Below are 57,671 nucleotides of genomic sequence, written 5' to 3'. Positions count from 1 at the left end.
CGGCAAGCAAGGCCGGGCCGATCCGGATCGGCCGGCCGATCCCGGACTCCACCAGTTTTTCGGGTCCGTCGACCTCGGCCGGCAGTGCGCCGTTCCGCGAGAAGAAAAACGCTTTCTCCCGTGCCACGTCCTGTCCTCGTTCGGACAGCAGATAATCGAGGAAGCGACCGGCAAGCTCGGGGCGCTTGGCGCCCGTCGGAACCAGGGCGCCGCGGCTGAGGATCAGCGTGTAGTCGCGCGGCAGCACGATCCTGAGCTTGCCGTTACGTCGCGCCGCGGCATAGGCGTAGGAGCCGAGGATGTTGTAGCCGATATAGACGTTACCGCTGTCGAGTTCAGACAACACCGCATTGTTGCAGCAGCGCAGCACGGCTTCGGCGCGGCTGAGGCTTTCAAGCAGGCGGCCGTAGGTCGTCGAGGCCTGCTGGGCATCGAGGTAGGCGAGCAGATAGCCGATGCCGGACTGGCGCAGGTCGTAGGTGCCGATGCGGCCGCGATACTAGTCCGGTTTGAAGCGCAGCAGGTCGGTGAGCTCTCCATGGGTGTGCGGCACATCCTCCGGCGGCACGAAATCCTTGTGGTAGACCATGACGGAGGGCTCGAAGGTAAAGCCGAAGACCTCGTCACGCCAGTTCGCCCAGGCCGGCACGTCGCGGGTTTCCGGCGAGACATGCGTCAGCGCACAGCCGTCGTTTGCAAGCTTCACCAACTGATCGACGGACGAAGACAGCAGGAGATCACCGAAAGGCTGCTTCAATCGGCAGGCGATGTCGGCGTCCCGATAGAGATCGTTGGTCACGTAGTCCGTATAATCGATGGCGACATCGCGCGCCGTCTCCTGAAAATCGCGGATCAGCGGCTCCATCGCCTCGATGTCGGTCGCGCCGTTGATGACAAGCCGGCCGCGCTCGGCTTCGAGCGCCGGAAAGAACGCCCGCATACCCTCGACCGCGCCGGCCGGGCTGGCAAAGCCAAGGACCGCAACAAGTGAGATCGGTCGAAGTTGCCGCCACATCCTCATGTTCCCTCCCGATAAAGGGGAACATCGAGAATGACGGTGAAGTCGCGCGCGCCTTTCTCCAGAAACCGAACTGTGCCGCGATGCGCCACCGCCACCTCCGCCGCGATTGCAAAGCCGAGCCCCATGCTTCCCTCTCCCGTCTTGGAACTGACGAACCGCGTCGTGACCGCCGCCCATTCTGCTGGCGGAATGCCGGGACCGTCGTCGGCGACCTCCACCAGGGCCCGGTCATCCTCGCGCCTCACGCGCACGGCCAGCCGTTGCTCGACACCATGCTGCAGCGCGTTGTCGATGATATTGGCTATCGCCTCACGCAGGCTCACCGCATCGCCGCGCACGAAGACCGGCTCGGCACTGTCCTCGAAGGAAACGACGACGTCCGGGTCGACTGTAATCGGCACCGTCGAGCGGAAAGCCTTCCGGGCGATATCGCCAAGGTCGACGGGCTTGAAGCGCACGGAATCGGACCGGTGGATGACCATGGCATGGCTGAGCAACTGGTTGGTGAGACGCGCCAGCTGGCTGACGCGGTCCCGCACGCGCCCGAGATGCCGCTTGCGGTTGACGTCGAGGTCGTCGTCTTCGAGCATGTCGACCTGCGCCGAAAGGGCCGTCAGCGGTGTGCGTATCTGATGCGCCGCATCGGCGATGAAACGCTGAAGCAAGGTGACGCGCTCGTCGAGGCGGCCCATGAAGTGATTGATCGACCCGACGAAAGGCTTGAGCTCCCTGGGCATTTCAGCCTCGACGGGGGTCAGATCCTGCGGATCGCGGGCACGCAGCGTCGCGGCAAGGGCATCGACGGGCAGCAGCGAATAGCGGATGGCAAGCACGGTGCCGGCAAGCGCAAGCAGGCTCATGATGCCGACGAGGATCATTGCGCGGGTCGTCAATTCCCCGGCAAGCCCGCGCCGCGCTTCGGTCGTCTGCGCCATGACCACATAGGCCCAGCCAGAAAAGGACGGATCCGAAAGCGCCCGCGAGACCACGGCCACGCGGACCGGCACGTTGCGATATTCCGTTGTCAGGAACACCGGGCCGGGCCGCGCGGCGGTGACGTCTATGCCGATGTCGAGATCGTCGTAGCCGGTCAAGGTTCGGCCGTCGGGGCCAACCACGCGATAGAAAATGCGGTCGCGCTCGGCAAGGCCGAGCAACTCGAACGCCGACGACGGAAGCGTTACACCCAGATTGCCCGCATCCACAGTCATGTTCGCAGTGATCTGGATCGCCGCCCCGAGGAGCAGCCGGTCATAGGCATCGTCGGCGGCCGCGCGGGCATAGTACCAGGCGGCGGCGGAAAGCAGCGTCGCACCACCACAAAGCACCAGCGCCACGCGCAGCACGAGCCGCCAGAAGAGCGAGGTTTCACGCCGCTTCATCGGCCACCAGTTGATAGCCGAGACCGCGGATGGTGACGATGCGTACCGACGAGCCCTCGATCTTCTTGCGCAGCCTTCCGACATAGAGTTCGACGGCGTTGGGGTTGACGTTTTCGTCGAAACCGAAGAGCCGATCGAGCAGTTCGTCCTTGCTGAAAACCCGGCCCGGCCGGGCGGCCAGCACTTCGAGAAGCGTGATCTCGCGCCGCTTGAGCTGGACCTCGCGGTTGCCGACCCGCACGGAGCGGCTGTTGCGGTCGAGCACCAGATCGCCGCACTCGATGAGGTTGGTCGGGTCGCCCTGGCGGCGGCGCAGGAGCACGCGCGTGCGCGCTTCGAGCTCGCGGAAATCGAACGGCTTGACGAGATAGTCGTCGGCGCCAAGGTCCAGCGCGCCGACCCGGTCCTCGATTTCAGAACGCGCCGTCAGCACCAGCACCGGCGTCGTCTTTTTCCGGGCGCGCAGATGGCGCAGGATCTCAAACCCGTCGAGCCCCGGCAACATGACGTCGAGGATCACGAGATCATAGTCGGTAAATTCGAGTATGTCGGCGGCGGCTTGACCGTCCGTCTGCCAATCGACGGTGTGCCCGACCTTTTCCAGTCGCCGGCTGATTGCCTCCCCGACATCCCTCGTGTCCTCCACCAGAAAGATGCGCATGGGCAAGCAGTGACACGGAAGATTTCACCGATCAACCCGACGGATCTGACCGCTTTCGTGACAGCGTGGTGACAGGTTCGCGGAGGAAAGAGGACTGCCTGATCGCGACAACGGGAGATGCGGCCAGGGTCTGGAGGACAATCATCGCCGAGGCATTTTCAGGCGGCCGCCACGCGGTCCGTCGATGCGGGTCGATGCCGTCCGGATCCTGGATGTCACGGTGGAGGCAGGCGCGCGATAGCGCCTTTGAAAGAAGAACTCATGGATGGGAGAGAGACCATGACCCGAGCCTTTGTGAAGACCCTTCTGGCGGCCGGCTTTTTCGCCGCCGTGGCATCGCCCGCCGGTGCGGAGCCGTCGAAGCCCGAGTGCCTGGCCGGCGCCAAGCCTGGCGGTGGCTTCGACCTTACCTGCCGGCTTGCCGCCAATGCGCTGCTCGAAGCCAAGATCATCGGCAAGCCGATGGCCGTTACCTATATGGAAGGCGGCGTCGGTGCGGTTGCCTACAACCATGTCATCGGCAAGCGCGGCGCCGACGGCAACCTGATCACCGCTGCTTCCTCCGGCTCGGCGCTCCTGATCGCCCAGGGCAAGTTCGGGCAATATGACGAAAACGCCGTGCGCTGGCTCGGCGCGCTCGGCGCCGACTACGGCGTGCTCGTGGTCGCCGCGGATTCCCCCTACAAGAGCCTCGGCGAGCTGATCGCCGCCTACAAGGCAAGCCCGACCGACTTCTCAGTCGCCGGCGGCGGCGCTGTCGGCTCGCAGGACTGGATGAAGGGCTCGCTCTTGGCAAAAGCTGCGGGACAGGAGCCGAAGCAGATGCGCTACGTCGCGCTTGAAGGCGGCGGCGCAGTACTGACGGCGCTCGAAGGCGGCCACGTCAAGGTCGGTGCCGGCGATGCTGCGGAAATGTCCAAGCACCATGCAGCCGGCAAGGTCCGCGTGCTCGCGGTCATGGCGCCCGATCGCCTGCCGGGCGAACTCGCCGAAGTGCCGACCGCCAGGGAACAGGGCGTCGACATCGAATGGCCGGTCTGGCGCGGCTACTACGTCGGCAAGGACGTCTCCGACGCCGACTACAAATGGTGGGCCGATGCCTTCACCAAGCTCGCCGCAACGCCGGAATTCGTGAAGGAGCGCGAGGCGCGCGGCCTCTACGAATACACCCAGGTTGGCGACGCCTTCGACCAGCAGGTCAAGGCGGACGTGGCACGCTTCAAGATCATCGCCAAGGAAGCCGGCATGTAAGCCGGACGGTGGAGCGGGACAGTCTCCCGCTCCGCTTGTTTGCCACCACTTTACGGGCTCCCTGCCGATCGTCTCATCCGGCCGGATTGAAGACCCGTTCCCTGGCGTAAACATCGGGAACAGAACCATGTCAGACACCACTTCCTCATCCTCCCGCATCGGCAGGGTCGGCGGGCTCTTGATGCTCGCGCTGGCGATTGCCTATGGCATCGGCGGCAGCCAGATCGAATATGCCTTCGCCTCGGACCCGCTCGGTCCACGCGTCGTGCCGGTGCTGCTCGCCATCACCCTCGCGGTGCTTTGCCTCTTCTACCTGAAAAGCCCCGGAACGACCGAAGCCTTTCCGCAGGGGCGGCTTCTCGTGAAGATCATTGCAGTACCGCTCCTGCTTCTTGCATCGGCACTGCTTCTGGAGCCCGCCGGCTTCGCCGCCTCGATCTTCCTGCTGACCTTCGGCGTCGGCTGGATCTTCGGCGCGCCGCTGCGTCTCGCGCTGATTGGCGGCGTCGGGCAAGCCGCCCTCTGGTGGTTCGTCTTTTCCTACCTGCTCGACGTCTATCTGCCCGCCGGCCGGCTGTTTGGCTGATCCGCCGGCTATGGAGTGATCTCAATGAATCTCGATTATCTCTGGAACGGTTTTACCGTCGCCCTGACCCTGCAGAACCTGCTCATCGGTCTTGCAGGCTGCTTCATCGGCACCCTGGTCGGCGCCCTGCCGGCGATCGGGCCGATCAACGGCATCGCGCTGCTGATCCCGATCGCCTATACGATGGGCCTGCCGGCCGAAAGCACGATGATCCTGCTCGCGGCCGTCTATTGCGGGGCCGAATATGGCGGCCGCATTTCCTCGATCCTTCTGAACGTGCCGGGCGATGCCGGCGCGGTCATGACGGCGCTCGACGGCAACCCGATGGCCCGCCAGGGCCGCGCCGGCGAAGCGTTGATGCTCTCCGGCCTCTCCTCCTTCGTCGGCGGGGTCTTCGGCGCCGTCGGGCTGGCGCTGTTCGCGCCGCTGCTTGCGGGCCTCGCCATCGGCTTCGGCCCGGCCGAATACTTCGTGCTGATGGTGTTCGCCTTCGCGACCCTCGGTTCCATGGTCGGTAGCCAGCCAGTAAAGACGCTGATCGGCTGCACGCTCGGCCTGATGCTTGCGACTGTCGGGCTCGACGCCACCTCCGGCGCCTATCGCTTCACCTTCAACGAGCCGGAACTCGGCGACGGCATCGAATTCGTCGTGCTGGTCATCGGTCTCTTCTCGGTATCCGAGGCGCTGCTGATCCTCGAACACCAGGCAAGCGGCGTCACGGTCATCCGCGAACTCGGCCGCATGACCGCCCGCCTCGACGATATCCGCAAATCGATCGGTGCCACGCTGCGTGGTTCGGTCATCGGCTTCATCGTTGGCGTGTTGCCGGGCACCGGCGCATCGGTTTCGAGCGCCGTTTCCTACACCACGGAGAAGCGCATCTCCGACAGCGAAGGCACCTTCGGCAAGGGCGACGTACGAGGTCTCACTGCCCCTGAGGCTGCCAACAACGCCACCGCCTGCGGCGCCTTCGTACCGATGCTGACGCTCGGCGTGCCCGGCTCCGGCACGACCGCCGTCATGCTCGGCGCATTGATGCTCTACAACATCCAGCCGGGTCCGATGCTGATTACCGAGCGGCCGGAAGTGGTCGGCGGTCTCGTCGCATCGCTCTTCATCGGCAACGTACTCTTGCTTCTCCTCAACCTGCCGCTCGTCAACATCTTCGCCCGCGTCTTGACGGTACCGAACTGGCTGCTGGTTCCGGGCATCCTCGTGCTGTCGGTTGTCGGCGTCTATTCCACCCACGCCTCGGTGTTCTCGATCCTCCTGATGCTCGGCATCGGCATCATCGGCTGGCTGCTTCGAAAGGCCGGCTTCGACATGGCGCCGATCATCCTCGGTTTCGTGCTCGGCCATGTGATGGAGGTGAACCTGCGCAATGCGCTGGCGATCAGCGGCGGCGATATCTCGATCCTGTTCCAGAGCCAGATCTCGATCATTCTCTGGATCCTGGCGGGCGCCATGGCCGTGATGCCACTCGTCGCCGGCTGGAGGCGGACGAAGGTCGTCAAGACCGCCACCAGCTAGCTGATCCCTCTCTCTGTCGGCTGCTTGGACAGCGGCGCGCGAGCCCAGGGCGGCGCGCCGCTGTCGTCGTTTTGAGCGGCATTCAGACTATAAATCCAATATAGACTTTTACGTCTACGCATGATTTATGGATTGCTATCGAGGAAGAGGAACGCCGTGACCCCAGAACTCCGCCCCTATTGCCTGGTCTGCGACGCGATCGCCTTGCTGTTCCAGCCCTATGCCGAGGTCGTGCTGCACGATCTGGCGACTGAAACCGTCGTCCATATCGCTGGCAACTTCTCCAAGCGCGGGATCGGCGAAGCTTCGCTGCTGAGCGAAATCGGCTTCAGCCAAGGCGAAGCGATCATCGGCCCCTACGAGAAGGTCAATTGGGACGGACGCTCGATCAAGGCGATCAGCGCCGTGCTGCGAAACGCGGACGGCAAGGCGATCGGCGTGCTCTGCATCAATGCCGATGTCTCCGACTTTCATGCGGCACTCAGGACGCTCAACGCGCTCGTCCGCGTTCCCATCGACGCAGACAAGCCCGAAAGCCTGTTCAAGGAAGACTGGCACGAGCGCGTCAACGAGTATGTGCAGCAATGGACCGCGGCGCGCGGGCTGACAGTCTCGAGCCTGAGCCGCAACGACAAGCAGGCGCTCGTGATCGCCCTTTCCGCTGATGGCGCCTTCGGCGGCAAGAATGCCGCCTCCTACATCTCGCGCATCCTCGGCATGGGCCGGGCGACCGTCTACAAATATCTGAGCCAGGGGAGCGCGCCATGATCGTCATCGATCGAGAAAGACTGGCCGAGCTGCCGTTGCTGACGCTCGCGGCACCGGCCATCCGCGACGCCTATATCGCCGTCACCGACGGTCGCGCCAATCTGCCGCCGGTCGGCTATCTGCCGCTTCCCGGTCGGAATGCGGATTGCCACATCAAATACGGCTACATCGAAGGCGATCCGATCTTCGTCGTGAAGATCGCCTCCGGCTTCTACGACAATCCGGCCAAGGGACTGCCGTCGAGCACCGGCATGATGGTCGCGGTATCCTCGGAGACCGGCGACGTGGTGGCCGTGCTCGACGACAAGGGTCTCCTCACCGATCTTCGCACCGGTCTCGGCGGTGCGATCGCGACCACGGCGCTCTGGCGCAAGGACGCCGGCTCGATCGGGATCGTCGGCGCCGGCACGCAGGCGCGCATCCAGATCCGGGCGCTTGCCTCCCTGTCGGATTGTCCATTGCGGTTCACGGTCTGGGGGCGATCAATGGAACGGGCGAACGCCGTGCTTGCCGACCTCGCGGACCTCGGCCTTCCCATCGCTGCGACAACCGATCTCGAAGCGCTATGCCGCCAGTCCGATGCGATCGTAACCACGACGCCATCGAAGGAGCCGCTGATCCGATCGGAATGGATCGGGCCTGGCACCCATATCACCGCCATGGGCGCGGACGCACCCGGCAAGCAGGAGCTCGAAACTGCCCTCGTTGCCCGCGCCGACCGCCTCTTTGTCGATCTCGCCGAGCAATGCCTGGACCACGGTGAATTTTCTGCAGCGGCTCGGGCCGTGGTGATCCAGGAGGAACGCTGTGTCGCCCTCGGCGCGGTCCTTTCCGGTGCGGCCGAAGGTCGACGTTCGGACAACGACATCACCATCGCCGACCTGACAGGGATCGCGACGCAGGACATCGCCATTGCCCGCACGGTGCTCGATGAACTCGGCTTGCTCGGCCGCTCGCAAGGAACAACCGCATGACCAAAGACGTCTTCGAAACGGCCGCGCGCGCTGTCCGCGCACGCCAGCGCATCCGCCCCTTCATCTACGAGACGCCACTGATCCCGTCGCGCGCGATCGGGCCGCAGACAGCCTCGACGGTACTGTTAAAGGCGGAAAACCTGCAGCTGACCGGCTCCTTCAAGATCCGGGGGGCTGCGAGCAAGATGACCTCGCTGCCAAGGGACCAGCAGGTGATCACTGCCTCCTCCGGCAATCACGGCATCGGTGCTGCCCATGCGGCAAGCGCGATCGGCCAGAAGCTGACGGTGGTGCTGCCCGAGATTGTCAAGCCGGCGAAGCTGGAGCGCATCCGCGCCTACGGCGTCGAGGTCGTCCTTCACGGTTCCGAAACCGGGCTTGCCGAACAGCATGCGCAGCAGCTGGCCGCGACCGAAAAGCTCGGCTACGTCTCGCCCTACAACGACCCGGAAATCATCGCCGGCCAGGGCACGATCGCACTTGAACTCCTTGAGCAAGCCGACCGCATTGACAATGTCTTCATCGCCATGGGCGGCGGCGGACTGATCAGCGGCATCGGCTCGGTGCTGAAGAGTTTCCGCCCGCATACTCGCGTCATCGGTGTGTCCGCTGCAAATTCGGCAGCGCTTGCGGCCTCGATAAGGGCCGGCCGGGTGGTCGAAACCGAACACCTCGAAACGCTCGCCGATGCCGTTGCCGGCGGTCTCGACGAAGACAGCGTGACCCTCCCATTGTCGATGGCCGTGCTCGATGAGGTCGTGACCTGTTCGGAAGCAGAGATCGCGGCCGCAATGCGGGACCTGCTGCTCGACGAGCATATGCTGGTAGAGGGGGCGGCAGCTCTCGCACTTGCCGGCTTCCGGCAGATCGCGGCGAGGTGCGCCGGCCAGACCAACGTCATCCTGCTTTGTGGCGGCAATGTCGACGGCGCCAGCGCGCTGCCTTCGTTGCTGGGCTAGAGACGCCGCTGCATGGCGCTGCCCCGCCTCGCCTCGCCCCGCCTCGCCTCGCCTCTAGAGGCTCACGCGCTCCACGTAGTAGCGCGGGATCTTCACCCGGTCCCGGTCGCGGTAGAAGTCGATGCAGAAGTCGACGAAGGCCTTGAACCGCTTCGAGACGTGCCGGCGGCGCGAATAGATGAGGTTGATCGCCGTCTGCGGCGAGCGCCAGTCCGATAGCACCGGCTCCAGCAGGCCGGCTTGCCGCTCGGTCTCGACGAAAAAGTCGGGCAGATAGGCGATGCCCTCACCGGCGACGGCGAAATACTTGATCGTCCAGTAGTCGTTGGTTGTGCAGGTCGCCGTCGGCAGCAGGTCCACCTCGTCTTCGCCTGACTGTGTCAGATACCAGGACTGCAGCCGCGTCGGCTGGCGGAAGACGAGGCCGCGGTGGCCGGCAAGCGCATCCGGATTATCCGGCTGGCCATGGCGGGCGATGTAGTGCGGGCTGGCGAAGAGGCCATAAGACGAGACCGAAAGTCTGCGGCTGATGTAGTCGACATCGGACGGCTCGCCCCAATGGAAGATACCGTCGAGCGCCTGTTCGGTGACGTCGGAGAATGGCTGGCGCGAGGACAGGAACACAACGTCGAGATTGACCTGCGGATATTGCTGGCGAAAGGCATAGAGCAGTTCCGAGGTGATCGTCGTGCCGAACTCGCCGGTCGAGCCCACGCGCAGGGTGCCCGCCACCTCCTGGCGCATCTCCGCCATCGCCGTTGCCGCATCGTCGCAATTCGACTGAATGAGCCGGGCGTAGCGCAGGAACTCCGCGCCCGCGTCGGTCACATGCAACTGATGACCCTCGCGCACGAAGAGCTCGATGCCGAACTCATCCTCCAATTGCCGGATCTTGTGGCTGAGTGTTGATTTCGGCAGGCGATAGCGCCTGGAAGCCGCAGAAATCGAGCGGGAATCCGCAACTTTCACGAAACAGTCTATGAGCGAGAGATCCATATTTCGTCCAAAATCTTGCACGATATGTCCAGAGAATAGCCTATTTCGGCCCATTGTGTAAACGACTGGGAATTGGGAATATTCACTGGAGCTAAGGGAGAAGAGGTTCCAGTGAGCGATATCAGAGAATTCATTCGCGCCGCATCGGGCACCGGCGGCAAGGCAACGTTGGCGATCCGCGGCGGTCGCCTCGTCAACGTCGTCTCCGAAGAGATCTATCAGGCCGACGTCGCGATCTATGGCGAACGCATCATCGCCGTCGGCGACATCTCCGACTATATCGGGCCAGAGACCAGGATCGTCGATGCCACCGGCAAATACCTGGCACCCGGCATGATCGACGGGCATCTGCATGTCGAATGCTCGAAGATGTCGTTGACGAGCTTTGCCAAGGCCGTCGTGCCGCTCGGCACCACCTCGATCGTCACCGGCCTCGACCAGATCATCGTCGTCGGCGGCCCGGCCGCGGCGCGCGAGTTCCTCGACGAGGCAAAACAGACGCCACTCAAGGTCTTCTGGGGCGCGCCGTGCAAGACGCCCTACACCATGCCGCGCTCGACCGTCGGCCACTATTTCAGCCCGGCCGACCACCAGGCGACGCACCACTGGCCGGAATGCGTCGGCATATGGGAGACCGTGCGCGAATTCATCCAGGAGGAAGACCCCGACGTGCTCGCGGCGCTCGAACTCGCTGAAAGGAGCCGCCTGCCGGTTCTCGGCTGCTGCCCGATGACCCGTGGCGCGCGGCTCAACGGCTACCAGCAGTCCGGCGTTCGCGCCGACCACGAGAGCTACACGCCGGAAGAAATGCTCGAAAAGCTGCGCGCCGGCATGCATGTCGTTGTACGGGAATCCTCGATCTCGCACTTCCTCGCCGACAACCTGCGTATCGTCACGGAAATGGGCGTTAAGGCACTGCGCCGCATCAGCTTCTGCACCGATGACGTGGTAGCAAGCGACATCCTCAAGCGCGGCCATCTCGACAACATGGTGCGCATGGCGATCGCCATGGGCATTTCGCCGATGGCGGCGATCCAGATGGCGACGATCAACGGCGCCGATGCGCTCCGCATCGACGACAAGGTCGGCTCGATCTCGCCCGGCCGCGCGGCCGACATCCTGCTCGTCGACGACCTGCGCAACTTCACCATCGAAACCGTCGTCGCCAAGGGTGAAGTCGTCGCCCGCAACGGCAAGATGGCGATCGAACTGATCCCGCCGCAGCGCAGCGTCGCACTTCTGAACTCGGTGAAGGTCGCGCCGCTTCAGCCCGGCGATCTCAAGGTCGCCTATCACGGCGCCGGCGAGACGGCAGACGCCATGGCGATCGCCGTCACCCCGGAAAAGATCTTCGTGCGCACTCGCCGCGACGTGACGCTTGCGGTCAAGGACGGCCAGGTGCTCGCAGATCCCGCACGGGACGTGCAATACGTCACCGTCGTCGAACGCTACGGCAAGACGAGCAACCGTCCGGTCGCCTTTGCGTCGGGCTTCGGCCTCAAGCAAGGCGCGATCGCCAGCTCCACTGCGCCCGATGACAACAACATCATCTGCATCGGCGCCGATCTCGAGGATATGCGTATCGCCATCAACCACCTGATCGCCAACCATGGTGGCCAGGTCGTGGTCAGGAACGGCAAGGTCGAGGCCTTCCTGCACCTGCCGATCGGCGGCATCGTTTCCGACATCGAGCCGGCCGAGATGGCAGCGCTGGAAGACCAGCTCGACGACGCGGCCCGCGCGCTCGGCTGCCCGCTGCCCTGGCCCTTCATGTACATGTTCGTGTTGCAGATCACGGCGATCCCGGAATATGCGATCACCGATCTCGGTGTCGTCGACTGCGTCGGGCTGAAGGTGATCTCGCCGTTTTCGCCCGCCGGCGGGGACGAGCGCGCCGTCGCTGCGGAATGATGCCTTGGAAGGGGGCCGGTCATGCCGGCCCCCTTCTTCGTTCAAAAAAAGGGGAACAAGATGAACTATCAGAACAAGTCCGTGGAGGCGGCACCAAGCCCAGAGACATCCTGGCTCGCAGCGCTGCTCGACCGCTACTTCCAGATTTCGCGGCTCGGCTCGACCGTCCGCACCGAGATCCTCGCAGGACTCACCACCTTCCTCGCCGCCTCCTACGTGATCGTCGTCAATCCCTCGATCCTGGCGCATGCCGGCATTCCATTTTCGGCCGGCGTGACGGCGACGGTGCTCGTCAGCTTCATCGGCAGCTGCCATGGGGCTCTATGCGCGTAGCCCCATTCTGGTGGCGCCGGGCATGGGCATCAACGCGCTCTTTGCCTACACCATGGTGGTCGGCGCCAAGGTGCCGCTCGAGGTCGCGCTTGGCTGCGTCTTCTGGGCCGGCGTGCTCTTTACCGTCATGGCGTTCTTCAATCTGCGCCAGACGATCATCGAGGCGATCCCTGTCGATCTGCGCTATGGCATCGCCTGCGGTATCGGCCTCTTCATCGCGCTGATCGGCCTGGAAAACGCCAAGTTCATCGTCGCCAACCCCGACACGATCGTTGGTCTCACGCAGTTCAACCCGGTCACCCTCACCTTCATCGCCGGCTTCGTGCTCACGGTGGCGCTGGTGGTGCGGCGGGTTCCGGGCGCGATGATGGCCGGCATGATCCTCACCACTATTCTCTCGATCCCGATCGGTCGCTGGTGGGGCGACGGCAGCGCGTTTTGGCCGGAGACGCCGGATGTGCACACGCTGGTCAACTGGAGCGGTTTCTCCGCTGCACCGGATTTCAGCTTCGTCGACCAGATCGATCTCCTGGGCGCGCTGAACCTGATCTACCTGCCCTTCATCTTTGTCTTCCTGTTCACCAACTTCATCGAGGCGCTCTCGACCTTCCTTGGCCTCGCGGAAGCGGCAGACCTCAAGGATGAAAACGGCATGCCCCGCAACATCCGGGAATCGATGCATGTCGACGCCATCGCGGCACTGATTTCCGCACCGCTCGGCACCAGCCCGGCGACCGTCTATCTCGAATCCGGCGCCGGCATCCAGCAGGGTGGACGCACCGGTCTCGTCGCGCTGGTCGCGGGTCTGCTCTTCGTGCCCTTCCTGTTTTTGTCGCCGCTGCTTTCTCTGGTGCCGGCGGTTGCAACCGCACCGGTGCTGATCCTCACCGGCCTCTTCATGTCCGAGCCTATCAGCAACATCCGCTGGAGCGCGCTCGACGAGGCGATCCCGGCCTTCCTTGCGATCGTATTGATCCCGCTCACCTTCTCGATCACGCTCGGCCTGTCGCTCGCGATCATCGCCTATGTGCTGATCAAGCTGGTCTGCGGCCGGGCTGGCGATGTAAGACCGGTCATGTGGTTCGTGGCACTGCTCGCCGCAGCGCTCGTCGCCCAGACCCAGTAACCGCCAGAAAATCCGACGGCGCCCTTAATGCAAGGGCGCCGACATCGCCCATCCGAAGGAAACAGTCATGCTTCAATCCTGGTCGAAGACCGCACCCGAACTGGTCGACGTCGCCATGGGCCGCAAGCCCGCCGATCTCGTGATCCGCAACGGCAAATGGGTCAACGTCTACTCCGGCGAAATCATCCCCGGCACCGATATCGCCGTCAAAGCCGGCCGCTTCGCCTATGTCGGTCCGGATGCCAGCCACACGATCGGCGAAGGCACCAAGGTCGTCGACGCCGCCGGGCGCTATCTTGTTCCCGGCCTCTGCGACGCGCATATGCATGTGGAGAGCGGCCTCGTCACCGTCACCGAATTTGCCCGCGCGGTCATTCCGCACGGCACCACCACCATGTTCATCGACCCGCACGAAATCGCCAATGTGCTCGGCCTCGACGGCGTCCGGCTGATGAACGAGGAAGCCCAGAGCCTGCCGATCAACGTGCTGGTCCAGGTACCGAGCTGCGTGCCGAGCGCCCCGGGTCTTGAAACTGCCGGCGCCGAGCTTTCAGCACAGGATGTCGCCGAGGCGCTTGCCTGGCCGAACGTCATCGGTCTCGGCGAGATGATGAATTTCCCCGGCGTTGCCGGAAACGATCCGAAGATGATGGCCGAGATCGCCGCCACCCAGGATGCGCGGCTGACCGTCGGCGGGCACTATGCCTCGCCGCATCTCGGCCGCGAGTTCCACGCCTATGCCGCCGGCGGACCGGCCGACGACCATGAAGGCACGACGGTCGACGACGCAATCGCCCGTGTGCGCCAGGGCATGCGCGCCATGTTGCGCCTCGGCTCCGCCTGGTACGACGTTGCCGGGCAGATCAAGGCCGTCACCGAATCCGGCCTCGACCCGCGCAACTTCCTGCTCTGCACCGACGACAGCCACTCCGGCACGCTGGTTCACGACGGACACATGAACCGCGTCGTGCGCCATGCCATCGCTCAAGGTCTGAAACCCGTGACCGCGATCCAGATGGCGACGCTCAACACCGCCCAGCATTTCGGCCTGGAGTGCGAAATCGGCTCGATCGCACCGGGTCGCCGGGCAGATCTGATCGTCACCTCGGACCTCGCCGCGCTGCCGATCGAAATGGTCTTTGCCCGCGGCGAGCTGATGGCCGAGAACGGCACACTCGCGCGCGATATCCCGGCCTATGTCTACCCGGAAAGCGCCCGCAACACCGTCCACCTTGGCCGGTTACTGGCCGCCGCGGATTTCGACATCCCATCCAACGCACGGGCGACGCGCGCGCGGGTCAACGTCATCGGCGTCGTCGAGAACCAGGCGCCGACGCGGGCGCTTCAGGCCGAGGTGGCGATCGAGAACGGCCTCGTGCAGATGGACCGGGCCAACGACGTCTGCCAGATCGCGCTCGTCGAGCGCCACCGCGGCACCGGCGACGTGGTCAACGCCTTCGTCTCCGGCTTCGGCTATGACAGCGATTGCGCCATGGCGAGCACGGTCGCCCATGACAGCCACCATATGATCGTGGTCGGCACGAACAAGGCGGACATGGCCAAGGCCGCCAACCGCCTGCACGAGGTCGGCGGCGGCATCGTCGTCATCAAGGAAGGCCGCGAACTGGCCCTGGTCGAGCTGCCCGTCGCCGGCCTGATGTCGGATCAGCGAGCGGAGATCGTCGCCGAGAAAGCGGCCGCCATCGTCGAGGCCATGCGCGCCTGTGGCTGCCGGCTGAACAACGCCTATATGCAGCACTCGCTGCTTGCGCTCGTCGTCATTCCGGAACTGCGCATTTCCGACAAGGGCCTGATCGACGTCCGGACCTTCCAGAAGACCGACGTGATTCTGAGCACGCACTGAGCTTAATAGCGATTGGCCACCGGCAACCCGGTGGCCAACTCGCCCGTGGTTCTTAATTCCGGGTGATCGCGGGATGGGTCAAGCCACATAATCCCCTGAAAACTTCCTTTATGGTTAACCGAAACTTAAACGGAGCCCAACGGCCCCGTTGCCCGGGCGTATCTGCCGTTTGCTTAACCGCGACCGGCCGCAGTAGACGCCCGAAACCCTTGCTGATATGGCGTCCCACAATGGGACATGCGTATAGGCGGAGCTGAAACGCCCACAGCTGTTCCGCCCCAAATTGCATGCAATGATGGCAAATGATACAAGAGGAAGCTTATATACAACCGTGTGGGGCAAAGGATATCGAGCAGCGCTCGCCATGCTCCGAAGCGAGGTTTCCACAGGTAAGATCGCAGGCAGCCTATTGGCATTGACCCGGGCGGGCGACGCGGTAGCTTTGCAGAAGGACGAGCCGAACCGGAGCGCCGCTGGAGCGGGCTTTTATATTCTTCCGGCGCGTTCGAAACAGAGAGGGAAAGGCAAGCATGCCGGACACTGATGCAACCTTGTCTGCTTCAGCTTCAGTGCAGGATCCCGTTGCGGCTCATATGGACGAGGTTCTCTCGTTCTATGACGAGGCCTTTCATCTGACCAGCGCCTCGCCGGCGCTGCAGGAAACCTACGAAGTCGGCACGCTTGTCGATGCCACCCTGTGGCATCTCTATCCCGAACTGCTTGCGCCCGTTTCCAAGGCGGCGGTGGAATCCGTCATCGCTTACGGCGTGCCGCGCAGCGTCGAGGTGGTCGACGCCGCCACCAAGTCGCGGCGCACGCTGCTCGTCTTTCGCGCCATGCGCGGCATCGGCGTGCTCGAAACGAGCGGCCGCGCGACCCGCCGCGAGATCGGCAGCCATGGCGAAAGCGAACGCGCGCTGCTGTTGCACCAGGCGACCCACGACGTGCTGACGGGCCTGCCCAACCGGCGGCAGTTCAGCGACGACCTGCAGAGCATCCTGCCGACATCCGGCGAGAAGCTGGCGCTGATGCAGATCGACCTCGACGATTTCAAGCCGGTCAACGACACACTCGGCCACGGCGCCGGCGACGCCGTCCTCAAGATGGCGGCCGAGCGCATTCGCGGCGCCCTTCGCGACGGCGAAGTCGCCTATCGCCTGGCCGGCGACGAATTCGCCGTCATCCAGCGTCAAAGCGACCAGCCGGCGGACGCCGAGTATCTCGCCGAGGCACTGATCGAGGCGTTCAGCGAACCTTTCACCATCGATGGCATCTCCGTCTTCGTCGGCGCCAGCATCGGCATTGCCATTGCGCCGAACGACGGAAACGACATCGAGCAACTGATGAAGGCGGCGGACATTGCGCTCTATGCCGCCAAGAAGGATGGACGAGGCAGGGCAAAGACCTTCAGCCGTTCCATGCTGATCGTGCTGGAACAGCGCGAGATGCTGCGCCGCAGTCTGCGCACCGCGCTGCAGGACAAGCAGTTTTCAATCGAATACCAGCCACTCGTCGAGCCGCCATTTTCGATCGTCGGCTTCGAGGCGCTGGTGCGCTGGCATCATCCGCTGGTCGGCACGATCCCGCCCAACGTCTTCATCCCGATGGCGGAAGCCGACGGCCTGATGAACGAGATCGGCCAATGGGTCCTGGAGGAGGCCTGCCGGCAGGCTGCCACCTGGCCGTCGCATTTCACCGTCGCCGTCAACCTGTCGCCGGCGGAGTTCCTGCGCGAGGGCCTGACGGACCGAATCGCCCAGGCAATCGACATGGCGGGCTTGAGGGCCGACCGGCTGGAACTGGAAGTTACCGAATCGGTGCTGCTTGAACGCACGACCAACAATCTCGACACGCTGAACACCCTCAACGTGCTCGGCATCCAGATCTCGCTCGACGATTTCGGCACCTTCTATTCGTCGCTCAGCTACCTCAAGAACTTCCCCTTCGATACGATCAAGATCGACCGCTATTTCATCAAGGATCTGGAGAGCGACGAAAAGAGCCAGACGATCGTCCGCTCGATCATCGCCCTTGCCCACGGTCTCGGCATGCGCGTGACCGCCGAGGGCGTCGAGACGATCGGGCAGGCCGTCTGGCTTCGAAAAGAGGGTTGCGACCGTCTGCAGGGTTATTTCCTGGGCATGCCCATGCCGGCGGACGCGATCGGCGCCTATCTTCGCCGCTCATCGGCAATGGCGACGCTGTAGCCCCCCGCATCTGTGCGTTGCGCCCGATATGGCGCGAGGCAATACCTGGGTTGTCTTCATGCAAGATCCCGGGGTTGCGTGGTTAGAAATCATTATAGAAAGTGGCGTATGGCCGTGGCAGAGTTCGGGGTGCGGAGGACATTGCTGCATGGGTGCTAGTGTCAATAAGACCACGGAAACGGCTTTCGAGCCGCTGCTTCAGTTCGATATGGAGATGGAAGATTTCCTTTCGGACTGGCACCATTGCGATCATGTCTCGAGCTACCTCGCCCGGATGATCAGCCACAACAGGACCGATCCGGTACGGCATTCCAACTTCTTTTCCTCCGCCCTCAACGAGCTTCTGGAGGTTTCGTTTCGCGGCGGCACCACCGACGGAAAGATCGGCCTGTCGATCTATCGCCAAGGCGCCACGGAACGGGTTCAACTGAGCTTTCCATGCCCACCTGGCCAGGCGCGCTTCTATCGCGAGGCTGTCTCGAAAACCCGTGAAAGCGATGCCCAGGCCCGCTATCTCGACGCCATTTCCAACGACCTTGCCCCCAGCCGGGAATCGGTGCTTCTGGACCTGGCGGTCAACTATGACGCCCGCCTCCGGCTTGACGAGGATGCGGCTCCGGCCATCACCCTGATCGTGGATCTTCCTCTTGAAGGAATGGTGAGTTGATGGCGGCGAGCCTTCCTCAGCGTTTCAAGGTCGACTTCGATCCCAACAGCCAGATCTTCTCGCTTGCCGGAACGATTCGGCCGCGTTCGATCGATGAAATCGCCGAGAGTATCCATGCGCTGAGGGAAGCCATCGATACGGTGCGCGGCGTTCTCTATATCGATGTGAAGCGCCTCATCCAGATGAACAACACGGCCTTCCAGGCCTTCATCCGGGTCGCCCTCGACGCCTGCCGGGAGCGGTCGGACCTGCGCCTGATCGTCATCACGTCAAGCGTCGTCAGCTGGACGACGCGCATGTTCCGGCACCTGAGCACGATCGAGCCGCAGATCTCCGTCGAGGTCTATGATTCGATGTTCTATCCCGGCCAGGACTACTTCGAGGATACGAGCTTCATTCCAATCCTGCGCGCGCAGACGAAATTGACCTGGCGCCACGAGCGCACCATCCTGCCGCGCCACGGCATGCGGCCCGGCATCGCCGTGGCCGACATCTGCTGCGGCATCGGCGATTTCGCCGTGCTCGCGCAGAAGGAGTTCCAGCCGTCGCGGATCGTCGCGCTCGACCACTCGAAGCCGAGCCTCGCCTATGCCCGAAAGGTGGCCGCCGAGTTCGGCGTGACGGGTATCGAATACACCTACGGCGACGCGTCGGAGATGCTGCTTGAGGACAACCAGTTCGACTTCGTGAGTTGCCGCCACTCGCTGCAGGTCTTCAATCAGCCGGAGCTGCTTCTCAAGGAACTCTATCGGATCGTGAAGCCGGGCGGCCGCGTCTACATCACCAACGAGAAGAACTCGCACTGCCTCGGCGAGCCGCGGGCGCAAAGCATCCAATGGACCTACAATGAGCTCGCGCGGCTTTTGAGCAATTTCGAGATAGATGTGGAGTTCGGGCCGAAGAGTCGGCGCTATCTTGCCGACACGGGCTTCGACGACATCCTGGTCGAATCCTTCATGGTCACCAATCTGGACGGTGACCCACAGGATTTCGCCGATATCATCGCCGGCTGGGAGAAGATGTTTGCGGACATGGCGGTGAGGCACGGCGAAACACCCGAATTCATCGAGCGGTTCCGCCAGGGCTTCCGGGATCACATCTTCGCTGCACTGCATCCGAAGGGCTATGCGGGCTGGCCGATCTGGGCAGCGTCCGGGCGCAAACCACTATGAGCGCGAGCAATATCAAACGTCCCCGGTTCGGTTTGAGATCCTTTCGCGCCAAGTTCGTGCTGGTCGTCGGCAGCGCCGTGCTCTTCGACCTCCTGCTGACAGGCGGCCTGGCGCTCTGGAACGTTCAAAGACTGTCGCGCGACGCGACGACGGAAGTCGGACAGGGCCTGCAAAACGCCAACGAAGACTACATGCTCACCTACGCGGAATCGACGGCCGCGCGGGTTAATCTTCTGCTCGGCCAGGTTCACGCCGACGTCGCCACGCTCGCGGGCGTAATCCAGGCGCAGATCGACCGCCCCGTGCGCCGGTCCGACGTCGGTGAGGCACTTGCGCGGCACGCACCGGAGTCCGTTACCGTCACTTACGATGCCAAAGGTGGGTGGGCGCAGAACCTTCCGGGGCCGCTCTCGAGCGTAAGCGTCTGGAGCTATCTCCTTGGCCCCGACCATCGGCCACTACCCGAGGTACAGGCCGATATCGAGAACAGCGCCGTTCTCGATCTGGTTGCGCCCGCCCTGCTTGCGCACGGCCGCTCCAAACTGCAGATGTACTACGTCGGACCAAAAGAGCGGCCGATCTTGCGGATGGCGCCCTATGCGGATCAGGCGCAGACGTTCGACCGTCTCTACCCCGGCCATAACGAAGCCAACTTCTGGAACTTCTTCTTCCCCGGCCTCTATGAGTCCTGGGAGGAATGGGCGAAGCAACCGAGCCTCAGGCCCGTTGCAGCCGATACCACGCAAACGGCACCTTACACCGATGCCGCCTCGGGCAAACTGATCGTCAGCTTCTTCCAACCACTATGGACGCCCGACCGCAAAGGTGTCGCCGGAGCAACCGGAACCGATATCACGCTCGACCAGCTGGCCGAGGTTGTCGAAAGCGTCAAGGTCGGCGACAGCGGCTTCGGATTTCTGGTGATGTCCGACGGCAACGTGCTTGCCATCAATCCGGTCGGCGAAAAGGTGATCGGCCTGCGGCGGTCCAGCGACACGGGTGGACAAGGCGTCACCGGGTTGGAGCGCTCGCTGCGCCGCAGCGCCCAGCCCGCGATCGCAGAGCTGCCGCTTGGCACCGATGGCGCCATTCAGCGGGTGCTGCTCGATGAGGGTGGTGAGAAGGTCCCCTATCTCATTCTCCTCAAGCAGCTCGAGCCGGAGAACCTCTGGGTTTCCGGCCCGGTGCGCCGCGAGACCATGTCGATCGGCATCGTCGTGCCGGAGCGCGAAATCTATGCCTCGCTGTTTGCGGCACAGGCGAGTATCTCTGAAGCGACGAACCGCATCCTCATCTATCAGATCCTGGCCCTGCTCGCTTCGCTGCTGTTCGTCACGCTCGCCGTGTTCGGCATCTCCAAGCGGGTCACCCGCGGCATCAGCGCGCTCGCCGGAGCGGCAACCAGCATCGAGGCGAAGGACTACTCCGTCCGTGTGCCCATCACGACGCGCGACGAAGTCGGTGAAGCCGCTATCGCGTTCAATAGAATGGCTGAGGAGATCAGCTACCATACCGAGAACCTCGAAAACCTGGTGACCGAACGCACCAAGCAGCTCGAGGACGCCAACCATCAGATTTCGACGCTGAATACCCAACTGCGCAGCGAGAACCTGCGCCTTGGCGCCGAACTCGCCGTCGCCAAGCAGATCCAGATGATGGTGCTGCCGAAGGCCGGCGAGCTCGCGGAAATCGCCGATCTCGAAATCGCCGCCTATATGCGCCCGGCCGACGAGGTGGGCGGCGACTACTACGATGTGCTGCGCGACGGTGAGCGGCTGAAGATCGGCATCGGCGACGTGACCGGTCATGGCCTTGAAAGCGGCGTGCTGATGCTGATGGTGCAGTCGGTCGCAAGGGCCCTGCAGGAAGCCGGCGACATGGACCCGGAGCAGTTTCTCAACCGCCTCAACCGCGCCATCTACAAGAACATCGTGCGCACCAACACTGACAAGCATCTGTCGTTGGCCTTCCTCGACTACGACCACGGCCGCCTGACGCTGTCGGGGCAGCACGAGGAACTGATCGTCGTGCGCAAGGGTGCGGAAATCGAGCGGATCGACACGCTCGACCTCGGCCTGCCGATTGGCCTGGAATCGGACATTTCGCGCTTTGTTGCCACCCGCGAGATCTCGTTCGGCCGCGGCGACATGATCGTGCTGCATACGGACGGCGTGACCGAGGCAGCGAACGCCAAGGGCGAACTGTTTGGCATCGAGCGACTGTGCGAGAGTGCCGGAAAGTTTTACGGACAGAGCGCCGAGGACGTCAAATCGGGTATCATCAACGACCTGATGGCGCATATCGGCAAGCAGAAGATCTACGACGACATCACGCTCGTCGTCATGAGACACAGGTGATCAGATGACCACGCTCTACGGACTGGCGGACCTGACGATCGGCGCCCACCAGAAGATGACCCGGCTGCGTCTTTACGACGGGCCGCTGGATCTCAGCTGGAAGCATTGCGCCATGGCTTCGGATTTCGTCGCCGAACTGGCGGCGCTGCGCTATCGCGCGTCGCGCAACACCTATCGGGAAGTGCGCCACAACATCGGCTACCTCACCAACGAACTGGTCGAGAATGCCGTGAAGTTCCGCGCTTCCGGTTCCGTGGTCGTCGAGGCCGCCCTCGAGGGCCACAGCTTCCGCACGAAAGTGTCGAACGTGATCGACAACGAAGCGGCTGCGCGCTTCCAGGATCTTTTGTCCGAGATCGCCGACGGCGACCCGGGCGACCTGCTCATCGAGCGCATCGAAGCCAACGCAACCGGGCTCGGCAAGAGCGGCTCGGGGCTTGGTCTTTTGACGCTGATGAGCGATTATGGCGTTCGTTTCGCTTGGGTTTTTGGCGCCCAGGGTGACGACGGCGAAACCTCATTGGAGACTTATGCCTCCATTGCGGTCCCAGACCTCTCGAACTGATGAGCCGGTGAACATGGAAAACAAGGACGAAGAAGAGTATCGCGTTTGGTCCGAAGGCAACGATATTCATTTTGAAGGCACGATGCGGCTGCCGGGAACGGAGGCCTATGCCCCGATCTTCTCGACGGTGATGGGCGTTCTGGAGACCGAGCCTGAGCACATCACGATCGACCTCACCGAACTGCAGTTCCTGAACTCGTCCGGGATCAACCTGCTCGCCAAGCTGACGATCGAGGCACGCAACCGCCCGAACGTGCAATTGACGGTGCGCGGAACCTCTGAGATCCCGTGGCAGTCGAAATCGCTGCCGAACCTCAAGAAGCTGCATCCCGGCCTCGATCTCAGGCTCAACTGAGATCACGCGGTGCCGGGACTGGATTCCCGTAGCTAAAGCCTGAGTATCGCGCGCCGACCGGCGCGCGACCGCGATTCCGCGCGCCAGCCACCGACAAATCCTGTCGCCGAAACCGGCCTCACGACGCTTCGACGCCTTCTTCATTCCCCGTCGTCACGCTTGACTCTGCGAACGCCTCACCCTATCCATCAAATCATCTGATGACTTGATGAGCAGACAATGCAACCGATCAATCGTACCAACCTTGCCGAGAGCGCTGCCGAAAGCCTGCGGGCGGAAATCCTGAGCGGCCGCTGGGCTATCGGCGAACGCATTCCCAACGAGACGGCGCTGACCGAGCTTCTGGCGGTGAGCCGCGGAACCGTGCGGGAGGCCGTTCGGGTCCTGATCTCGAAGGGGCTGCTCGACGCCCGCCAGGGCTCCGGCACCTATGTCCGCTCGACGGTCGATAGCTCGGGCGCGCTTGACCGCGTCAAGCGGGCGAGCCTGCGCGACCAATGGGAGGCGCGCGCGGCCCTCGACGTGGAAGCCGCACGCCTGGCGGCGCTGCGGCATACGCCCAAGGATCTGGAACACATGAAGCGCCTTCTTCTCGCCCGCGGCACGGTTTCCGATGGTGGGCGTGAGGCCTTCGGACGGCGCGACATTGCGTTTCATCGGTCGATCGTCGAGGCCTCCGGCAACAGGGCCATCGTCGAGCTCTATGACTTTTTCACTTCGGCCATTCTCGAAACCATTCACTCGACGCTGTCAGGCGACCTGCCGGAGCCGGACGACCGGGCGCATGCGGCGATCGTCGAGGCCATTGCGGCCAGTGATCCGGACAAGGCCGCGGCCGCCGTTCGGGCGTTCATGGCCCCCGTCCTCGCTGAACTTGATCGGCTACTTTCCCAATGAACCAGACTTTTCGTGATCCCCACAAAGCCGAAGCCGCCGAACCGCTGGACATCGAAGACCAGCTTATCGATGCCGAGGCCGACAGCCTGCCGGCACCGCAACCACCGGTGCTGAGCCGCAGCGCCCGCATCCTGCTGGGCGCCAGCCTCGTGCTCATCGCTTTTAACCTCAGGCCGCTGTTTTCAAGTCTCTCGGTGCTGCTGCCCGAGGTGATGCAGGCGACCGGCCTTTCCACCGCCAGCGCCAGCGTGCTCACCACCCTGCCGGTGCTCTGCCTCGGCCTTTTCGCGCCGCTTGCGCCGAAGCTCGCCCAACGCTTTGGTGCCGAACGCACGCTTCTCGGGGTGCTCGTCCTGCTGACGCTCGGCACGGGTCTGCGCGGCGTTCAGTCCGTGCCGCTGCTTTTCCTTTCGACATTTGCGGCAGGTGCGGCGATCGCAATCGGCAACGTGCTGCTTCCCGGGCTCGTCAAGCGTGACTTTCCCGACCGCGCCGCGATGATGACGGGCCTTTATACCATGGCGCTGTGCGCCGGTGCTGCCAGCGCCGCCGGCCTGACGCTGACGATCGAACACCATGTGGTCGGCTCCTGGTCAGGCGCGCTCGCGGCCTGGGCGGTACCCGCCCTCATCGTGCTGATGATCTGGGCACCGCAGGCGCTGCGCGGCAAGGCGCAAGCCCGCCACAGCGGCTTCCGCGTCGTCGGCCTCTGGCGCGATCGGCTCGCCTGGCAGGTGACGCTCTTCATGGGTCTGCAATCCGCACTCGCCTATTGCGTCTTCGGCTGGATGGCGCCGATCCTGCGTGAGCGTGGCCTAGATGCCGCAACTGCCGGTGTGGTCGTCTCCGCCTCGATCATGATGCAGGTCGTCACCTGCCTGCTCGTGCCATCCTTCGCCGTAAGGCGCCGCGACCAGCGCGCCGTCTGCGTGGCGCTCGTCGCCGCCGCCGTCATCGCGCTGATCGGCATCCTTTTCGCGCCGCTCTCGACGGTGCTCGTCTGGGCTGTTCTGCAAGGGATCGGACAGGGCGGCCTGATTGCTGCGGCGATGACCCTCATTGTGCTGCGCTCGCCCGATTCGCACGTGGCGGCCCATCTCTCCGGCATGGCCCAGGGCGTCGGCTACGTGCTTGCCGCCATCGGCCCCCTGCTTGTCGGCTTCATCCGCAGCTGGACCGGCAGCTTCGCCGCCAGCGCCGTTCTCTTCATCGCGCTCGGCATCGGCGTGGCGATCATGGGTCTGGGCGCCGGCCGGGCGCTGCATGTCGGCGCACGAACGGTCCGGATAGACGACCGCTAAGACGGACGCGGATCAGCGCCTGCAATGATCCAAAGGGCTCCCCTTCCCAGGCGGAGCCCTTTCTCTCGCTGTCAGCACGCTCGCATCAGGCCGCGGCCACCGCCGCCTGGTAGCGCGGCGCCGGCCGGAAGGTGAGCGCGATCAGGAACGCGCCGAGGCCGATGCCCCAGGAACCGATGTAAAGCCAGGTGTAGCTTGCCAGCGCATCATAGATCAGGCCCCCGGCAATCGGTCCCGTCGCCATGCCAAGGCTGCCAGCCATGGCCGTACCGCCGATCACCGTCCCCATCATCCGCAAGGGGAAATTCTCGCGGGCAAGCACCGCATAGAGCGGCATGACGCCCGCATAGATGAAGCCGAACAGGGCGGCGACCGCATAGAACGAGCCGAGCCCGGCGGCAAAGACATAGGCAAGCGCGCCGAAGGCCTGGGCCAGAAGTCCAAGAACGAGCACACGTTTGGCCCCGAAACGGTCGCCGAGCAGACCGAAGACGACGCGGCCGCCCATGCCGGCAAGACCCTCGACGCTGTAGATCGACACGGCCGCCATGACCGGAATGCCGCAGGTGATCGCGTAGCTCACCGTGTGGAAGATCGGGCCGGAATGGGTGGCGCAGCAGAAGAAGTTGGTCAGAAGCAGGATGATGAAGAGCGGCGATTTCAGCACCTGGCTGGTCGTCATCGACGAATGGGGCTCTTCCTCGGGCGAGGCCGCGGCAGCACCGTCGGCAAGTGCCGGCGCCTGGCGAACGAGAAACGAGACCGGGATCATGATGACGGCAACGACCAGCGCGATGATCTGCAGAGCGGTTCTCCAGTCGTAGGCGGATACCAGCCAGGCGGCAAAGGGCGACATCGTCATCGGCGCCATGCCCATACCGGCCGAGACGAGCGAGACCGCGAGGCTGCGATGCGTATCGAACCAGCCGGTAACGCAAGCCATCATCGGCGCGAAGATCGCCGCCGTCGCGGTGCCGACCACGACACCGAAAAGGATCTGGAAGGCGATCAGCGAGGTCGTCCAGCTCGCTGCCATGAGGCTGACGGCCAAGAGCACCGAGCCGATGAGCACGATCGGACGCGCGCCCCATCGGTCGGAAAGGCTGCCCCAAGCGATGCTGGCAAATGCCATGGCCAGGAAGCCGATGGTCATGGCGCTCGAAACGCCTGTCACCGACCAGCCGGTGTCGCGCGAAATCGGCAGCAGGAACACCGGAAGCGAAAACATGGCGCCGATCGCCAGGCAGCCGAGCAGCCCGCCCGCCGCCACGATGACCCAACGGTAATGCAAATTGGTCATTGCAAATCTCCTTAAATCCGCCCGGCCGGACGTCCGGCCACGCCGAAAAATTGTGCAACCTGATCGCGCGACGGACCGTGCCTGGGACATCCCCTCGCCCGCCCGATTGAAAGACGCTCACGCCGGTGCCAAGCCGACAGGAGCTTCGAAAGAATTTCATAATAGGTGCAGATTCACATTCGATGCAGCCTTGAAGGCATGCGCCCGACTGTTTCCGCTTGATTGTGCGACGAAGCTTCTTTCTGTTGTCCGTTGCCACCTGAGAGATAGATAAAGGCTGGAACACGGCTTGCGGGAGTGACAAGTGTGACGGGATTTCGATGGATTCGCTGATCACCGCCGCGGCGCGAGCACTGGCGTCGGGCGACCCGCTCGGCGCGCTGAAGCGGGTGGCGCTACGCGACGATCCGCCGGCACTGGCGCTGCGCGGCATCGCCATGGCCCAGCTTGGAGACTTCACCCGCGCAAAGGTCCTGCTGAAGAACGCCGCGCGCGCCTTCGGCACGAAGGAAGCGGTGGCGCGGGCGCGGTGCATCGTCGCCGAGGCAGAGATCGCCATCGTCTCCCGTGATCTTTCCTGGCCGATGCGGGCGCTCGACGCCGCCCGCTCGACGCTCGAAACCCATGGCGACCACCTCAACGCCGCCCACGCCCGCAATCTCGGGGCACGGCGCCTGCTCTTGATCGGCCGTCTGGACGAGGCCGAGAACTTGCTTGCCGATATCGATACGGCGCGGCTGACACCGCTGTCGAAAGCCGCCCACGACCTGGCGCTCGCCGGCATCGCCGTGCGCCGGTTGCGAACCGAGGCCGCCACCGCCGCCTTCGGGCGGGCGGGCGAAGCGGCACGGGCGACCGGCATTCCGGCCCTGATCTTGGAAGTTGAAAACGCGGCCGCCGTGCTTAAAGCGCCGGCTGCCCGCCTCATGGCGGATGGGGAAGAGCGCTCGCTGCTGCTTGGCGAGGTCGAAGAGCTGCTTGCTTCCGGCGCCCTCGTCATCGACGCCTGCCGGAACCTCGTCCGAAGACAAGCGACCTTGTGCACGCTTGCCACTCGGCCGGTGCTCTTTGCGCTGGCGCGCGCGCTGGGCGAAGCCTGGCCGGGAGACGTCTCAAGGCGAACCTTGCTCGCCCGGGCCTTCGGCGCACGACATGTCGACGAATCCCACCGGGCAAGGCTGCGTGTCGAAATCGGCCGGCTGCGCGAGGAACTGCGCCCGCTTGCGGATATCACGGCGACGAGCGATGGCTTCCGGCTGGTGCCGCACGGCAAGCACACGGTCGTCGTCCTTGCCCCGCCGGTCGACGAGCGACATGCGACGATGCGGGCGCTGCTGGCGGACGGCGAGGCCTGGTCAAGTTCGGCGCTCGCAATCGCGCTCGACGCCAGCGCGCGCACCGTGCAGCGGGCGCTCGAAGAGCTCGCCTCGCAAGGCAAGGTTATGCCGATCGGGCGCGGGCGGGCACGGCGCTGGGTCGTGCCGCCGATTGCCGCATTCCCGACAGTGTTGTTACTCCCTGGCCCTTTGCCAAACGAATAGGATCAGACCCATGAAAAGATCCGAAGCCGAAATCATCCAGATATATGGCCCGTTCCCCGGGGCAGACCAGGTCCATGGCGTCACCTTCGACGGCCGGAACGTATGGTTCGCCGCCGGTGACACGATCAACGCCTTCGACCCGGAAAACGGTGCGCCCGTCCGCTCGATCGACGTCGCCGCGCATGCCGGTACGGCGTTTGACGGCAAGCACCTCTTCCAGATCGCCGAAGATCGCATCCAGAAGATCGATCCGGAAACCGGGAAAATTCTCGCGACAATCCCGGCGCCAGGCGGTGGCGGCGATTCCGGCCTTGCCTGGGCCGAGGGCACGCTTTGGGTTGGGCAGCATCGGGGCCGCAAAATTCATCAGATCGATCCCGAGAACGGCGCAATCCTGCGCACGATCGAATCCAAGCGCGTCGTGACCGGGGTGACCTGGGTCGATGGCGAACTCTGGCACGGCACCTGGGAGGGTGACGAAAGCGATATCAGGCGCATCGATCCGCAAACGGGAGCGGTGCTCGAAACGGTCGCCATGCCGACCGGAATGGGCGTATCGGGCCTGGAGTCCGATGGCGGCGAGCGCTTCTTCTGTGGCGGCGGCCCGAGCGGCGTCGTCCGGGCCGTTCGCCGGCCGAAGCGGGCGCGCTGAAGACACTGACGATGAATTCCTGGCAACCGGCGCGGCTGCGCGCCGCTGTCGGTGCGGCGCCGGCACTACAGCGCCGCGCGCCTTTGAGGCGCATAGAGGGCGCTGTAGCGCTTCGAAGCGCTGCATGTTCCGTCCGCACAACCGGCGATGAATAGGGAACCATGCAGTAGCGTTGTCCCGGCACGGTCCGCAATACCCGGACACCGCGGACCGTGCCCGAGCTTTAGGCCTTAATGAAGGCGAGCAGGTCGGGATTGATGACATCGGCATGGGTTGTCAACATGCCATGTGGATAACCCTCATAGACCTTGAGCGTGCCGTTCTTCAGCAGCTTCACCGCCAGTCGCGCGCTGTCGTCGATCGGCACGATCTGGTCGTCGTCGCCGTGCATGACCAGCGTCGGCACGTCGATCGCCTTCAAGTCTTCGGTGAAGTCGGTTTCGGAGAAGGCCTTGATGCCTTCGTAATGGGCCTTGGCGCTGCCCATCATGCCCTGACGCCACCAGTTGCGGACGACGCCTTCCGATACTTCGGCACCCGGGCGGTTGTAGCCGTAGAACGGGCCGGCCGGAACGTCGAGGAAGAACTGGGCGCGGTTGGCAGCAAGCGCCGCCCGGAAACCGTCGAACACCTCGATCGGCAGGCCGCCCGGATTGTTTTCGGTCTTGACCATGATCGGCGGCACGGCGCCGACGATGATCAGCTTGGAAACCCGGCCGCCGCCGTGGCGCGCCACGTAAGCCACCGCTTCGCCGCCACCGGTGGAGTGACCGATGTGGATTGCATCGCTGAGGCCGAGCTTGGTGGTCAGCGCCGCAACATCCTTCGCGTAGTGTGCAATGTCGTGTCCCTCGCTCACCTGCGTCGAACGGCCATGGCCGCGGCGGTCATGGGCGATGACCCGGTAGCCCTTGCTGACGAAATAGAGCATCTGCGCATCCCAATCGTCCGCCGACAGGGGCCAGCCATGGTGAAAGACGATGGGCTGGCCCGAGCCCCAATCCTTGTAGAAGATATCGACGCCGTCTTCAGTCCTGACGAAGTTCTCGGTCATGGGAACGGTTCCTTTGTTTGGGTTGGGTGTATGTCTTCGAGATGTGGCCCCGGCGCGAGATCCGCGCCGGGACGTGCGGTCCGCGTCAACCGAGATGGGGGTGGTTGATCGCGAGAAAGTGGTTGACGACCGGCGCGGCCGGCCCCTTGTGGTAGCGGCGGACATCGTCCTGAATGTCGGCATCGGCCTTCGACACGCGCTTGTGCTGGCGCAGATGCTCTGCCCAGGATTCGACCATAAACCATTCGACCAGCCGTCCGGGATCGGCCGCGTCCTCGGTCACGCCCCAGCCATAGGCGCCGTCGCGCCGCCGCTCGTGCGACAGGCGGGCGAGCGCCTTCAGGAACTCGGACCGATCCGCCTTGTCGATCGTATATTCGATCAGGACGAGAACCGGTCCGCGGTCGTGTTCGACCGGCTCGCTGGTCAGCGGCTCCGGCCAATGATTGGAAGGAATGAGATCCGCCTCACCTTTCGGCAGCTTCATGGCGTGGAAGGCGAAGCCGACGCAGAGAAGGCCGACGGCCGCCACGGCGAGCGTGAAGGGCACGCCGATCGCCGAGGCGGTCGCGCCCCAGGCAAGGCTCCCGCCGGTCATCGCGCCGTTGAAGACGGTCAGATAGACGGCGAGCGTGCGTCCGCGCACCCAGTTGGGCAGGATCGCTTGCGCAGTGCTGTTCAGCGTCGTCAACGCCGTGATCCAGGCCGCACCACAGACGAGCAGCGCCGCCACCGCCACCCATTGCGCCGGCGCGAAGGAAAGCACGCCCATGACGGCGGCGGTCAGGACCGCGGACAAAAGCAGCAATCCGTCGGCATCCATCCGGGCCCGCAAGCGCGGCATCACCAGCGCGCCGCCGATTGCGCCGGCGCCGACGGCGCCGAGCAGGATGCCGTAGAAGCTGGCGCCGCCGCCGAGAAGCTGGCGGGCGACCAGCGGCAGCAGCGCCCAGATCGCACTTGAAAAAGCGAAAAACACGGCTGCACGCAAAAGCACCACATGCAGCTCGCGGCTGGCGCGCGCATAGCGCAGGCCGGCCCGGAAGGCGCCGAGGAAGCGCTCGGCGAGCGCGTCGTCCTCCGGCACCTGCCGCCGCCACCAGACCAATGCGGCAATGACGAAGACATAGCTGATGACATCGACGCCATAGGTGACGGCCGCGCCAAACCAGGCAAGCAGCAGACCGCCAAGCGCCGGGCCGATCGCGCGGGAGATGTTGATGCCGAGCGAGTTCAGCGCGACCGCGCCCTTGACGTCCGGTCGCGACACGAGCTCCGGCACGATCGCCTGCCAGGTGGGGGCAACCAGCGCTGCGCCGATGCCACCGACAAAGGTAAGCGCAATCAGCGAGGTCACCGACTGCAGCCCGCTTGCAGAGAGGAACAACAGGCAGAGGCTCGCAGATGCGAGCAGGAACTGCACGACGATCAGGAATTTGCGTCGGTCGAGAATATCGGAGAGCACGCCGGCGGGAATGGCGAGCAGGAAGATCGGCAGCGTCGCGGCCGCCTGGATCATCGAGACGGCGGCGGGCGTTGCCGACAGGTCGGTGACGAGCCAGGAGCTTGCGACATCGCGGATGAAGCTGCCGGTGTTGCCGATGATGGTCGCCACCCAGAGCACGGCGAAAACCTTCTGGCGCAAGGGCGCGAAAGTGCCGGCGTTGTTGGTCGCTGCCTGCGTCATTGGCCGCCCCTCTCCGTGGATGCACGTTCGCGCAGATCATAAACTGCAACGAGCACGAATGCGCCGGCAAGGCCGATATGTTCGAAGAAACCGTTTGTCGCCATCGCGCGCTCCATGCCGGGCGGCAGTTCCCAGAAGCGGAATGCGAGCAAGGTGGCGACGAGCGTGAAGGCCGCAAGCGCGCCTGCCGCCGCCCAGCGGTAGAAGCCTGAGAGGACGAGAGCCGACATCGCAAGCTCAAACACGATGACGCCGACAGCAAAGAGCGGTGCCGGATAGAGGCCGAAATGCTCCATCTCGGCAAGCGCGCCCGGGAAGTCGAAAATTTTCGTCAAGGGTCCCTGGATATAGGCCGAGCAGAGCGCCAGCAAGCCGACGAATATGACACGGTTGCCGGTAAGGCCCGGCCGGAGGCGAGCGGCGAGACGGTTTTCGAGGGAAGAGAGGCTCAATCTTTCGTTTCCTTGTCAGGCGGTCTTCGGCTTGATGGGCGGCAAAGCCGCCGTCATCGATTTTTCGGCCATTTCAAAGCGGTGATCGCGCTCTGGGATATGCCTTGGTAGTAGGCTCCATGCTTCGCCGGCGGATGGTTCACCACGACTTTCGCCGAGAGGTGCCGGACGCCCTCAGTCGGCGAGGCCGAGGCCTGCTCCGGTCCGAGCGATGCGTTGAGCAAGATTGAGACCGCGGCCATCGCGACGGCGCCGGCTTTCGTGCGCATTCTGCGTTTCCCTTCCGCTATCGTCACACCGCCCAGCAGGAGCATCCAAGCGCGCCGAAGAAACCCTTAAGGTCGGCGATCGGCAGTTTCGACGTCCAGGCGCCGGCATGATCGTGGCCATGGACGCCGCAATCGCTGGCGCAGCCGCACGACGTGATCGCGGTGCGCCGGAGCGAGCGCTTTCCGGCGCCCTCGGGCTCACCCCAGGCGGCATAACCGCCGAAGGTGCGGACCGGCGACCAGTCGGGCATTGCCGGCGGCACCTTGTTCTCGTCGTGAGAGGCAAATGCGCCGGCCGCATAGACGATCTTGCCGCCGACCATCGTGAGCTCTGACGTGAGGAAGGAAATCTCGTCCTCGGCGCAGTTGAAAAAATCCTTGTCCGGCACGATGAGGTCGGCGAACTGCCCTTTCTCAATCCGGCCTTTCTTGCCTTCCTCGTTTGAAAACCACTGCACCTTCTCGGTCCACATCCGAAGCGCCGTCTCGCGATCGAGGCAGTTGGCGCGGGGGTAGAGCTGCAGGCCGCCGACCGTCTTGCCGGTCACCATCCACGACAGCGAAACCCAGGGGTTGTAGGATGCGACGCGGGTCGCATCGGTGCCGGCGGAAACGTTGACGCCCTTTGCCAGCATCTTGGCCACCGGCGGCGTCGCTTCAGCGACACCATGGCCGTAGCGCTCGACGAAGTACTCGCCCTGATAGGCCATGCGGTGCTGCACGGCGATGCCGCCGCCAAGGGCGGCGATCCGGTCGATCGAGCGGTCAGAGATCGTCTCCGCATGGTCGAAGAACCAGTTGATGCCCTCAAGCGGGATATCCCGGTTGACCTTCTCGAAGACGTCGAGCGCACGGGTGATCGTCTCGTCATAGGTGGCATGCAGTCGCCAAGGCCAGCGGTTCTCCGCAAGAATGCGCACGACCTCTTCGAGTTCGCCCTCCATCTCCGGCGGCATGTCCGGGCGCGGCTCGCGGAAGTCCTCGAAGTCGGCGGCGGAAAACACCAGCATCTCGCCGGCACCGTTGTGGCGGAAATAGTCGTTGCCCTGCTTGTACTTGACCGACGACGTCCATTTCAGGAAGTCGTCCTTCTCCTGCTTCGGCTTCTGGGTGAAGAGGTTGTAGGCAAGGCGGACCGTCATCTGGCCCTCGTCCGAGAGCTTCTGGATGACGGCATAGTCATCCGGGTAGTTCTGGAAGCCGCCGCCGGCGTCGATGACGCTGGTGACGCCGAGCCGGTTGAGCTCGCGCATGAAATGACGGGTCGAGTTGACCTGGTAATCGAAGGGCAGCTTCGGCCCCTTGGCGAGCGTCGAATAGAGGATGCCGGCATTGGGCTTGGCCAAGAGCAGCCCCGTCGGGTTGCCGCTGGCATCGCGAGTGATCTCGCCGCCCGGCGGGTTCGGCGTGTCCCTGGTGTAGCCGACGGCGCGTAGCGCCGCGGCATTGAGCAGCGCCCGGTCATAGAGATGCAGCAGGAACACCGGCGTATCGGGCGCGACCGCGTTGATCTCATCGATCGTCGGCAACCGCTTTTCGGCGAACTGGTGCTCGGTGAAGCCGCCGACGACCCGCACCCATTGCGGCGCCGGCGTGATCGCCACCTGCCGCTTCAGCATGTCCATCGCATCGGCAAGCGAGCGCACGCCGTCCCAGCGCAGCTCCATGTTGAAGTTGAGGCCGCCACGCACGACGTGGGTATGATTGTCGTTCAGGCCCGGCAGGACGCGCTTGCCCTTGAGGTCGATGGTCTTTGTGCCTGAGCCTGCCAGCGCCATGATCGTCCTGTCGTCACCGACAGCGAGGATCAGGCCATCCTTGACGGCAACGGCAGTGGCAGTCGGATTGGCGCGGTCGAGCGTCGTCACGAGGCCGCTGTGAAGGATCAGGTCGGGCGTCATCGAAGTATCTCCGGTCTGTTGGGCGCCGGCGGTGCGGGCCGACGGGAAGAGAGCGGGCAGCGCCAGCGACGAGGCGGCAACGAGGAACGAGCGTCTAGTCGGCATCGTCAGGCCCTTTCGTCGGTGCCGGCAGCATCCTTCGCCGTGCCGGTTGCGATCTGCCCGCCGGGCAGATGGCCGAACACGTGCGGCATGCACTGCCGATTGAACCAGGAGAGGTTGACCGGCTCACCCGACAGGGCGCGCTTGACCAGGGGGACGGATTGCTCCCCGATGAGAATGCCAAGCAGACCGATCAGCGCGATGACCGGCGGCGCCGGCGAGCGGACGTTGAGCAGCGCATAGATGACGCCGACGACCAGCCCGGCTCCAAGCGAGAGAAGGTACATCTTCATCGCCAACTCCTTTAGGGGATAAAGGTGGCGCTCCGGCCGCAGCGAGGCGGCCAGAGCGTTAATCTAGAGCGCGGAAGCGTTCTGTCAGTGGCCTTCGGACGCGCCGAACATCGACTTGGCGTAGATGATGCCGAGGCCATACGAACCGCCGAACTTCTTGGCGATACCGGTGGTCATGTCGTAGGTCTCGGTGCGCGCCCAGTCGCGCTGCAGCTCGAGCATGTATTGCAGCGAGGTCATCGGCCGGACGCCGGCCTGCACCATGCGGTCCATCGCCCGCTCATGCGCCTCATCCGAAACGTCGCCGCAGGCGTCGGCGATGACATAGACCTCGAATCCCTGATCGAGCGCCGAGAGGGTCGGGCCGACGATGCAGACCGAGGTCCACAGCCCGCACATGACAAGGCGCTTCTTGCCGATGCGGTTGACCTCTTCGATCACCGCGGCGTCTTCCCAGGTGTTCATCGAGGTGCGGTCCAGCAGTTTCTGGCCGGGGAAGGCATCGGTGATCTCGGAGAACATCGGGCCGGAGAAGGTCTTTTCGGCAACGGTCGTGAGGATGGTCGAAACGCCGAAACCTGCCGCCGCATTGGCGACAAGTGCTGCGTTGTTGCGCAGGAGCACCGCGTCGATCGACTTGGTCGCAAAGGACATCTGCGACTGGAAGTCGATCATGATCAGGGTGTGGTCTTTGGGCGAGACGAGGAGTTTACCGGGGGTCGCTGTCGCAGACATGGTCGTGACCTCTTACTGTTGAAACTGAACTCCGATTGGAGAGGCCCAACTATGCCGCCGACCGGCGACCCGTTCTTGTCGCCAAAGGTGGATTTTTGAAAGTTTCGCTCGCCTTCAGCCGGCAGGGCGCGTGTACTTTCAGAGGGTTACGACTGTCGGCTGCGCCGCCACTGGCGCGGCGTGGCACCTGCGGCCTGCGCAAAGGCCCGGGTAAAATGGCTCTGATCCGAAAAGCCGCAGACGACGGCAATTTCACTTAGGGACGTGGGCGAGAACTGCAACAGATCCTTGGCCTTTTCGATCCTCTGCTGCAGCAGCCAGCGGTAGGGCGTGCTGCCCATGGTCTCGCGAAAGGCACGCAAAAAAGCCGCCTGCGACAGATTGCAGGTCGCAGCCATGTCCTCGACGGTGAGCTCGCCATCCAGACGGGCTTGCACCAGATCGCGGATCTTTGCCTGGCAGCGCTGCGAAAGCCTGCGTCCTCCGGCAAGGCTCTCGCCACGGCCGTTACCGTACTGCCGGACCATATGCACGCCGATTGCCACCGAGAGCTGGTCGACAAACAGCGCGCTTCGATCCGTGTATCCGTCCACCGACGCAAACAAAGCGCCGAGCATGCCGCCGAGAACAGGGTCGGGCGAGCCGGAAACGGGCCGCAGCTCGCTCACGCCAGAAGCATTTGCCGCGTCTGCGATGCGTTCGAGCGCACCGTGGCCGATTTCAAGCAAGGTGAAATCGAAGGATCCTTTGAGATCGGCTTTATAATCGTCGGCAAAGTTCCTGACGTAGATCGAGTTTTGGCCGAATTCCTGGGTCGCAGAGTAGTGCGCTCCGAAAACCCGGCGGCGATGACCGCCCACAAGCGATAGGCCGATCAGATAGCCTCGCCCGTTGCCAGGTGTCGTGACCTGGCCCGGCGGTCCCGCTGTCGACCGCTTGCGGTGGAAGACCATGTCGCGGCCTTCGATCGTCCTGTCGTCATCCAGCTGGTCGAGCGAGCATCCGAGACTGTCGCGCGGTCGCGCTCCGGCCGAGGCAGCGGAAACATTCGTCATCGTCTTCGCTCCTATGTGTCGAGACTGCCCGCCAAACCCACCTGCCGTGACGACGAAAACGAAAGACGTAAGTCGCCGTGCGCAGGGTAAACGTGCGCGCAACTCATTCTCGGTTTCACCAAATCATTTGCAGGAGCGGCCCTATGATTGCCCCGGTCGCCGCATCATTCTTGCACGTTTTTCACCTGTTTTGAAAATTTTGCACGAGGGCGCGCCCTCTTTCCACCCTATTGCGGAGGTCGATCCATAGCGACGACGACCGACCGGTTCTTTTTCCGGAAGCGTGCCGGCGTTTCCCCCGTCAGGCTGGTGAATACCCGGGTCATGTGGCTCTGGTCGGCAAAGCCGCAGTGGATAGCAATTTCAGCAAGGGGGGTGTCCTGAAGCAGACACTCCTTAACCCGCGCGATCCGATATTCGGACAGCCACCTGGACGGTGTGCGCCCGAAGCTTTCCTTGAAAGCCTTGTTGAAATAGCTGCGCGAGAGCGCGCACTGGGCCGCAAGATCGCCGATCGAGAACGGCGTGTTGAAATGGGCGACCAGAAACTCCGTCGCCAGCCTCTCCTGCCATGGCGCCAGCGTCCCCTTCTTGTCGACGGGGAAATGCAGACCGCCATAGGCCTGGCTGAGATGGGCCAATGCGGCAAGGTTGATCTGTTCTACGAACAGGAGATTGGCCCGGTCCGGCTCATCGAGCGAGGGCAGCAGGGCCTGGGCAAGGCCGAACATGACCGGATCCACGCGTCCCTGCACGGGAGACAGCGACACATACTCGCCGCGCCCGGCCCTTTCGGTAAAGCTCCGCATAGAAGCAAAGGGAATGTGGAAGCGGACATTGTCGAAGGGCGACAGATGGTGGCACTGCCATTGGTCGCGAAGATCGGTGATCGCGAGCGAGGCCTTGGGATGCCCTCCCTCATACACGAGTTCGCCACGCCGCCACAGGCGATGCGCCTCGAAGTCATGCATCTGGACGATGACGTTGAAGGCATCGGCGACCGGAATCAGCGGCCCGACTTCCAGATCGAAGCGATCCGAGAAGGTTCTCGTGACGGTGATGTCACCGACGCTGATCCGCTTGGCGATCGGGCGCGGTGTGCGGTCGTCTGCGCTCAGTCCTTCTTGCAAGGCCATCGGTCAGGGTCTCCCGATTTCCAGCTCAGCCGCCCGCTTCAGCGGCCGGGCGGATGCTACAACGGTTGGCTGTCGCAATATAGAGGCAAATCCAGCGATGCATCCCCGAGCGTCAAAGGTCAGCATGGTACCCTCACTGCAGCCAGCGCGCGCGCCAGACGGCGGGTGTCACGCCCGTCACCTCACGAAAGGCCTCGACGAACCGGGCCTCGTCGGCATAGCCGCAACTGGCGGCGGTTTTGCTCAGCGACCATCCCTCTTCGATCAGATAGCGCTTGGCGCGACCGATCCGGTACCGCATCAACCACTCTTGCGGCGTCTGGCCGGTCACGGATGCAAAAGCCGCGGCAAAACCCTCTTCCGAAAGATTTGCGGCCGCTGCTGCTGCCGCAAACGAAAAGTCCTTGGCCCAATGGTCGATCATGAAGTCCTTGGCCGCCTTCTCCTGCCACACAGACAGATCGGGGCCGCCGGGTGCGACGGCGCGATCCGGGTAGGAATGCAGAAGATGCGCGCAGATGGCGACGGCGATGTGCTGCAGCACCGCACCCGGTTCACCCTCGCTCTCGTCAAGAAGCGGCGACAGCGCCAAGGCGAGATTGTGCATGACGTCGTCGACCTCGCCGCGACGGCATCTAAGACTGGTGGCGGCGGGAGCATGCGAAAACTCGCAGACTTCATGAAACAAGGCCCGTGGCAGATGGAAAGCGAGTGAATCGAGATCGCTGACGAGCCGGATACTGGCGCCCTCAGCGAGATCGACGAGACAGATCGACCCCTGCCGGTAGCGGCGAATTTCACTTTCGCTTTCGCCCGGCACCAGGTCGCAGTGCATGACATCCTTGAAGTAGAACATCAGGAAATAGGCGTCGTCGGCCGGCAGCGATACGATGCGGCTCAGTTCTCCGTTCAGCCGGCACCGCAGGCGCGTCACCGAAAACCGGGCGTCCCGCACGGGCCGCACCATGAGAAACGGCGCCTTCGGCTCGCCAAAATACGCTCCAATACCGCTTGGCTCTGTCATCATCCGTCCAGCCCCGCCCCCTGGCGATGGAGTTCACTCCTCGCGTGCAATCCGATTCGATGCGCGAAAGATCCGACGCAAGGGGGCATCTCGCTATTGCCGCTCATATCCGAGAAAACATGGGGGGTGCTGCCAGTAATTTCTTGTATCCTTTGCTCACATTTAGCCGCAAACGGCTCTGTATTGACTTCATGCCGCATGATCCCGCCGCTTCAAAGCGGCCGCGTCTCGGTGACGTAGCTCTCGAAGAAATCGGAGAACTTGGCAACCCTGAGCGGCAGCCGTTGACGGGCTGTGCGATATCCGGGCATTCGCGGCCTCCGTGGAAGACCTGGCGAACACCATCGGCGACAGGCGGCGTGTGTACCCGGGCCAAGCCGTCTATGGCATCGGCTACGCCACAGGCGCGACGCTGCTCGCCGCACTCCTGGTCAAATATCCTGGTCTGTTCGAGCGAGCGGTCCTGCTGCATCCCCTTGTGTCGTGGGTGCCACCCGGCAACGCCGGACTTCAGGGCAAACCGATCCTGGCCACCGGCGGCCAAGACGATCCTACCGGTCCATTGGCGCTCGCCGAACAACTGGTCGGTTATCTTGCGGGGCAGAAAGCTGATGTCCGGGCCCTCTACAATCGGGGCGCACACGAGATCGGGCAGGATGAATTGATAGCGCTTCGGGATTTCCTTCAGGCGGCCATCGACTGAAGCAATGCGGGCCGCATCTGATGACGCGGCCCGCGATAGATTTTACTGCGCCTTGGCTTCGATATCGACTTGCTCGAGCAGAAGCGCCGGGTTTTCGGCAGCTCCCATCAGTTCGAGCGCGCCGACACCGGCTTCATCCTTGGCCTTGACCTTCAGCGTGAAGGTGCCGGGCTTGCTGATGAACTGGGTAAACGCCGTCGCCGCGTCCTGCAGTTTCGGCTGCGTGGCGGCAAAATGCTGCACACCGGCGCTCGTCATCAACACGAGCAGGCCGCGAACGCTGTCCTCGGTCATGTGGTTATCTTCGGCATAGAGCTTGATGCCCTTGGCCATGATGCCCTTGTCCTCGAGCTTGAGCGTGACTTCCCTCGCCGTAAGACCGAACATCGCGATCTGCGCGGCATTGAGGTCGCCAGAGAAGAAGTCCTCCGAAGCGCCGCCCATGACGCCGGAGAAGGAGAGGCTGCCCATGTCCTTGCCATCCAGCGAAATCTGCTTGATGACGAAGTTCTCGTTGGGCTCATCCCACGACAGTTCGACGTTGGACGAGAAGACCAGCTTGTCGAGGCCGATCTTGCGCAGCGTCTTGAAGCCCTCTTCCTGCGTGTCCGCAGGGATCGGAACGCTGAGGTCGCGGTAGCTGACGCGGACATCCGTCGGAATGCCGTTGCGCGGCTTCGTCAGCGCGATTTCATAGGTATCGAGCGTGAAACGAACGCGTTCCGGAACGGACGGCACGGCCGGCTGCTCTACGGGCGCCTCGGCCATCGGGTCTTCCGGCACTTCACCGGCGATCTCCGCGCCGCTGGCGGCTTCGCCGTCGGTCGCTTCATCCGCCGACTGCTCTGCAGGCGCCTCGGCCATCGGCTCTTCTGCTGCATCGCCGGGGACCGCCGCGTCGCTGGCGGCTTCGCCGTTTGTCGTTTCGTCCGGCACCTGCTCGGCTTCCGGCGCCTGTTCGGCACTGATCGACGGATCGACCTCGGTTTCGGTCGCGCTCTCGTCCTCGACGGTTTCACTGTCCGTCACGGCTGCCGGGTCGCTACCGGGCATGTCCACGTCGAGCCCGGCGATCCGGATCGTGCCGAATTCCGGCATCAGCGTGGTGTAGGGGAAGGTCTCGAATTCCTCCTCCTTCAGGCCCGCAAGCTTCGTCAGTGCCTCCATGGTCGGAGCCCAGGAGAAACCGTTGATGCTGGCTTCGGCAAACTTGAAGTAGTCGGTCCCCTCGCCCGCCGTGACACCGTTCATCGTGCCATCGAAACTGCGACCGTTGAGCTGGAACGCCATCTTGTCGACGGCGAGCTTCACGAGCTTGCCCTCGGCGCTTTCCTGCTCCGGCACTTCCATCTTCAGGCCGAGCAGTTCCATGTCGCCCTTTGCCAGCATGTCGACCAGCGAAAGAATGCGTTTGAAGAATGCCTGGCGCTCCGCCGGTGGCAGGGCTTGCGGATCGCTGACCGCCTGGAGTTGCTCGAGCGTTTCGAGAAGCGGCTCGGTCGGCATGCGGACGCTGAGGCCGCTGCTGCGCACTTCGTCGTAGCCGAAACGCGACTTGCTGTCGGAGAAGGCAAGGTTCTTTACGGAGATCGGGCCGTAGAGCAGCTTCGGTTCCTTGTCCTCAGGACCGGCTTTTTGCGTGTAGATGCGGGCCATGTAGGCCACATCGAAGCTCTCTCCGGTGACGGCGCCCATGGTGCCGTCCATTTTTTCCCGCTTCGTTGCCCCTTCGCCGTCAGGAATATCCATGGCAAAGGCGAACGTGGCGCCGCTCGCCGAATAGCGCGCAACGCGGCCGCTGGCGATATCCTCGAGCCGGACATCCTTGTAGACCGTCTTCTGCTCGGAGCTTGCAACGTTCTGGACGATGGCCACTTCCGGCGCGGAGACCTGCTTTGCCGCGAAACGCTCGATGCGCTTCAAAAGGTCAGCCTTTTCCCCGCTTGCCGTCAGGCCGGCTGCGAAAAAGTCGGGATCTTCCAGCGTTGCCGCAGGCACGGAAAGCTTGGCGGCCTTCAGGTCGAGCTCCAGGCCCTTCACGTCGAGCTTGCCGCTCAGCGAAAAGATCTTCGGACGTCCGTCGATTGCCGCGATGCGCGCGCTGACGCCATCGGCGAAAGGCAGCGTGACGTCGCGCAGATGAATGCGGCCGAAGAAGTCCGCCTCAACCGAGCCGGCCTTCCCGCCGCGCTCGGCGATGAAGGTCCCGACCGCCTTTTCGAGCATGAACTTGCCGCCGACGACACCCGCGGCTGCGATCGCGATGACCGCGACAGCAGCCCAAAGTGCTTTGCGACGGCCCTTGCCGGCACCAATTTCTGTCTCAGCCACGATTTCTGTCCTTTCGTCACACGAAAAATGGAAAGCTCTTGAGTCGTTGCGGTGTGACTAACCATTGGCGCTACCTTCCGCAAGTTTGGCGGGAGTGCAGTGCAACAATTTTCTTGTATCGGCTGCAATCGGCAAACGCTCGAACGTCATCAAAAATGCATGGAGGGCTGCAAGCATGCGCCCATGGGACCCATGTCCATTAGCGATAGGATCCGCTTATCGCCACAATCAGGAAATCCAACTTAAATTAATGGAACCACTTTGATAGAGTCTACGGCACAATGAGGGAGACGCAGCCAGTGGCGACACCGCTTCGCGGAACGACAACCACCGACGGCACCAGACATGCCGGGCCGCGGGCTCGGCTGGGCGCCTGTCAGCTCCTGGCGCTTTTCCTCTGACCCATCCAAAATTCACGTCATCTTGAAGGGAGATAAAAATGGACGCGAAAGCCGACAAAACGGGCAAATGTCCCGTCATGCACGGAGCCCAGACGAGCGCACAGTCGCCCGGCACCTCGAACCGCGACTGGTGGCCGAACCAGCTCAACCTGAAGATCCTGCACCAGAACTCTTCGCTGTCCGATCCGATGGGCGAAGCCTTCGACTACGCCGAGGAATTCAAGAAACTCGACCTGCCGGCGGTGAAGAGCGACCTCTTCGCGCTGATGACCGATTCGCAGGATTGGTGGCCGGCCGACTTCGGTCACTATGGCCCGCTCTTCATCCGCATGGCCTGGCACAGCGCCGGCACCTACCGTACCGGTGACGGCCGCGGCGGCGCGGGCGCCGGACAGCAGCGCTTTGCGCCACTCAACAGCTGGCCGGACAACGCCAACCTCGACAAGGCACGCCGGCTGCTGTGGCCGATCAAGCAGAAATACGGCAACAGCATCTCCTGGGCCGACCTGATGATCCTCGCCGGCAACTGTGCGCTCGAGTCTATGGGCTTCAAGACCTTCGGCTTTGCCGGTGGCCGCCCCGACGTCTGGGAACCGGAGGAAGACATCTACTGGGGCACGGAAAAGACCTGGCTCGACGACAAGCGCTACTCGGGCGACCGCGACCTCGAGAACCCGCTCGCCGCCGTTCAGATGGGCCTGATCTACGTCAATCCGGAAGGCCCGAACGGCACTCCGGACCCGCTCGCCGCCGCGCGTGACATCCGCGAAACCTTCGCGCGCATGGCGATGAACGACGAGGAAACCGTGGCGCTGATCGCCGGCGGCCACACCTTCGGCAAGACCCATGGCGCCGGCGATGCGGCCAATGTCGGCCGCGAGCCGGAAGCTGCCGGCATCGAGGAACAGGGCCTCGGCTGGGCGAGCACCTACGCCAGCGGCCGTGGTGGCGACACCATCACGAGCGGCCTCGAAGTCACCTGGACGACGACCCCGACCAAATGGAGCAACAACTTCTTCTGGAACCTCTTCGGCTACGAATGGGAACTGACGAAGAGCCCGGCCGGCGCACACCAGTGGACGCCGAAGCATGGCATGGGTGCCAACACCGTGCCGGACGCGCACGACAAATCCAAGCGCCATGCGCCGTCGATGCTGACGACCGACCTCGCCCTGCGCGTCGACCCGGCCTACGAGAAGGTCGCACGGCATTTCTACGAGAACCCGGATGCCTTCGCCGACGCCTTCGCCCGCGCCTGGTACAAGCTGACGCACCGCGACATGGGTCCACGCGCCCGCTATCTCGGCCCGGAAGTGCCGGCCGAAGAGTTGATCTGGCAGGATCCGATCCCGGTCGTCGATCATCCGCTCGTCGACGCCAAGGATATCGCCGATCTCAAGGCCAGGATCCTCGCTTCGGGCCTTTCGGTCTCCGAACTGGTTTCGACCGCCTGGGCGTCGGCCTCGACCTTCCGCGGCTCGGACAAGCGCGGCGGCGCCAATGGCGCGCGCATCCGCCTTTCCCCGCAGAAGGACTGGCAGGTCAACCAGCCGGCGCAGCTGGCGAAGGTTCTCGAGGTCCTCGAAGGCATCCAGCGTAGTTTCAACGACGCCCAGTCCGGCGGCAAGAAGGTGTCGCTCGCCGACCTGATCGTGCTCGGCGGCGCCGCAGCGGTCGAGAAGGCAGCCAAAGCCGCCGGCCACGACATCGAGGTCGCCTTTGCGCCTGGCCGCATGGATGCGACGCAAGAGCAGACCGATGTCGAGTCCTTCGCGGTTCTCGAACCGATCGCCGACGGCTTCCGCAACTACCAGCGGGCCCAGTACGCGGTTTCGCCGGAAGAGCTGCTGATCGACAGGGCGCAGTTGCTGACGCTGACCGCGCCGGAGATGACCGTGCTCGTCGGGGGCTTGCGCGTTCTCGGCGCGAACCACGGGCAGACCGCCCACGGCGTCTTCACCGATCGTCCGGAAACGCTCAGCAACGACTTCTTCGTCAACCTGCTCGACATGGGCACGGCCTGGACGGCGACATCCGACGCGAAGGATGTCTTCGAAGGGCGTGACCGCAGAACCGGCGACGTCAAGCGGACGGCCACCCGCATCGATCTCGTCTTCGGTTCGAACTCGCAGCTGCGGGCCATCGCCGAAGTCTACGGCCAGGCGGATGCAAAGGCGAAGTTCGTACGCGATTTCGTCGCGGCCTGGAACAAGGTGATGAACGCCGACCGTTTCGACCTCGTCTGACGGCTGGATCCGGCAACAGTACTAAGCATGGTCCCGGCATCGCGCCGGGACCTGTCTGCCCAGCGGCTTCGCGAAACTGTCACCGGAGGTTGCAGACCGGTCTCGTCAATTGTGACGATGTGGCACACGTAAAACGTTCGCCTCCACGCATCTCCCTCAACCGAAATCCGACAAAATCAGCCTGTCGCCTCCCTCTGCCGTGAACGGACGATGGTCTGGCAAATCATTGCTTTTGTGACAAGTTCTCTCTGAACCCGCCTTTCGCGGGTATTTGCATCATCTTTGCAAGCCTCCACTTAAATCAACCCATGATTGCGTGACTTGGCGCGGAGAACATGTTCTGATTTCAATGCACTGCCAAGGACTGATCTTATCTCCAGCTGTTTCGTTCAGGGGGAACGTTGCATGCGTCGTTCGAGAATTCCTGCCCTTTCACTATCATCAGCACTGCTTGTCGCGATCGGGTTTTCCGCGCAAACGGCATTGGCGCAGCAGGCGCCAGCCGTGGTCGTGGCGCCGGCCACCATCATGGACCTGCGCGAGAGCGTGGATCTGACGGGCAAGGTTACGGCGATCCAGAAAGTCGATATTCGCGCCCGCGTTTCGGGTTTCCTCGAGGCGGTCAACTTCACCGAAGGGCAGAAGGTGACGGCGGGCACGGAGCTCTACCGGGTGGAAGACGGCGCCTACCGCGCCGCCGTGCAGGAGATCGAAGGGCAGATCGAGGCGGCCGAAGCCGCCAAGGAATTCGCGATCCTCGAGCGCGACCGCGCCGAGCAGCTCCTCACCAGCAAGACGATCAGCCAAGCCAAGGTCGACGAAGCGCACGCGCAAGTCAGGAAAGCCGAAGGCGACCTGATCCGGCTCAAGGGCAGCAAGGACAACGCCGACCTCAACCTCTCCTATACGAAGATCACGGCGCCTTTCGACGGCATCGTCGGCCTGACGGCGGCCGATGTCGGCGCCCTCGTCGGCCCGGACAGCGGCCCGCTCGTGACGCTGACCCGGCTCGACCCGATCTATGTCCAGTTTCCGGTGGCGACCGCACTTTACCTCACCTATCGCGAACGGGTGCTGAAGGGCGAGATCAGCGGCGGCGCCAATGTCGGGCTCGGCCTTCCGAACGGCACCGAGTACAAGCAAAAAGGCACGATCAACTTTATCGCCAGCAACGTCTCGCAAGGGACGGACACCGTGACCGTGCGCGCCGAGTTCCCCAATCCGGACAGCATCCTGCTCGACGGTGCGCTGGTGCGGGTGATGCTCGAACAATCCGACAAGCAGAACGTGCTTGCCGTGCCGCAGCAGGCGGTCCAGCGTGACCAGCAGGGCGCCTTCGTTCTGGTGGTCGACGCCAGCTCCAAGGTCGAGCTTCGCCGCATCGACGTGTCACGCAACGCCCGCGGCCAGGCGGTCATCAGCAAGGGCCTCAAGGAAGGCGAGAACGTCATCACAGAGGGCGCCGGCAAGGTGCGGCCCGGCATCACCGTCGATGCAGCCACGGCAGCAGGTGGCTAAGCGATGATTTCAGAGATCTTTATCGATCGCCCGCGCTTCGCCACGGTCATTTCCATCGTGCTGACGCTGGCGGGTCTGCTTGCGCTCACCCGTCTGCCGATCGCCCAGTTCCCCGATATCGTGCCGCCGCAGGTGAGCGTCACCGCCAGTTATCCCGGCGCCGGCGCCGACGTGGTCGAAACCACCGTCGCCCAGCCGATCGAAAGCAAAGTCGTCGGCGTCGACGACATGCTCTACATGAAGTCGACGAGCGGCGCCGACGGCTCTTATACGCTGACCGTCACCTTCGCCGTCGGCACCGACCCCGACATCGCCACCGTCAACGTGCAGAACCGCGTGTCGCTCGCCGAGGCCGGCCTGCCCTCCGAGGTCAAGCAGAGCGGCGTCAGCGTGCGCAAGAAGTCCTCCGCGCTGATGCAGGTCGTCACGATCTTTGCAGCGGACGAGAAGCAGAACTTCGACAGCCTGTTCCTCTCTAACTACGCCACGATCAACGTGCTCGACACGGTCAAGCGCGTGCCCGGCGTCGGCGATGCCCAGCTCTTCGGCGCCCAGGACTACTCGATGCGCGTCGTGCTCGACATCGACCGCATGACCAGCCTCGACCTGACGCCGACCGATGTGATCAATGCGCTGAAGGCCCAGAACGTCCAGGCCGCGATCGGCCGCATCGGCGCCCAGCCGATGACCGACGACCCGCTGTTCCAGCTCAATCTCCAGACGCAAGGGCGCCTCACCGATCCCAAACAGTTTGAGGACGTGGTTCTGAGGGCACGGCCCGACGGCTCCTATGTGCGCATCCGCGACGTCGCGCGCGTCGAGCTCGGCGCCGCCAGCTCCGATTCCAACGCCCGGATCAACGGCAAGCCGGTCGCCATGATCGGCACCTACCAGGCGCCGGGCGCCAACGCGCTTGCCGCCGCCAGGGGCGTGCAGGAGGCGATGGAACGGCTGTCGAAATCCTTCCCGCCGGGCCTCACCTATTCGGTCTCCTACGACACAGCCCAGTTCGTCGAAGCCAGCGTCGACAACGTCGAGGAGACGCTGTTTGAGGCCTTCATCCTCGTCATCATCATCGTCTTCCTGTTCCTCGGAAACTGGCGGGCGACCCTGATCCCACTCGTTGCCGTTCCCGTCGCACTCATCGGCACCTTCGCCGTGCTGCTCGCCATGGGTTTCTCGCTCAATACCGTGTCGCTGCTTGCCATGGTGCTGGCGATCGGCATCGTCGTTGACGACGCGATCGTGGTCGTCGAAAACGTCGAGCGGGTGATGGAGGAAAATCCAGGCCTGTCGGCTGCGGAAGCGGCAAGGCGTGCGATGGGCGAAATCACCGGCGCCATCGTCGCCATCACGCTCGTGCTGCTCTCCGTCTTCGTGCCCGTCGCCTTCATTCCTGGCCTCAGCGGCCAGCTGTTCCAGCAGTTTGCCGTCGCCGTTTCGGTGTCGATGGTGATCTCGGCGATCAACGCGCTGACGCTCAGCCCGGCGCTCTGCGCGGTGCTCTTGAAACCCCATCATGGGCCGAAGCGCGGCATCCTCGGTTACATCTCGCGGACCATCGACAAGGGGCGTGACGGCTATGCCTTCGTCGCCGGACACATCGCCCGGCGCGCCATCATCGGCCTGGCACTGCTCGCGGTCGCCTTCGTCGCCACGGGCTTCCTCTTCAAGGTCGTGCCGACCGGCTTCCTGCCGGCGGAAGACCAGGGCGCGTTCTTCACGGAAATCCGTCTGCCGGAAGGCGCCTCCTACAACCGCACCGACGAAGTCGTGAAACAGGTCGAGACGATGCTCGGCGGCATCGAGGGCGTTGCCAACGTCATCACCGTCACCGGCTACTCCTTCCTCGACGGTTTGTCGAAGTCCAACTCGGCCTTCGCGATCGTCACGATGAAACCCTTTGCGGAACGCCTGAGCGAAGCGGCCGGCGTCGAGGCGGCGATCCGCACGACCATGGTCAAGGGCCAGGCGATCCGCGGCGCGCAGATCTTCGCCTTCAACCTGCCGCCAATCATGGGCCTCGGCACCGGCTCGGGCTTTGAGTACCAGTTGCTCGATCTGCAGGGCCGTTCCGTCGCCGATCTTTCGGCAACGGCGGGCGGCTTGATTATCGCCGCCAACCAGAACCCGGCGCTCGGGCCGACCTTCACCACCTATTCGGCAAGCTCGCCGCAGCTCTATCTCGATATCGACCGCGACCGCCTGCAGGCCCTCGGCGTTTCGGTGAGCGACCTCTTCACCACGCTGCAGGGCACGCTCGGCAGCTACTACGTCAACGACTTCAACCTCTTCGGCCGCACCTGGAAGGTGACGATGCAGGCCGCGCAAGCCGACCGCAACGCCGTCGACGACATCCAGCGCCTGCACGTGCGCAATACGAGCGGCGACATGGTGCCGGTCGCCTCGGTCGCCAAGGTCGACTATATCGTCGGTCCCCAGTCGATCGTGCGCTACAACAATTATCGCTCGATCACGCTGAACGGCCAGCCGTCCGCCGGCCACTCCTCGGGCGAGGCGCTTGCCGCCATGGAAGCGTTGTCGGCCTCGACCCTGCCGCCCGGCTACAGCTACGAATGGACCGGAACGGCGTTGCAGGAGCTGGAGGCGGCGGGCAAGACCACCGCCATCCTGGCAATGGCCGTGCTGTTCGCCTACCTCTTCCTCGTCGCGCTCTACGAAAGCTGGACGATCCCCGTGCCGGTGCTCCTGTCGGTTGCCTTCGGCGTCTCGGGCGCGCTCTTGTCCGTGCTCGTCGCGGGTCTGTCCTTCGACATCTACGCGCAGATCGGCCTCGTCGTGCTGATCGCGCTCGCCTCGAAGAACGCGATCCTGATCGTCGAGTTTGCCAAGGCGCACCGCGAGGCTGGAGCAAGCATCGTCGATGCGGCGATCGAGGGCGCCCGCGCCCGCTTCCGCGCCGTGATGATGACGAGCTTCGCCTTCATCGTTGGCCTGGTGCCGCTGGTGGTCGCCAAGGGCGCCGGCGAACTCAGTCGGCGTGCGGTCGGCACCGGTGTCGCTGGCGGCATGCTTGCCGCAGCGCTCGTCGGCATCTTCGTCATTCCGGCGCTCTACGTCGCTTTCCAGTGGCTGCGTGAGCGCGGCCACAAGCTCGTGGGCATTTCCCGGCATCCGGCCGTTGAAGGCGAAGCGGCGGAAGGCAAGGCCGAGACGCCGGCCGGGCACTGACCGCCGGTCGAGTTCAAGCCGACAAGGGATCGTATCTCTCGTCTCAGCTTGACGCTCCTTGCGACCATGCATCGGCGGCGCACCGCGCCGCCGTCTCGAGAAATCTCAAGCCGGCGCCGACAGGCGGATCCCCTGTTCGGCGAAGTAGGCTTCGAGGGCTTCCGGCATCGCTCGGTCCGCAACCACCGCCACATAGCTGTCCGGACGCAACAGATAGGCAGCATCCCGCACCAGGCCGCCGGCAGCCTGTTGCTCGCCCCATGGGAAGACGTGAAGCGGCATGTGCTTGGCCGCGCACCAAGCTCTTATGTCGTTTTGCGCCTCGCCATAGACATGCACCTGCCAGGCGATGGCCGCCAGCGAAGCGTAATTGTCGAGGCCATTGATGCCTAGCCAGGGCAGCCGATCGCCACCCTGCACCCGGCCGCGCGCACTCCGGCTCAAGGGGCCGCCGCGATAGTTGAGCTGCGTCTGCGACAGGATGCGAAACAGGAATTCTCTGACACCGCCGACGCGGTAGGCGACACCAGCCAAGGCTGGGGCGACGTGGATGCGCAGGAAATCCGCGACGCTGCCTTCGGCCGTCACGAAGGTGAACAGCCGGTCGGTCGTTTCGACGAGCTGGCGGGCAAATGCGATCCGTTCGCCTTCATAGCTGGCGAGCAGGCGGTCCGGCGCCTGTCCCTTCAGCACCGCTGCAAGCTTCCAGGCCAGATTGATGGCGTCGCCGATGCCGGTGTTCATGCCCTGGCCGCCGACCGGACTATGCACATGCGCAGCGTCGCCGAGCAGAAACACGCGCCCGCGCCCGAAGCGATCGGCGACACGATGATGCACACGGTAGGTGGAGAACCAGTTGACCTTGTCGACGGTGAGGCGAAGGCTTTCGATGGCGCGATGGCTCACATCGGCGAAGGTGAGTGCGTCTGCATCCTCCCGCTTCTCCCGCACCAGACCGATGAGGCGGCCCCGCCCCTCGGCATAGGCGAGCAAGGCGACGAAATCACCGGTTTCGAGCGATATATGGGCTTCTCCATTCGCAGTCGCCCCACTCACTTCAACGTCAGCGACGTAAAAGGTCTGGTCGTAGGTTCCGCCGGCAAAATCGACCTCCAGTCCGTGCCGGACCGGCGAGCGCGCGCCGTCGCACCCGGCAAGATACTGCGCCGTGCAAACGTCCGAGCCACCATCGGGCAACTGCAAGCGAGCGCTCACCCCGGCGGCGTCATGCTCGAACTCGACAAGCTCGGTCTGCCGCTCGACCTTGACGCCCAAGGCCGCCAGTCGGGCCTCCAGCAGCCGCTCGTGATGATCCTGCGGATAGACAAGAACGAAGGGATAGGGCGTCATTTTCCCGCCGGTCGGACTGAAGGATATCCGCGCCTTGACCTTGCCCTTCGCCCAGAGGTTGACCGAAGGGTTGCGGTGACCCGCCTCGAGCACGGCATCGGCCAGATCGAGCTGCCGGTAAAGCTCAAGTGTTCGCGCATGCACGACCATCGCCCGCGATGTCGGGCTGGGACCAACGTTCTTGTCGATGATGCGGACCTTGACACCCTGGGCGGTCAGCCAGAGAGCCAGCACCAGGCCGGTCGGTCCCGCGCCGGCGATCAGCACATCCTGTTTCACCCTGCTCTCCCCGCTCGCTCTGTCGGCGGCCCGGTCGCATCGGGATTTGGGTTTCTCCGCCCACAACGGCAGCCTACGCGCAGGTGCCGGCAAATGCCAAGCAGCGCGGCGAATTCCGCCTTGTGTCTTGCCGACGGACACGGCTGCGGATCAGCCGCGTGCCCTCAAATTGGCGATCAACTGCTGCTGGCCGACGCGGATCACCTGCTCCATCGCAACCCGTGCACCTTCCTCGTTGCGCAGGCGGATCTGCTCGACGATGCGGATATGCGCGACCGCGACGCGGTCGATCTCGGCGCCATCGGCGGCCGTGTTGCTCAATTGAAAGACACCCATCAGCGCCGCCTCGATCAGGCTGCCGACGGTCTGCATGAACGGATTGAGCGACGCTTCAAGCAGACGGAGATGGAATTCGAGATCGGCGCGCGCCAGCGTCTGCGCGCTATGGCCGGCATCGCCCATGGCAACGGCCAGCCGCATCATCTGGGAAATATCCGCGTCCGTGGCGCGGCGTGCCGCCAGTCCGGCCGCATAGGGCTCGAGCGCCAGACGGACCTCGCTGACATGGCGGAGAAACGCCTCGTCGACACCGGCCCGGAAATGCCAGGAAAGCACGTCGCCATCGAACAGGTTCCAGTTTGCCTGCGGCATCACGCGCGTGCCGATGCGGGCGCGGGCGACAATCAGCCCCTTGGCGGCAAGTGTCTTCATCGCCTCGCGCAGGACCGTGCGCGAAACGTTGAAGCGTGCCGCCAGCTCCACATCACCCGGCAGGATATCCCCGACAGCGAATTCCCCTCCGACCACCGCCTGGCCGAGTTCCTCGACGACGAGCCGGTGGCTCGTGCGTTTGCGCGGCTGATGGGGGGACGGCCACATCGCGCGACCCTTGCCTCACGCCCGCTGCTGGCGCTGGCGCGAAACGAAGATGATGCCCTTCTGCAGCAGGATAAAAGCAAAGAGCAGAAGGCCGATCAGGATCTTCGTCCACCAGCTCGACAGCGATCCGTCAAAGGTGATGTAGGTCTGGATCAACCCTTGAATGAGGATGCCCACCAGCGTGCCGGCAACGAAGCCCGAACCCCCGGTCAAAAGCGTGCCCCCGATGACGACCGCGGTGATGGCGTCGAGCTCGACGCCGACGGCGGCAAGGGAATAGCCGGCCGAGGTGTAGAGCGAAAAGACGATGCCGGACAATCCCGCAAGCAGGCCCGAGAGCGCATAGATGCGGATCGTCGTCGCCGCAACCGGCACGCCCATCAGTCGCGCCGTCGCCGTGCCGCCGCCGAGCGCATAGACATTGGTGCCGAAGCGTGTGCGGTGCGCGATCAGGATACCGATCGCGAAGACGAGCAACATCAGGCCGCCAATCAGGGTGATGCGCCCGCCGCCCGGCAGCTTGAAGTAGAGCGCCTTCAAGGTCGCGTAGAAGGGATGCTTGATCGGAATGCTGTCGATCGACAACACGAAGGCCATGCCCCGCGCCAAGAACATGCCCGCCAGCGTGACGATGAACGGCGGCATTTCCAGATAGTGGATGATCGCCCCCATCGCGGCGCCGAAGAGCGTCGCGATCGCCAGAACCATCGCGAAGGCAATGAGCGGGTGGATGCTCGTGTGTTCCAGCACGACGGCGAGAAACACGCCGGTAAAGGCGATCACCGAGCCGATCGAAAGATCGATGCCGCCGGAGATGATGACGAAGGTCATGCCGACAGCGGCAATGCCGAGGAAGGCGTTGTCCGTCAGAAGGTTGCCGATGACACGCGTCGACAGCATGTTCGGATATTGCGCCACGCAAAGCGCGTAGCCGAGCAGGAAGATCACGAGCGTTGCCGTGAGCGGAAGATATTTCGGCTTCATTTTGCGGCTCGCTCGCTCGGGTTTCTCGCACCGCGCGCCGGCACGAGGAAGGCAAAGGCCGTGCGGAAGCGCGGCGACTGAAGCACCAGGATGAAGACGATGATCGCGGCCTTGATGATCAGGTTGAACTCTGGCGGGAAGCCGGAGAGAAGAATGCCGGTGTTGATCGCCTGGATGATGATCGCGCCGAGCACCGATGCCGCGATGCTGAAGCGGCCGCCGAGCAGCGACGTGCCGCCGACGACGACCGCAAGGATGGCATCGAGCTCCAGCCACAGACCGGCATTGTTGGCATCCGCACCGCGGATGTCAGCGGCGGCGATAATGCCGGCGATGGCAGCGCAGAGACCGGAAAGCACATAGGCGGCGATCAACAGCACAGGCGTCAGCACCCCGGACAGCGTGCTTGCCTGGCGATTGACACCGATCGCCTCGATCAGCATGCCGAGCGCCGTCCGCCTTACGAGCAGCGCAGTCAATATGCCGAATATCAACCAGATCACCACCGGCATCGGTAGGCCGGCAAAGGAACCGCTGCCGATGAAGACGAGGCCGGGGTCGTTGAAGGTCAGGATCGCCCCCTCGGTGATGAGCTGGGCGACGCCGCGACCGGCGACCATCAACACCAGTGTCGCGATGATCGGCTGGATGTCGAGCACCGCGACCAGCACCCCGTTCCAGAGACCGCAAAGGATACCGACGCCAAGCGTGATCAGCAGCGTCGCGGCGAGCGAGTGTCCCGACGTGATCGCCGCGGCGGCCGTTGCGCCGCAGATCGCCATGACCGCGCCAACCGAGAGGTCGATGCCCTTGGTGGCGATGACGACCGTCATGCCGATTGCCAAAAGCACCACCGGCGCGCCGCGATTGAGGATATCGATGAGGCTGCCATAGAGGCGGCCATTCTGGATCTGCAGGTTGAGGAAGCCGGGAAACACCAGTGATACCGCCGCGACGATTATTCCGAGCGCAATCAGCTGCGGCAGCAACCGGTTGAAATAGAGCCTGAGGAACGACGTCACGACGTCCTCCTTTCATTGGTTGCGGCGATCGCTTCGACGATCTCACTGGCAGTGATGCGGCTGCCGTCGAGTTCGGCGACATGGGCGCGGTCGCGAAGCACGATGACCCGGGTGCTGTAAGCGACCAGTTCCTCGATCTCCGAGGAGACGACGATCAGCGACAGGCCCTTCTCGCGCAGCGCCTCGATCAGCTTGACGATTTCCGCATGGGCGCCGACATCGATGCCGCGCGTCGGCTCGTCGAGGATCAGAAATTCGGGCTCGGTCGCGAGCCAGCGCGCGAGGATCGCTTTCTGCTGGTTGCCGCCGGACAGAAGCTTGATCGGCTTCTCCCGATCGGCCGTGCGGATATCGAGCGCGCGAATATAGTGGTCCGCCAGCCGGTTCTGCTCCGCCCGCGAGATCGGCCGCGTCCAGCCGCGGCGGGCCTGCAGCGCCAGCACGATGTTCTCGCGCACCGAGAGATCGCCGATAATGCCCGAAGTCTTGCGATCCTCCGGGCAGAAGCCAAAGCGATGGCGAATGGCAGCGCGCGGCGACGCAAGGTCGACCGCACGACCATCGATCTCGGCCCCGCCGCTGTCAGCGCGATGGGCGCCGAAGAGAAGCTCGGCGGTCTCCGTCCGTCCGGAGCCGAGCAGGCCGGCCATGCCGACCACTTCGCCGGCTCGGACATCGAGGTCGAAGGGTCGGACGCGCCCCTTGCGGCCGTAGTTTCGGAAGCGGTAGCGCAACGGCCCTTGCTGGGCCTCGGCGCGCGGCGCGTGGATTTCCGCCGCCAGCTCGCGGCCAATCATCATCGCAATCAGCTCGCGCCGATCAAGACCGGCGGTTTCGCGCGTTCCGACGAGCTGCCCGTTCCTAAGCACGGTAATCCGGTCGGAAATCTCATAGACCTGTTCGAGGAAGTGGGTGACGAAGACGATGCCGAGCCCGCGTGCCTTGAGGCGCCGGATAATGCGGAACAGCATCGCCACCTCATGCGCATCGAGGCTCGCCGTCGGCTCGTCGAGGATCAGCACCTTGCCGGAGAGATCGACGGCGCGGGCAATGGCGACCACCTGCTGGATCGCCACCGAATAGCTGGCGAGATCGCGGGTGACGTCGATGTCGAGTTCATAATCGGCAAGCAGATCCCGAGCCCGCCGATTCATGGCACGGGCGTCAACCATGCCGAAGCGGCGCGGCTGGCGCCCGAGGAAGAGGTTCTCGGCAACCGTCAGGTTCGGCAGCAGGTTGACCTCCTGATAGACCGTGCCGATGCCGAGCGCCTGGGCTTCGAAGGTGTCGCGCGGATCAACCTCGGCATCGTCGAGCAGGATGGCGCCGCCGTCGCGACGATAGGCGCCGGTCAGGCATTTGATCAGGGTCGACTTGCCGGCACCGTTTTCGCCAAGCAGCGCATGAACCTCTCCGCGCCTGAGGTGAAAATCGACCTTGTCGAGGGCTCTGGTCCCCGGAAAAGTCTTTTCGATCCGGATCGCCTGGAGAATGTGGTCATTGGTCTGCATCGATACCGTCTCCGCGATGCTGGTATCTACTGACGAGAAGCACAGCGCCTAGCTGCGGCAAGCTGTGCTCTTCAGACGGAAACTCGGGAAAGAGCGTGGCCCGCGCGAGAAGCAGCGCGGGCCACGGCCGACGTCAGTAGCCGAGGCCCTTCTTTTCCTCGTAGACCTTCAGCGGCTCGTCGGCTTGCGTATAGAGCTTCGATTCCGTCTGGATCCACTTCGGCGGCGCGGTGCCGTCCTTCTGGAAGGCGGCAAGCGCATCGAATGCGGGACCGGCCATGTTCGGCGTCAGCTCGACCGTGGCATTGGCTTCGCCGGCTGCCATCGCCTGGAAGATGTCCGGAACGGCATCGATCGACACGACAAGGATGTCCTTGCCCGGCTTCAGGCCGGCTTCCTTGATCGCCTGGATGGCGCCGACGGCCATGTCGTCGTTGTGGGCATAGAGCGCGCAGATGTTCTTGCCGCCGTCCTCAGCCTTGAGGAAGCTTTCCATGACTTCCTTGCCCTTGGTGCGGGTAAAGTCGCCGGTCTGGCTGCGGATGATCTTCAGGTTGTCGTGGCCGGATAGCGCCTGTTCAAATCCCTTCTTGCGGTCGATCGCCGGCGAGGAGCCGGTCGTGCCCTGAAGCTCGACGACGTTGCAGGGCTTGCCCGCGGTCGTGTCGACCAGCCATTTGCCGGCAACATTGCCCTCATGCACGAGGTCGGACGTGACGGCCGTCAGGTAAAGCTCATTCGACGAATCGACCGTGCGGTCGAGCAGGATGACCGGAATTTCCGCGTCCTTGGCTTCCTGCAGCACTTCGTCCCAGCCGGTTGCAACCACTGGCGCCACGAGGATGGCATTCACCCCTTGCGCGATGAAGGAGCGGATCGCCTTGATCTGGTTTTCCTGCTTCTGCTGTGCGTCAGCAAATTTGAGGTCGATGCCGCGCTGTTCGGCCTGCTGCTTGGTCAGTGTCGTCTCGGCGGCGCGCCAGCCGGACTCCGAGCCGATCTGCGAAAAGCCGACGACCAGATCGGCCGCGGATGCGCTGCCAAACGTGCAGGCAGCAAGGATCGTTGCACTCGCAAGTGCCTTGGCGATTTTCATGATTTCCTCCCAAAGAAAGCTGCCTCCACGCAGCCATCGAGAAAAAATCATATAATATTACTTTTGTAAACGGGCACATCTCGCCTGTCGTGCGCAACGCGCCTATTTTTTTGGAGAGGTTGGCGCGGCGGGCTGAAGCGCCAGCCCCCAACTGGGAGTTTCAGAAAGCCGATGGCAGGCAAAACAGCCTGGCGGCTGCGCTCTAGGCTTTCGCCAGCAAGGTTCCGGCGGCGCTCGCGAGCATGACGAGGGCCACGCCGAAGATCTGGTTGAGGGAAAGCGCCTGACCCAGCACGATGAAGCCGGCACCCGCGCCGATCGCCGGCTCCAGGCTCATCAGGATGCCGAAGGCCGATGGCTGCATGCGCCGCAGCGCCATGAATTCGAGCGCATAAGGCAGCAGCGGCACCAGGATGGCAAGCCCGGCCGTCATCAAGAGCATGTCGAAGGAGAAGCCGGACTGCACCTGAGACAGGCCGAACGGAGTCGCAAAGAGCGCGGCAAACAGCAGCGAAACGGCGAGCCCTTCCAGTCCCTTGAAACGTTGGCCAGCCTGCTTCATCAGGATGATGTAGCCGCCCCAGCCGATCGCCGCACCGAAGGCGAACAGAAGCCCGCGCGTATCTGCGACCCAGGAGGAACCGTCCCAGGAGAGGCAGAGCACGCCGGCCGCAGCGATAACGGGACAAAGCAGGCGCCAGCCACGGCCGCCGAAAACGGCAGCGACCGTCAGAGGACCGAGAAACTCGATCGCCACGGCAAGGCCGAGGGGAATGCGGGCGATCGCCGCGAAGAAGCAGAGCGTCATCACCGCCATCGTCGCGCCGAGCGAAAGCGCGGAAATCCATTGCGCTCGGGTGTAGCGGAGAAAAGGCGGGCGGACGAGGATGAGCAGGAAGGCGGCCGCCCAGGATAGCCGCAGCCAGGTTGCGCCAAAGGCTCCGACGCTTTCCATGGCGGGCTTCGAAAGGGCTGCGCCAAACTGCACGCTCGACATCGAGAGAAGGCAGAAGACGATGGCAAGCGTGACGCGCCCGTTGGTGTCATCCGTCGCACCCGGTTCGCTCCACGCGCTATTCGCTGTCGTCTCTGTTTCCGCCATGTCCGTTCTCCCCTTGGGCTTGAACAGACATAACAATCCCGGCACAATAAGGAACGCTAATAATTGTGATACCTTCATAAGGGATCGTTATATGAATGATCTGGATATCGCCCTTTTGCGCGCCTTCGTCGTGACCGCCGAATGCGGCAGCGTCAGCGGCGCTGCGCAGCGGCTGGCCAGGACGCAAGCGGCCGTCAGCATGCAGTTGCGCCGGCTGGAGGACGATCTCGGCGCCAAGCTCCTGAACCGCAATGCAAGGGGCATGGACCTGACCGAAGCCGGGCATGTGCTGCTGCCCTATGCCCAGAAGATGCTGGGCCTGAGCGCCGGCGCCCGGCGGGCGCTTGCCGGGCAGGCCGTCCAGGGACCGATCCGCTTCGGCATGATCGAGGATATCGCGGTCGGCTCGCTACCAAAAGCGTTGCAACGGTTTGCCGAATGCCATCCGAATGTCGCGCTCGAACTGACGGTGACCGAAAGCACCGTGTTGTCGGAGAAGCTGTCGCAGGGCCGGCTCGATGTCGCGATCGGCGACCCGGCGCTGATCCGCGGCGAGGCGATCCTTACCTGGCGACTGCCGCTCCGATGGGTCGCGGCGCGCGGTTTCGAGGTGCCGGCGGAAGGGCCTCTGCCACTCATCACCTTCGACGGCGTCTGCACTTGGCGGCAGAAGATGATCGAGGCGCTGAAGGGCGGGGATCGCCCCTGGCGCACGGTGCTGACGAGCGCCAGCCTGTCTTCCATCCAGTCGATGATCGAGGCGGGCCTCGGCATAGCCGTTCTCCTCGATCTCAACATCCGTCCAAACACGATGCGGGTTCTCGGCGGTGAAGAGGGTCTGCCCCCTGCCCCGGTGATCGAGCTGGGGCTTTTCGCCGCCGACGATCAGGGTCTGGCGTCCCGCCCGGTCTCGGCTCTTTGGGCGTTTCTTTCCGACGAACTGCAAGCGCAGGCCTTGGCGATTGGCCGCGCC

Annotated in this window: 47 protein-coding genes and 1 pseudogene (2 of these 48 cut by a window edge); 24 read left to right on the top strand and 24 right to left on the bottom strand. The window is 63.9% G+C overall.

All coding sequences use genetic code 11. The features are described 5' to 3' along the window. The 4 genes in view from IB277_RS38225 to IB277_RS23505 are tightly spaced (at most 12 nt apart) and all read right to left on the bottom strand, a layout consistent with a single transcriptional unit that may run on beyond the window. A protein-coding gene (locus IB277_RS38225; RefSeq protein WP_371813664.1) for an ABC transporter substrate-binding protein crosses the window boundary here: on the bottom strand, window positions 1-487 show its 5' portion. Its footprint begins 86 nt before the window's first position; only the first 487 of its 573 coding nucleotides appear in the window; its start codon is at window positions 485-487; its stop codon lies beyond the left edge, outside the window. A gap of 12 nt (window positions 488-499) precedes the next feature. Next, on the bottom strand, window positions 500-1,015 hold the full coding sequence (locus IB277_RS38220; protein ID WP_246812804.1) for a hypothetical protein: 516 nt from the start codon (window positions 1,013-1,015) through the stop codon (window positions 500-502). Between the two features lie 2 nt (window positions 1,016-1,017). Next, on the bottom strand, window positions 1,018-2,403 hold the full coding sequence (locus IB277_RS23510) for a sensor histidine kinase (RefSeq protein WP_192371937.1): 1,386 nt from the start codon (window positions 2,401-2,403) through the stop codon (window positions 1,018-1,020). Further along, a complete protein-coding gene (locus IB277_RS23505; protein WP_034790222.1) occupies window positions 2,390-3,064 on the bottom strand; it encodes a response regulator transcription factor in 675 nt (224 codons plus the stop codon). The genes IB277_RS23510 and IB277_RS23505 overlap by 14 nt, the downstream gene beginning before the upstream one ends. Before the next feature lie 279 nt (window positions 3,065-3,343). Between IB277_RS23505 and IB277_RS23500 the strand changes: the two genes are divergently transcribed. The 6 genes from IB277_RS23500 (at window position 3,344) to IB277_RS23475 (ending at window position 9,132) form a co-directional block, all read left to right on the top strand. Beyond that, window positions 3,344-4,315, top strand: a complete 972-nt coding sequence (locus IB277_RS23500) for a tripartite tricarboxylate transporter substrate binding protein (RefSeq protein ID WP_060585733.1) — start codon at window positions 3,344-3,346, stop codon at window positions 4,313-4,315. A 127-nt stretch (window positions 4,316-4,442) separates the two neighbouring features. Continuing rightward, window positions 4,443-4,901 (top strand): tripartite tricarboxylate transporter TctB family protein, encoded by a 459-nt coding sequence (locus IB277_RS23495; RefSeq protein ID WP_034790226.1) that lies wholly within the window; start codon window positions 4,443-4,445, stop codon window positions 4,899-4,901. A gap of 24 nt (window positions 4,902-4,925) precedes the next feature. Continuing rightward, a complete protein-coding gene (locus tag IB277_RS23490; protein WP_192371936.1) occupies window positions 4,926-6,431 on the top strand; it encodes a tripartite tricarboxylate transporter permease in 1,506 nt (501 codons plus the stop codon). A 156-nt stretch (window positions 6,432-6,587) separates the two neighbouring features. After that, window positions 6,588-7,199 (top strand): transcriptional regulator, encoded by a 612-nt coding sequence (locus IB277_RS23485; protein WP_234824511.1) that lies wholly within the window; start codon window positions 6,588-6,590, stop codon window positions 7,197-7,199. Continuing rightward, on the top strand, window positions 7,196-8,173 hold the full coding sequence (locus tag IB277_RS23480) for an ornithine cyclodeaminase family protein (RefSeq protein WP_192371935.1): 978 nt from the start codon (window positions 7,196-7,198) through the stop codon (window positions 8,171-8,173). The genes IB277_RS23485 and IB277_RS23480 overlap by 4 nt, the downstream gene beginning before the upstream one ends. Continuing rightward, window positions 8,170-9,132, top strand: coding sequence for a pyridoxal-phosphate dependent enzyme (locus tag IB277_RS23475; RefSeq protein WP_060585723.1), 963 nt, complete (start codon window positions 8,170-8,172; stop codon window positions 9,130-9,132). Before IB277_RS23480 ends, IB277_RS23475 begins: the two co-directional genes overlap by 4 nt. A 54-nt stretch (window positions 9,133-9,186) precedes the next feature. Here IB277_RS23475 and IB277_RS23470 read toward each other — a convergent pair whose 3' ends face one another. Further along, window positions 9,187-10,128 (bottom strand): LysR family transcriptional regulator, encoded by a 942-nt coding sequence (locus IB277_RS23470; RefSeq protein WP_090299107.1) that lies wholly within the window; start codon window positions 10,126-10,128, stop codon window positions 9,187-9,189. A 111-nt stretch (window positions 10,129-10,239) separates the two neighbouring features. Between IB277_RS23470 and IB277_RS23465 the strand changes: the two genes are divergently transcribed. The 11 genes and pseudogenes from IB277_RS23465 (at window position 10,240) to IB277_RS23415 (ending at window position 24,883) form a co-directional block, all read left to right on the top strand. After that, the gene (locus tag IB277_RS23465) at window positions 10,240-12,039 is read left to right on the top strand and encodes an adenine deaminase (RefSeq protein WP_112772321.1); all 1,800 of its coding nucleotides are present in this window, start codon (window positions 10,240-10,242) and stop codon (window positions 12,037-12,039) included. A gap of 60 nt (window positions 12,040-12,099) precedes the next feature. Further along, window positions 12,100-13,498 (top strand): annotated as a pseudogene (locus IB277_RS23460) (NCS2 family permease). A gap of 67 nt (window positions 13,499-13,565) precedes the next feature. Further along, window positions 13,566-15,362, top strand: a complete 1,797-nt coding sequence (gene ade / locus IB277_RS23455; RefSeq protein ID WP_192371933.1) for an adenine deaminase — start codon at window positions 13,566-13,568, stop codon at window positions 15,360-15,362. A gap of 530 nt (window positions 15,363-15,892) precedes the next feature. Continuing rightward, a complete protein-coding gene (locus tag IB277_RS23450) occupies window positions 15,893-17,569 on the top strand; it encodes a bifunctional diguanylate cyclase/phosphodiesterase (protein WP_034790258.1) in 1,677 nt (558 codons plus the stop codon). Between the two features lie 148 nt (window positions 17,570-17,717). Beyond that, the gene (locus IB277_RS23445; protein WP_034790260.1) at window positions 17,718-18,236 is read left to right on the top strand and encodes a hypothetical protein; all 519 of its coding nucleotides are present in this window, start codon (window positions 17,718-17,720) and stop codon (window positions 18,234-18,236) included. Next, window positions 18,236-19,408 (top strand): class I SAM-dependent methyltransferase, encoded by a 1,173-nt coding sequence (locus tag IB277_RS23440; RefSeq protein WP_034790262.1) that lies wholly within the window; start codon window positions 18,236-18,238, stop codon window positions 19,406-19,408. Before IB277_RS23445 ends, IB277_RS23440 begins: the two co-directional genes overlap by 1 nt. Continuing rightward, a complete protein-coding gene (locus IB277_RS23435; RefSeq protein WP_034790264.1) occupies window positions 19,405-21,765 on the top strand; it encodes a SpoIIE family protein phosphatase in 2,361 nt (786 codons plus the stop codon). The genes IB277_RS23440 and IB277_RS23435 overlap by 4 nt, the downstream gene beginning before the upstream one ends. Before the next feature lie 4 nt (window positions 21,766-21,769). Then, window positions 21,770-22,330, top strand: a complete 561-nt coding sequence (locus IB277_RS23430; RefSeq protein ID WP_034790266.1) for an ATP-binding protein — start codon at window positions 21,770-21,772, stop codon at window positions 22,328-22,330. A gap of 13 nt (window positions 22,331-22,343) precedes the next feature. Further along, the gene (locus tag IB277_RS23425) at window positions 22,344-22,685 is read left to right on the top strand and encodes an STAS domain-containing protein (RefSeq protein WP_034790268.1); all 342 of its coding nucleotides are present in this window, start codon (window positions 22,344-22,346) and stop codon (window positions 22,683-22,685) included. Window positions 22,686-22,904: 219 nt separating this feature from the next. Further along, a complete protein-coding gene (locus tag IB277_RS23420) occupies window positions 22,905-23,582 on the top strand; it encodes a FadR/GntR family transcriptional regulator (protein WP_060520000.1) in 678 nt (225 codons plus the stop codon). Then, window positions 23,579-24,883 (top strand): MFS transporter, encoded by a 1,305-nt coding sequence (locus tag IB277_RS23415; RefSeq protein WP_051659188.1) that lies wholly within the window; start codon window positions 23,579-23,581, stop codon window positions 24,881-24,883. The genes IB277_RS23420 and IB277_RS23415 overlap by 4 nt, the downstream gene beginning before the upstream one ends. An 85-nt stretch (window positions 24,884-24,968) precedes the next feature. Here the strand turns inward: IB277_RS23415 and IB277_RS23410 are convergent, their stop codons facing one another. Next, window positions 24,969-26,183, bottom strand: coding sequence for an MFS transporter (locus tag IB277_RS23410; RefSeq protein ID WP_034790272.1), 1,215 nt, complete (start codon window positions 26,181-26,183; stop codon window positions 24,969-24,971). A gap of 320 nt (window positions 26,184-26,503) precedes the next feature. On the opposite strand from IB277_RS23410, the gene IB277_RS23405 reads away from it, so the two are divergent. Together IB277_RS23405 and IB277_RS23400 are read left to right on the top strand one after the other, a co-directional pair. Further along, on the top strand, window positions 26,504-27,724 hold the full coding sequence (locus IB277_RS23405; protein WP_034790274.1) for a hypothetical protein: 1,221 nt from the start codon (window positions 26,504-26,506) through the stop codon (window positions 27,722-27,724). A 10-nt stretch (window positions 27,725-27,734) separates the two neighbouring features. Further along, window positions 27,735-28,376, top strand: coding sequence for a DUF5074 domain-containing protein (locus tag IB277_RS23400; RefSeq protein WP_034790276.1), 642 nt, complete (start codon window positions 27,735-27,737; stop codon window positions 28,374-28,376). A gap of 223 nt (window positions 28,377-28,599) precedes the next feature. Here the strand turns inward: IB277_RS23400 and IB277_RS23395 are convergent, their stop codons facing one another. The 10 genes from IB277_RS23395 to IB277_RS23350 all read right to left on the bottom strand — a co-directional run bounded on the left by IB277_RS23395 (window position 28,600) and on the right by IB277_RS23350 (window position 38,084). Further along, the gene (locus IB277_RS23395) at window positions 28,600-29,430 is read right to left on the bottom strand and encodes an alpha/beta fold hydrolase (RefSeq protein ID WP_060520010.1); all 831 of its coding nucleotides are present in this window, start codon (window positions 29,428-29,430) and stop codon (window positions 28,600-28,602) included. 85 nt (window positions 29,431-29,515) lie between these two features. Continuing rightward, window positions 29,516-31,117, bottom strand: a complete 1,602-nt coding sequence (locus IB277_RS23390; RefSeq protein ID WP_112975338.1) for an MFS transporter — start codon at window positions 31,115-31,117, stop codon at window positions 29,516-29,518. Then, on the bottom strand, window positions 31,114-31,500 hold the full coding sequence (locus IB277_RS23385) for a DoxX family protein (RefSeq protein ID WP_371813663.1): 387 nt from the start codon (window positions 31,498-31,500) through the stop codon (window positions 31,114-31,116). Before IB277_RS23385 ends, IB277_RS23390 begins: the two co-directional genes overlap by 4 nt. Window positions 31,501-31,622: 122 nt before the next feature. Continuing rightward, complete coding sequence (locus tag IB277_RS23380) at window positions 31,623-31,838, bottom strand: hypothetical protein (protein WP_060520016.1); 216 nt, start codon at window positions 31,836-31,838, stop codon at window positions 31,623-31,625. A gap of 23 nt (window positions 31,839-31,861) precedes the next feature. Further along, the gene (locus tag IB277_RS23375) at window positions 31,862-33,844 is read right to left on the bottom strand and encodes an amidohydrolase (protein WP_192371931.1); all 1,983 of its coding nucleotides are present in this window, start codon (window positions 33,842-33,844) and stop codon (window positions 31,862-31,864) included. A 2-nt stretch (window positions 33,845-33,846) separates the two neighbouring features. Continuing rightward, window positions 33,847-34,134, bottom strand: a complete 288-nt coding sequence (locus IB277_RS23370; RefSeq protein ID WP_034789552.1) for a XapX domain-containing protein — start codon at window positions 34,132-34,134, stop codon at window positions 33,847-33,849. A gap of 84 nt (window positions 34,135-34,218) precedes the next feature. Further along, window positions 34,219-34,869: a hydrolase gene (locus IB277_RS23365; protein ID WP_043623178.1), complete on the bottom strand. Its 651-nt coding sequence runs from the start codon at window positions 34,867-34,869 to the stop codon at window positions 34,219-34,221. 146 nt (window positions 34,870-35,015) lie between these two features. Next, entirely contained in the window at window positions 35,016-35,924 is a 909-nt protein-coding gene (locus IB277_RS23360; RefSeq protein ID WP_113554307.1) for a helix-turn-helix domain-containing protein, read from the bottom strand. Window positions 35,925-36,151: 227 nt separating this feature from the next. Beyond that, window positions 36,152-37,060 carry an AraC family transcriptional regulator gene (locus IB277_RS23355; RefSeq protein ID WP_113554306.1) on the bottom strand — a complete coding sequence of 303 codons (909 nt, stop codon included), beginning with the start codon at window positions 37,058-37,060 and terminating at the stop codon, window positions 36,152-36,154. Between the two features lie 133 nt (window positions 37,061-37,193). After that, window positions 37,194-38,084, bottom strand: coding sequence for an AraC family transcriptional regulator (locus IB277_RS23350; RefSeq protein ID WP_246812801.1), 891 nt, complete (start codon window positions 38,082-38,084; stop codon window positions 37,194-37,196). A gap of 322 nt (window positions 38,085-38,406) precedes the next feature. Between IB277_RS23350 and IB277_RS23345 the strand changes: the two genes are divergently transcribed. Next, window positions 38,407-38,787 carry an alpha/beta hydrolase gene (locus IB277_RS23345; RefSeq protein WP_064817024.1) on the top strand — a complete coding sequence of 127 codons (381 nt, stop codon included), beginning with the start codon at window positions 38,407-38,409 and terminating at the stop codon, window positions 38,785-38,787. 42 nt (window positions 38,788-38,829) lie between these two features. Here the strand turns inward: IB277_RS23345 and IB277_RS23340 are convergent, their stop codons facing one another. Beyond that, window positions 38,830-41,118: a hypothetical protein gene (locus IB277_RS23340; protein ID WP_192371929.1), complete on the bottom strand. Its 2,289-nt coding sequence runs from the start codon at window positions 41,116-41,118 to the stop codon at window positions 38,830-38,832. 439 nt (window positions 41,119-41,557) lie between these two features. On the opposite strand from IB277_RS23340, the gene katG reads away from it, so the two are divergent. The 3 genes from katG (at window position 41,558) to IB277_RS23325 (ending at window position 48,475) form a co-directional block, all read left to right on the top strand. Further along, complete coding sequence (gene katG / locus IB277_RS23335; protein WP_112985538.1) at window positions 41,558-43,765, top strand: catalase/peroxidase HPI; 2,208 nt, start codon at window positions 41,558-41,560, stop codon at window positions 43,763-43,765. A 405-nt stretch (window positions 43,766-44,170) separates the two neighbouring features. Next, entirely contained in the window at window positions 44,171-45,283 is a 1,113-nt protein-coding gene (locus tag IB277_RS23330) for an efflux RND transporter periplasmic adaptor subunit (RefSeq protein WP_034789574.1), read from the top strand. 3 nt (window positions 45,284-45,286) lie between these two features. After that, window positions 45,287-48,475 carry an efflux RND transporter permease subunit gene (locus tag IB277_RS23325; protein ID WP_192371927.1) on the top strand — a complete coding sequence of 1,063 codons (3,189 nt, stop codon included), beginning with the start codon at window positions 45,287-45,289 and terminating at the stop codon, window positions 48,473-48,475. A gap of 105 nt (window positions 48,476-48,580) precedes the next feature. On the opposite strand, the gene IB277_RS23320 is transcribed toward IB277_RS23325, so the two are convergent. The 7 genes from IB277_RS23320 to IB277_RS23290 form a co-directional block, all read right to left on the bottom strand. Next, window positions 48,581-50,104: an FAD-dependent monooxygenase gene (locus IB277_RS23320; RefSeq protein ID WP_192371925.1), complete on the bottom strand. Its 1,524-nt coding sequence runs from the start codon at window positions 50,102-50,104 to the stop codon at window positions 48,581-48,583. 150 nt (window positions 50,105-50,254) lie between these two features. After that, on the bottom strand, window positions 50,255-50,983 hold the full coding sequence (locus IB277_RS23315; RefSeq protein WP_060528942.1) for a FadR/GntR family transcriptional regulator: 729 nt from the start codon (window positions 50,981-50,983) through the stop codon (window positions 50,255-50,257). A 15-nt stretch (window positions 50,984-50,998) separates the two neighbouring features. Then, window positions 50,999-51,967, bottom strand: a complete 969-nt coding sequence (gene yjfF / locus IB277_RS23310) for a galactofuranose ABC transporter, permease protein YjfF (RefSeq protein WP_034789588.1) — start codon at window positions 51,965-51,967, stop codon at window positions 50,999-51,001. Then, complete coding sequence (locus IB277_RS23305) at window positions 51,964-52,989, bottom strand: ABC transporter permease (RefSeq protein WP_060519347.1); 1,026 nt, start codon at window positions 52,987-52,989, stop codon at window positions 51,964-51,966. The genes yjfF and IB277_RS23305 overlap by 4 nt, the downstream gene beginning before the upstream one ends. Then, entirely contained in the window at window positions 52,986-54,500 is a 1,515-nt protein-coding gene (gene ytfR / locus IB277_RS23300; RefSeq protein WP_112985540.1) for a galactofuranose ABC transporter, ATP-binding protein YtfR, read from the bottom strand. Before ytfR ends, IB277_RS23305 begins: the two co-directional genes overlap by 4 nt. 133 nt (window positions 54,501-54,633) lie before the next feature. Continuing rightward, window positions 54,634-55,596, bottom strand: coding sequence for a galactofuranose ABC transporter, galactofuranose-binding protein YtfQ (ytfQ, locus tag IB277_RS23295; RefSeq protein ID WP_034789595.1), 963 nt, complete (start codon window positions 55,594-55,596; stop codon window positions 54,634-54,636). Window positions 55,597-55,798: 202 nt separating this feature from the next. Further along, on the bottom strand, window positions 55,799-56,698 hold the full coding sequence (locus tag IB277_RS23290) for a DMT family transporter (protein WP_060585691.1): 900 nt from the start codon (window positions 56,696-56,698) through the stop codon (window positions 55,799-55,801). Window positions 56,699-56,789: 91 nt separating this feature from the next. Here IB277_RS23290 and IB277_RS23285 point away from each other — a divergent pair, with 91 nt between their 5' ends. Then, on the top strand, window positions 56,790-57,671 hold the 5' portion of the coding sequence (locus IB277_RS23285; protein WP_060585689.1) for a LysR family transcriptional regulator. The gene runs 6 nt beyond the window's last position; the window shows 882 of its 888 coding nt (coding positions 1-882); its start codon is at window positions 56,790-56,792; its stop codon lies beyond the right edge, outside the window.

The organism is Ensifer sp. ENS07 (genome assembly GCF_014852185.1).
Classification (GTDB): Bacteria; Pseudomonadota; Alphaproteobacteria; order Rhizobiales; family Rhizobiaceae; genus Ensifer; species Ensifer adhaerens.
The sequence above is the reverse complement of the archived record's forward strand: the minus strand, read 5'-3'. Positions and strand labels throughout refer to the sequence as shown.

Bases quoted from the DNA above. Each gene is read 5' to 3' on its own strand.
- IB277_RS38220 (WP_246812804.1), bottom strand. From the start codon at position 1,015: ATGTGGCGGCAACTTCGACCGATCTCACTTGTTGCGGTCCTTGGCTTT.
- IB277_RS23510 (WP_192371937.1), bottom strand. From the start codon at position 2,403: ATGAAGCGGCGTGAAACCTCGCTCTTCTGGCGGCTCGTGCTGCGCGTG.
- IB277_RS23505 (WP_034790222.1), bottom strand. From the start codon at position 3,064: ATGCGCATCTTTCTGGTGGAGGACACGAGGGATGTCGGGGAGGCAATC.
- IB277_RS23500 (WP_060585733.1), top strand. From the start codon at position 3,344: ATGACCCGAGCCTTTGTGAAGACCCTTCTGGCGGCCGGCTTTTTCGCC.
- IB277_RS23495 (WP_034790226.1), top strand. From the start codon at position 4,443: ATGTCAGACACCACTTCCTCATCCTCCCGCATCGGCAGGGTCGGCGGG.
- IB277_RS23490 (WP_192371936.1), top strand. From the start codon at position 4,926: ATGAATCTCGATTATCTCTGGAACGGTTTTACCGTCGCCCTGACCCTG.
- IB277_RS23480 (WP_192371935.1), top strand. From the start codon at position 7,196: ATGATCGTCATCGATCGAGAAAGACTGGCCGAGCTGCCGTTGCTGACG.
- IB277_RS23475 (WP_060585723.1), top strand. From the start codon at position 8,170: ATGACCAAAGACGTCTTCGAAACGGCCGCGCGCGCTGTCCGCGCACGC.
- IB277_RS23470 (WP_090299107.1), bottom strand. From the start codon at position 10,128: ATGGATCTCTCGCTCATAGACTGTTTCGTGAAAGTTGCGGATTCCCGC.
- ade (WP_192371933.1), top strand. From the start codon at position 13,566: ATGCTTCAATCCTGGTCGAAGACCGCACCCGAACTGGTCGACGTCGCC.
- IB277_RS23450 (WP_034790258.1), top strand. From the start codon at position 15,893: ATGCCGGACACTGATGCAACCTTGTCTGCTTCAGCTTCAGTGCAGGAT.
- IB277_RS23445 (WP_034790260.1), top strand. From the start codon at position 17,718: ATGGGTGCTAGTGTCAATAAGACCACGGAAACGGCTTTCGAGCCGCTG.
- IB277_RS23440 (WP_034790262.1), top strand. From the start codon at position 18,236: ATGGCGGCGAGCCTTCCTCAGCGTTTCAAGGTCGACTTCGATCCCAAC.
- IB277_RS23435 (WP_034790264.1), top strand. From the start codon at position 19,405: ATGAGCGCGAGCAATATCAAACGTCCCCGGTTCGGTTTGAGATCCTTT.
- IB277_RS23430 (WP_034790266.1), top strand. From the start codon at position 21,770: ATGACCACGCTCTACGGACTGGCGGACCTGACGATCGGCGCCCACCAG.
- IB277_RS23425 (WP_034790268.1), top strand. From the start codon at position 22,344: ATGGAAAACAAGGACGAAGAAGAGTATCGCGTTTGGTCCGAAGGCAAC.
- IB277_RS23420 (WP_060520000.1), top strand. From the start codon at position 22,905: ATGCAACCGATCAATCGTACCAACCTTGCCGAGAGCGCTGCCGAAAGC.
- IB277_RS23415 (WP_051659188.1), top strand. From the start codon at position 23,579: ATGAACCAGACTTTTCGTGATCCCCACAAAGCCGAAGCCGCCGAACCG.
- IB277_RS23410 (WP_034790272.1), bottom strand. From the start codon at position 26,183: ATGACCAATTTGCATTACCGTTGGGTCATCGTGGCGGCGGGCGGGCTG.
- IB277_RS23405 (WP_034790274.1), top strand. From the start codon at position 26,504: ATGGATTCGCTGATCACCGCCGCGGCGCGAGCACTGGCGTCGGGCGAC.
- IB277_RS23400 (WP_034790276.1), top strand. From the start codon at position 27,735: ATGAAAAGATCCGAAGCCGAAATCATCCAGATATATGGCCCGTTCCCC.
- IB277_RS23395 (WP_060520010.1), bottom strand. From the start codon at position 29,430: ATGACCGAGAACTTCGTCAGGACTGAAGACGGCGTCGATATCTTCTAC.
- IB277_RS23390 (WP_112975338.1), bottom strand. From the start codon at position 31,117: ATGACGCAGGCAGCGACCAACAACGCCGGCACTTTCGCGCCCTTGCGC.
- IB277_RS23380 (WP_060520016.1), bottom strand. From the start codon at position 31,838: ATGCGCACGAAAGCCGGCGCCGTCGCGATGGCCGCGGTCTCAATCTTG.
- IB277_RS23375 (WP_192371931.1), bottom strand. From the start codon at position 33,844: ATGCCGACTAGACGCTCGTTCCTCGTTGCCGCCTCGTCGCTGGCGCTG.
- IB277_RS23370 (WP_034789552.1), bottom strand. From the start codon at position 34,134: ATGAAGATGTACCTTCTCTCGCTTGGAGCCGGGCTGGTCGTCGGCGTC.
- IB277_RS23365 (WP_043623178.1), bottom strand. From the start codon at position 34,869: ATGTCTGCGACAGCGACCCCCGGTAAACTCCTCGTCTCGCCCAAAGAC.
- IB277_RS23360 (WP_113554307.1), bottom strand. From the start codon at position 35,924: ATGACGAATGTTTCCGCTGCCTCGGCCGGAGCGCGACCGCGCGACAGT.
- IB277_RS23355 (WP_113554306.1), bottom strand. From the start codon at position 37,060: ATGGCCTTGCAAGAAGGACTGAGCGCAGACGACCGCACACCGCGCCCG.
- IB277_RS23350 (WP_246812801.1), bottom strand. From the start codon at position 38,084: ATGACAGAGCCAAGCGGTATTGGAGCGTATTTTGGCGAGCCGAAGGCG.
- katG (WP_112985538.1), top strand. From the start codon at position 41,558: ATGGACGCGAAAGCCGACAAAACGGGCAAATGTCCCGTCATGCACGGA.
- IB277_RS23330 (WP_034789574.1), top strand. From the start codon at position 44,171: ATGCGTCGTTCGAGAATTCCTGCCCTTTCACTATCATCAGCACTGCTT.
- IB277_RS23325 (WP_192371927.1), top strand. From the start codon at position 45,287: ATGATTTCAGAGATCTTTATCGATCGCCCGCGCTTCGCCACGGTCATT.
- IB277_RS23315 (WP_060528942.1), bottom strand. From the start codon at position 50,983: ATGTGGCCGTCCCCCCATCAGCCGCGCAAACGCACGAGCCACCGGCTC.
- yjfF (WP_034789588.1), bottom strand. From the start codon at position 51,967: ATGAAGCCGAAATATCTTCCGCTCACGGCAACGCTCGTGATCTTCCTG.
- ytfR (WP_112985540.1), bottom strand. From the start codon at position 54,500: ATGCAGACCAATGACCACATTCTCCAGGCGATCCGGATCGAAAAGACT.
- ytfQ (WP_034789595.1), bottom strand. From the start codon at position 55,596: ATGAAAATCGCCAAGGCACTTGCGAGTGCAACGATCCTTGCTGCCTGC.
- IB277_RS23290 (WP_060585691.1), bottom strand. From the start codon at position 56,698: ATGGCGGAAACAGAGACGACAGCGAATAGCGCGTGGAGCGAACCGGGT.